General features: G+C 68.2%; 50 protein-coding genes (1 of these 50 running past the window's edge). 20 read left to right on the top strand and 30 right to left on the bottom strand.

Features of this window, described 5'->3' with window-relative positions; genetic code table 11:
* Positions 1-245: 245 nt before the first annotated feature.
* From G3N64_RS12360 to G3N64_RS12370, 3 genes are read left to right on the top strand one after another with little or no spacing between them, the layout of a single operon-like run.
* Positions 246-1,238, top strand: coding sequence for an aliphatic sulfonate ABC transporter substrate-binding protein (locus G3N64_RS12360; RefSeq protein ID WP_205784209.1), 993 nt, complete (start codon positions 246-248; stop codon positions 1,236-1,238).
* A gap of 11 nt (positions 1,239-1,249) precedes the next feature.
* Positions 1,250-2,104 (top strand): ABC transporter permease, encoded by an 855-nt coding sequence (locus G3N64_RS12365; protein ID WP_205784210.1) that lies wholly within the window; start codon positions 1,250-1,252, stop codon positions 2,102-2,104.
* Complete coding sequence (locus tag G3N64_RS12370; RefSeq protein ID WP_205784211.1) at positions 2,101-2,922, top strand: ABC transporter ATP-binding protein; 822 nt, start codon at positions 2,101-2,103, stop codon at positions 2,920-2,922. Before G3N64_RS12365 ends, G3N64_RS12370 begins: the two co-directional genes overlap by 4 nt.
* A gap of 167 nt (positions 2,923-3,089) precedes the next feature.
* On the opposite strand, the gene G3N64_RS12375 is transcribed toward G3N64_RS12370, so the two are convergent.
* The 3 genes from G3N64_RS12375 to G3N64_RS12385 form a co-directional block, all read right to left on the bottom strand.
* Complete coding sequence (locus G3N64_RS12375) at positions 3,090-3,620, bottom strand: OsmC family protein (protein ID WP_205784212.1); 531 nt, start codon at positions 3,618-3,620, stop codon at positions 3,090-3,092.
* Positions 3,621-4,100: 480 nt separating this feature from the next.
* Entirely contained in the window at positions 4,101-5,666 is a 1,566-nt protein-coding gene (locus tag G3N64_RS12380) for a methyl-accepting chemotaxis protein (RefSeq protein WP_205784213.1), read from the bottom strand.
* Between the two features lie 450 nt (positions 5,667-6,116).
* Entirely contained in the window at positions 6,117-6,800 is a 684-nt protein-coding gene (locus G3N64_RS12385) for a TetR/AcrR family transcriptional regulator (protein WP_205784214.1), read from the bottom strand.
* Positions 6,801-6,853: 53 nt separating this feature from the next.
* Here G3N64_RS12385 and shc point away from each other — a divergent pair, with 53 nt between their 5' ends.
* Together shc and G3N64_RS12395 are read left to right on the top strand one after the other, a co-directional pair.
* A complete protein-coding gene (gene shc, locus G3N64_RS12390) occupies positions 6,854-8,908 on the top strand; it encodes a squalene--hopene cyclase (RefSeq protein ID WP_205784215.1) in 2,055 nt (684 codons plus the stop codon).
* 94 nt (positions 8,909-9,002) lie between these two features.
* The gene (locus G3N64_RS12395) at positions 9,003-9,194 is read left to right on the top strand and encodes a cupin domain-containing protein (protein ID WP_241020912.1); all 192 of its coding nucleotides are present in this window, start codon (positions 9,003-9,005) and stop codon (positions 9,192-9,194) included.
* Positions 9,195-9,221: 27 nt separating this feature from the next.
* On the opposite strand, the gene ampC is transcribed toward G3N64_RS12395, so the two are convergent.
* Complete coding sequence (ampC, locus tag G3N64_RS12400; RefSeq protein WP_205784216.1) at positions 9,222-10,391, bottom strand: class C beta-lactamase; 1,170 nt, start codon at positions 10,389-10,391, stop codon at positions 9,222-9,224.
* A gap of 23 nt (positions 10,392-10,414) precedes the next feature.
* Between ampC and G3N64_RS12405 the strand changes: the two genes are divergently transcribed.
* The 4 genes from G3N64_RS12405 (at position 10,415) to G3N64_RS12420 (ending at position 15,075) form a co-directional block, all read left to right on the top strand.
* Complete coding sequence (locus G3N64_RS12405) at positions 10,415-10,675, top strand: hypothetical protein (RefSeq protein ID WP_205784217.1); 261 nt, start codon at positions 10,415-10,417, stop codon at positions 10,673-10,675.
* 328 nt (positions 10,676-11,003) lie between these two features.
* The gene (locus G3N64_RS12410) at positions 11,004-12,296 is read left to right on the top strand and encodes a hypothetical protein (protein ID WP_205784218.1); all 1,293 of its coding nucleotides are present in this window, start codon (positions 11,004-11,006) and stop codon (positions 12,294-12,296) included.
* The gene (locus G3N64_RS12415; protein WP_205784219.1) at positions 12,290-13,072 is read left to right on the top strand and encodes a DUF1266 domain-containing protein; all 783 of its coding nucleotides are present in this window, start codon (positions 12,290-12,292) and stop codon (positions 13,070-13,072) included. Before G3N64_RS12410 ends, G3N64_RS12415 begins: the two co-directional genes overlap by 7 nt.
* Before the next feature lie 14 nt (positions 13,073-13,086).
* The gene (locus G3N64_RS12420) at positions 13,087-15,075 is read left to right on the top strand and encodes a DUF4034 domain-containing protein (protein WP_241020913.1); all 1,989 of its coding nucleotides are present in this window, start codon (positions 13,087-13,089) and stop codon (positions 15,073-15,075) included.
* A gap of 45 nt (positions 15,076-15,120) precedes the next feature.
* Here the strand turns inward: G3N64_RS12420 and G3N64_RS12425 are convergent, their stop codons facing one another.
* Positions 15,121-15,933: an alpha/beta hydrolase gene (locus G3N64_RS12425; protein WP_205784221.1), complete on the bottom strand. Its 813-nt coding sequence runs from the start codon at positions 15,931-15,933 to the stop codon at positions 15,121-15,123.
* Between the two features lie 70 nt (positions 15,934-16,003).
* Positions 16,004-16,480 carry a hypothetical protein gene (locus G3N64_RS12430; protein ID WP_205784257.1) on the bottom strand — a complete coding sequence of 159 codons (477 nt, stop codon included), beginning with the start codon at positions 16,478-16,480 and terminating at the stop codon, positions 16,004-16,006.
* A gap of 401 nt (positions 16,481-16,881) precedes the next feature.
* On the opposite strand from G3N64_RS12430, the gene G3N64_RS40180 reads away from it, so the two are divergent.
* Positions 16,882-17,016, top strand: coding sequence for a hypothetical protein (locus tag G3N64_RS40180; RefSeq protein WP_006405345.1), 135 nt, complete (start codon positions 16,882-16,884; stop codon positions 17,014-17,016).
* 131 nt (positions 17,017-17,147) lie between these two features.
* On the opposite strand, the gene G3N64_RS12435 is transcribed toward G3N64_RS40180, so the two are convergent.
* From G3N64_RS12435 to G3N64_RS12480, 10 genes are all read right to left on the bottom strand, one after another.
* A complete protein-coding gene (locus tag G3N64_RS12435) occupies positions 17,148-20,009 on the bottom strand; it encodes a sugar-binding domain-containing protein (RefSeq protein ID WP_205784222.1) in 2,862 nt (953 codons plus the stop codon).
* Between the two features lie 70 nt (positions 20,010-20,079).
* Positions 20,080-22,755 carry a glycoside hydrolase domain-containing protein gene (locus G3N64_RS12440; protein WP_241020914.1) on the bottom strand — a complete coding sequence of 892 codons (2,676 nt, stop codon included), beginning with the start codon at positions 22,753-22,755 and terminating at the stop codon, positions 20,080-20,082.
* A 450-nt stretch (positions 22,756-23,205) separates the two neighbouring features.
* Entirely contained in the window at positions 23,206-24,393 is a 1,188-nt protein-coding gene (locus G3N64_RS12445) for a beta-propeller fold lactonase family protein (protein ID WP_205784223.1), read from the bottom strand.
* Between the two features lie 127 nt (positions 24,394-24,520).
* Positions 24,521-26,023, bottom strand: a complete 1,503-nt coding sequence (locus G3N64_RS12450) for a M81 family metallopeptidase (RefSeq protein WP_205784224.1) — start codon at positions 26,021-26,023, stop codon at positions 24,521-24,523.
* Complete coding sequence (locus tag G3N64_RS12455) at positions 26,020-27,309, bottom strand: Zn-dependent hydrolase (RefSeq protein ID WP_205784225.1); 1,290 nt, start codon at positions 27,307-27,309, stop codon at positions 26,020-26,022. The genes G3N64_RS12450 and G3N64_RS12455 overlap by 4 nt, the downstream gene beginning before the upstream one ends.
* A 34-nt stretch (positions 27,310-27,343) precedes the next feature.
* Complete coding sequence (locus G3N64_RS12460) at positions 27,344-28,045, bottom strand: ABC transporter ATP-binding protein (protein ID WP_205784226.1); 702 nt, start codon at positions 28,043-28,045, stop codon at positions 27,344-27,346.
* Positions 28,042-28,809: an ABC transporter ATP-binding protein gene (locus G3N64_RS12465; protein ID WP_027792116.1), complete on the bottom strand. Its 768-nt coding sequence runs from the start codon at positions 28,807-28,809 to the stop codon at positions 28,042-28,044. The genes G3N64_RS12460 and G3N64_RS12465 overlap by 4 nt, the downstream gene beginning before the upstream one ends.
* Positions 28,806-29,849 (bottom strand): branched-chain amino acid ABC transporter permease, encoded by a 1,044-nt coding sequence (locus G3N64_RS12470; protein ID WP_205784227.1) that lies wholly within the window; start codon positions 29,847-29,849, stop codon positions 28,806-28,808. Before G3N64_RS12470 ends, G3N64_RS12465 begins: the two co-directional genes overlap by 4 nt.
* Positions 29,846-30,706, bottom strand: coding sequence for a branched-chain amino acid ABC transporter permease (locus G3N64_RS12475; protein WP_039355129.1), 861 nt, complete (start codon positions 30,704-30,706; stop codon positions 29,846-29,848). Before G3N64_RS12475 ends, G3N64_RS12470 begins: the two co-directional genes overlap by 4 nt.
* Positions 30,707-30,775: 69 nt before the next feature.
* Complete coding sequence (locus G3N64_RS12480) at positions 30,776-31,984, bottom strand: ABC transporter substrate-binding protein (protein ID WP_205784228.1); 1,209 nt, start codon at positions 31,982-31,984, stop codon at positions 30,776-30,778.
* 228 nt (positions 31,985-32,212) lie between these two features.
* On the opposite strand from G3N64_RS12480, the gene G3N64_RS12485 reads away from it, so the two are divergent.
* A complete protein-coding gene (locus tag G3N64_RS12485; protein WP_205784229.1) occupies positions 32,213-33,067 on the top strand; it encodes an FCD domain-containing protein in 855 nt (284 codons plus the stop codon).
* A gap of 66 nt (positions 33,068-33,133) precedes the next feature.
* Here the strand turns inward: G3N64_RS12485 and G3N64_RS12490 are convergent, their stop codons facing one another.
* The 3 genes from G3N64_RS12490 to G3N64_RS12500 are packed head-to-tail and all read right to left on the bottom strand — an operon-like array spanning position 33,134 to position 37,438.
* Positions 33,134-34,558, bottom strand: a complete 1,425-nt coding sequence (locus G3N64_RS12490) for an aldehyde dehydrogenase family protein (protein ID WP_205784230.1) — start codon at positions 34,556-34,558, stop codon at positions 33,134-33,136.
* Between the two features lie 30 nt (positions 34,559-34,588).
* Positions 34,589-35,986, bottom strand: a complete 1,398-nt coding sequence (locus G3N64_RS12495; protein ID WP_205784231.1) for an aspartate aminotransferase family protein — start codon at positions 35,984-35,986, stop codon at positions 34,589-34,591.
* 57 nt (positions 35,987-36,043) lie between these two features.
* Positions 36,044-37,438, bottom strand: coding sequence for an APC family permease (locus G3N64_RS12500; RefSeq protein ID WP_205784232.1), 1,395 nt, complete (start codon positions 37,436-37,438; stop codon positions 36,044-36,046).
* A gap of 251 nt (positions 37,439-37,689) precedes the next feature.
* On the opposite strand from G3N64_RS12500, the gene G3N64_RS12505 reads away from it, so the two are divergent.
* Both G3N64_RS12505 and G3N64_RS12510 read left to right on the top strand, forming a co-directional pair.
* Positions 37,690-38,784 (top strand): AraC family transcriptional regulator, encoded by a 1,095-nt coding sequence (locus tag G3N64_RS12505; RefSeq protein ID WP_205784233.1) that lies wholly within the window; start codon positions 37,690-37,692, stop codon positions 38,782-38,784.
* Between the two features lie 335 nt (positions 38,785-39,119).
* Positions 39,120-41,555 (top strand): PEP-utilizing enzyme, encoded by a 2,436-nt coding sequence (locus G3N64_RS12510; protein WP_205784234.1) that lies wholly within the window; start codon positions 39,120-39,122, stop codon positions 41,553-41,555.
* Between the two features lie 34 nt (positions 41,556-41,589).
* Here G3N64_RS12510 and G3N64_RS12515 read toward each other — a convergent pair whose 3' ends face one another.
* Complete coding sequence (locus tag G3N64_RS12515; RefSeq protein WP_205784235.1) at positions 41,590-41,964, bottom strand: sugar ABC transporter ATPase; 375 nt, start codon at positions 41,962-41,964, stop codon at positions 41,590-41,592.
* Positions 41,965-42,239: 275 nt separating this feature from the next.
* Between G3N64_RS12515 and G3N64_RS12520 the strand changes: the two genes are divergently transcribed.
* Positions 42,240-43,220: a helix-turn-helix domain-containing GNAT family N-acetyltransferase gene (locus G3N64_RS12520; protein WP_205784236.1), complete on the top strand. Its 981-nt coding sequence runs from the start codon at positions 42,240-42,242 to the stop codon at positions 43,218-43,220.
* A 232-nt stretch (positions 43,221-43,452) separates the two neighbouring features.
* On the opposite strand, the gene G3N64_RS12525 is transcribed toward G3N64_RS12520, so the two are convergent.
* The 10 genes from G3N64_RS12525 to G3N64_RS12570 all read right to left on the bottom strand — a co-directional run bounded on the left by G3N64_RS12525 (position 43,453) and on the right by G3N64_RS12570 (position 51,894).
* On the bottom strand, positions 43,453-44,346 hold the full coding sequence (locus tag G3N64_RS12525) for an amidohydrolase family protein (protein WP_205784237.1): 894 nt from the start codon (positions 44,344-44,346) through the stop codon (positions 43,453-43,455).
* Positions 44,347-44,361: 15 nt separating this feature from the next.
* On the bottom strand, positions 44,362-44,676 hold the full coding sequence (gene rhaM, locus G3N64_RS12530; RefSeq protein WP_205784238.1) for an L-rhamnose mutarotase: 315 nt from the start codon (positions 44,674-44,676) through the stop codon (positions 44,362-44,364).
* Positions 44,677-44,687: 11 nt separating this feature from the next.
* On the bottom strand, positions 44,688-45,473 hold the full coding sequence (locus tag G3N64_RS12535; protein ID WP_205784239.1) for an SDR family NAD(P)-dependent oxidoreductase: 786 nt from the start codon (positions 45,471-45,473) through the stop codon (positions 44,688-44,690).
* 9 nt (positions 45,474-45,482) lie between these two features.
* Positions 45,483-46,661, bottom strand: coding sequence for an L-rhamnonate dehydratase (gene rhmD, locus G3N64_RS12540; RefSeq protein WP_205784240.1), 1,179 nt, complete (start codon positions 46,659-46,661; stop codon positions 45,483-45,485).
* Positions 46,662-46,702: 41 nt separating this feature from the next.
* A complete protein-coding gene (locus G3N64_RS12545; RefSeq protein WP_205784241.1) occupies positions 46,703-47,638 on the bottom strand; it encodes a dihydrodipicolinate synthase family protein in 936 nt (311 codons plus the stop codon).
* A 71-nt stretch (positions 47,639-47,709) separates the two neighbouring features.
* Positions 47,710-48,594 (bottom strand): glycosyltransferase family 2 protein, encoded by an 885-nt coding sequence (locus G3N64_RS12550; RefSeq protein ID WP_205784242.1) that lies wholly within the window; start codon positions 48,592-48,594, stop codon positions 47,710-47,712.
* Between the two features lie 122 nt (positions 48,595-48,716).
* Positions 48,717-49,421, bottom strand: a complete 705-nt coding sequence (locus tag G3N64_RS12555) for a GntR family transcriptional regulator (protein WP_205784243.1) — start codon at positions 49,419-49,421, stop codon at positions 48,717-48,719.
* A gap of 80 nt (positions 49,422-49,501) precedes the next feature.
* Positions 49,502-50,293, bottom strand: coding sequence for an aspartate/glutamate racemase family protein (locus tag G3N64_RS12560; RefSeq protein WP_205784244.1), 792 nt, complete (start codon positions 50,291-50,293; stop codon positions 49,502-49,504).
* Positions 50,290-51,534, bottom strand: coding sequence for a D-amino acid dehydrogenase (locus tag G3N64_RS12565; RefSeq protein WP_205784245.1), 1,245 nt, complete (start codon positions 51,532-51,534; stop codon positions 50,290-50,292). Before G3N64_RS12565 ends, G3N64_RS12560 begins: the two co-directional genes overlap by 4 nt.
* 12 nt (positions 51,535-51,546) lie before the next feature.
* Positions 51,547-51,894: a RidA family protein gene (locus tag G3N64_RS12570; RefSeq protein ID WP_205784246.1), complete on the bottom strand. Its 348-nt coding sequence runs from the start codon at positions 51,892-51,894 to the stop codon at positions 51,547-51,549.
* A 307-nt stretch (positions 51,895-52,201) separates the two neighbouring features.
* Between G3N64_RS12570 and G3N64_RS12575 the strand changes: the two genes are divergently transcribed.
* The 6 genes in view from G3N64_RS12575 to G3N64_RS12600 are tightly spaced (at most 17 nt apart) and all read left to right on the top strand, a layout consistent with a single transcriptional unit that may run on beyond the window.
* Positions 52,202-53,296 carry an ABC transporter substrate-binding protein gene (locus G3N64_RS12575; RefSeq protein ID WP_205784247.1) on the top strand — a complete coding sequence of 365 codons (1,095 nt, stop codon included), beginning with the start codon at positions 52,202-52,204 and terminating at the stop codon, positions 53,294-53,296.
* 17 nt (positions 53,297-53,313) lie between these two features.
* Entirely contained in the window at positions 53,314-54,207 is an 894-nt protein-coding gene (locus tag G3N64_RS12580) for a branched-chain amino acid ABC transporter permease (RefSeq protein ID WP_205784248.1), read from the top strand.
* On the top strand, positions 54,200-55,087 hold the full coding sequence (locus G3N64_RS12585) for a branched-chain amino acid ABC transporter permease (RefSeq protein WP_205784249.1): 888 nt from the start codon (positions 54,200-54,202) through the stop codon (positions 55,085-55,087). Before G3N64_RS12580 ends, G3N64_RS12585 begins: the two co-directional genes overlap by 8 nt.
* Entirely contained in the window at positions 55,084-55,866 is a 783-nt protein-coding gene (locus G3N64_RS12590) for an ABC transporter ATP-binding protein (RefSeq protein WP_205784250.1), read from the top strand. The genes G3N64_RS12585 and G3N64_RS12590 overlap by 4 nt, the downstream gene beginning before the upstream one ends.
* Entirely contained in the window at positions 55,863-56,582 is a 720-nt protein-coding gene (locus tag G3N64_RS12595; protein ID WP_205784251.1) for an ABC transporter ATP-binding protein, read from the top strand. The genes G3N64_RS12590 and G3N64_RS12595 overlap by 4 nt, the downstream gene beginning before the upstream one ends.
* A protein-coding gene (locus G3N64_RS12600) for an MFS transporter (RefSeq protein ID WP_241020915.1) crosses the window boundary here: on the top strand, positions 56,579-57,311 show its 5' portion. 647 nt of this gene lie beyond the right edge of the window; only the first 733 of its 1,380 coding nucleotides appear in the window; the start codon lies at positions 56,579-56,581; its stop codon lies off the right edge, out of view. Before G3N64_RS12595 ends, G3N64_RS12600 begins: the two co-directional genes overlap by 4 nt.

Below are 57,311 nucleotides of genomic sequence, written 5' to 3' on the forward strand. Positions count from 1 at the left end.
TATCCACAATTCGTCATCAACGATCGGCGCTTGCATTCCTCATGATCCCGTTGCTCAGATGCTTGAGGTTAACAGGTCGCCGGCGAAGTTAACAGCCCCTCGAGGGTCTTTTTGAACTGGCCTCTTAGCAGCAACGCACATGTTCAATCGCGGATTTCTTCGTTCGCGGATCGCCGATGCTTCGTTACATTGGCCGGTCACCCTGCCTGTTCGCGGCTCATTGCCGCCCTTCCGGAGAATCCCCGATGAAGCTGTCCTGGTCCCGCGCGTGGCAATCCGCAGCCCTCGTCGTTGCCGCGTTCGCCGGTCTCTTCCCGGTGCACGCACGCGCAGCAACGCCCGCGGAAATCCGCGTCGACTACGCGTACTACTCACCGGAGAGCCTGGTGATCCGCCACTTCGGCTGGCTCGAAGACGAATTCAAGGCCGACCGCACGTCGATTCGCTGGGTGCTGAGCCTGGGCAGCAATCGCGCACTCGAATACCTGAACAGCGGTGCGGTCGATTTCGGTTCCGCCGCGGGTCTCGCGTCGGTGCTCGCGCGCGCGAACGGCAACCCGATCCATACGGTCTACGTGTTCTCCCGCCCCGAGTGGACCGCGCTCGTGGTCCGCAAGGATTCGCCGATCCGCACGCTCGCGGACCTGAAGGGCAAGAAGATCGCCGCGACACGCGGCACCGATCCGTTCCTGTTCACGCTGCGCGCGCTGCACACGGCCGGCCTGACCCGCGACGACGTCGAGATCGTCAACCTGCAGCATCCCGACGGGCGCACCGCACTCGCGAACGGTCAAGTCGATGCGTGGGCGGGCCTCGATCCGCACATGGCTGCCGCGCAAATCGACGACGGCGCTCGCCTGCTCTACCGCAACGTTGCGTTCAACACCTATGGTTTCCTGAACGTCCGCGACGCATTTTCCAGCCAGTACCCGCAGGCGGTCACGCGCGTACTGAAGGTCTACGATCGCGCGCGCCAATGGATCATCGCGCATCCGGCCGATACGGCGCAGATCGTCGCCGACGAATCGAAGGTATCGCTGCAGGTGGCGAAACTGCAGCTTCAGCGCAACGACTTCAGCGACCCCGTTCCCGGCGAAACCCAGCGCGCGGCGCTGAAGGCGGCGGCGCCGGTGCTGACGGCCGAGCAGTTGACCAAGCCCGGCGTCGATCCCGCGAAGATCGTCGATACGCTGATCGATCCGTCGTTCGCGCGCCCGCTCGTCGCCGCTTCGCACTGAGACTGCCGCCCATGACGGACACCGCTGCCCGCGACGATGCGCTCGCGCCCCGCCGCTCCGCCTCGCCACGCGCCCGCCGGCGCGATCCCCTTCGCAAGTGGCGCATCGCGGGCCTCGCGCTGCCGTTCGCGGCGCTCGCGTTGCTGGAGCTCGTCGTGCGGCAGGGCTGGCTGCCGGATCATCTCGTGCCGGCGCCGAGCGAGATTCTCGACACGCTCGCCCGCATGGGCGTCACGCGCGTGGCCCGCCATGTCGGTGCGAGCACGCTGCGGGTCGCGGCGGGTTTTACCGCGGGCGCTGCACTTGCGCTCGTCGTCGGCGCGGCGATGGGCCTGAGCCGCCGGATCGACGCGCTGCTCGAGCCGACGTTCCAGGCGCTGCGCGCGATTCCGTCGCTCGCGTGGGTGCCGGTGCTGTTGCTGTGGCTCGGCATCGACGAAGCGCCGAAGATCACGCTGATCGCCATCGGCGCCTTCTTCCCCGTCCACCTCGCGGTGGTCGCCGGCATTCGCGACGTCGACCGCAAGCTCGTCGAGCTGGGCGCGGTGTACCGGCTCGGCCCGCTCGCGCTGTTCCGCCGCATCCTGCTGCCGGCCGCGCTGCCGCAGATCGTCACCGGCTTGCGCACCGGCCTCAGTCTCGCGTGGATGTTCATGGTCGCCGCAGAGTTGATCGCGGCCACGCGTGGGCTCGGCTTCCTGTTGAGCGACGGCCGCGAAACCGGGCGCCCCGATCTCGTGTTCGGGGCGATCCTGCTGCTGGCGCTGCTCGGCAAGCTGACCGACGGCGCGATGGCACGCATCGAGTCGCACTGGCTCGGTTGGCGCGACGCCTTCGACCATACGCCACGCAAGGTGTCGACATGAGCACGCGTCCTTTCACACATACGGCGGCGGGTACCGATACGCCGCTGCTCGACCTGCGAATCACGCGCAAGCTTTTCGGCGCTCGCACGATCCTCGCCGACGTTCCGCTGCAGGTCGCACGCGGCGAGATCGTCTGCGTGGTCGGCCCGAGCGGTTGCGGGAAGAGCACGCTGCTGCGGATCGTCGCCGGCCTCGACACGGATTTCCGCGGCAGCGTGAAGCTGGGCGGCATCGCGCTCGACGGCCCCTCCCCGCGCGTCGGCGTGATCTTTCAGGAGCCGCGGCTGCTGCCATGGCTATCGATCGCGGACAACGTCGGCTTTGCGGCCGGCCCGCGCGGCGGTCGCGAGCCGGCCGTCGCGCGGCTGCTCGACGAAGTCGGCCTGGCCGGCGTCGCCCGGCAACTGCCTGCCACGCTGTCGGGCGGCATGGCCCAGCGCGCGGCGATCGCGCGCGGGCTGTTCGGCGAGCCGGATCTGCTGCTGCTCGACGAACCGTTCAGCGCGGTCGACGCGATGACCCGGATGCGGTTGCAGACGCTGCTGCTCGATGTCGTCGACCGGCACCGGATGGCCGCGATCGTCGTCACGCACGATCTCGACGAAGCGCTGTATCTCGGCGATCGCGTGCTGATGCTCGCGCCCGACCCGGGCCGTGTCGATGACGAGATCCACGTCGAGGTCGCCCGGCCGCGCGATCGGCGCAACCCGTCGCTGGCCGTGCTGCGCGCGCGGCTGCTGGACGCATTCCAGCACCTTCAGGATCGGGCCGACGAGACGAAGCGCCGGCCGCGTGACCTTCAAATATCTGAAGCCTGACTTCGCGCCGACTGATTCAGGGCCGGGATGACACATCCGTCGTGTCGTGCCCATGCGGCAAGAATCGCCGCCGTATCGAGGCCCCCACAGGGTGCGCGGGTATCGAGTGCGCCAGCTCACGCCGCAGCGATGTGAAATGCCGCAATGTGCCGGTGCACCTGCGCACCTCAACCGTGCGTATGCCGCAACTCGCCGTCGATCGTCTGCGGCAACCTCAGCAGGTTGAAGATCGGGCACACGGCCTCGACCGCCTCATGCAGTGCACGAATCGTCTCCGGCGGTTCGGGCGACACGATATCGAGCGTGTAGCGGAGGTTGTGCGGGAACACCGGCACATGTTCGAAGCCCGGTTGCTGCGCGAGCGGATGCTGGTCGCCGGTCACCTCGACTTCGATCGAGTCGATCTTCAGGCCGCGCTCCGCGGCCTGAATCAGCGTGATGTGCGTGAGGCAACTGCCCAGCACGCCGAGCTGCAGCTCCGGCGACGCCGGCCCGAGGTTGTAGCCGGCGAAATCAGGCGGACTGTCGCTGATCACCTGGAAATCGCGAATGCGGATCTCCCGCACGCCGCTGCGGCCCAGCGCGCGCACGGTCGCTTTCAGCGGGGTCGCCTTGAAATCCGGATTGTTGCGGGCGGCATCTTTTTTCGCGAGCCAGGCGTCGCGCTTCTGTTCGAGATAGTCGTTCAGTGTCGTCATGATCGGGCCGGTACGGTCGCAATGATTGGCCTCGCACGCGGCGGCCAATCGAGAAGGGTCTTCATGCTATGCCCTTCGGTGACAGTCACGAAACGATCATTCCAGCAAAGCAATTCTCGCTGCGTGATGTCGCCTGGCGGCAGGCGTGTTCAGGAACCGTCAGCGGTCTTTCACCCCTGCACGAGTTATCCACAATTTCCGTGCATAACCCTGTGGAGAACCTCGGTGCCATCGCGCTGTCTCCCTGCCGACAAGCATCGCTGCATTACCGTGTTCGCATCGCGGGCACCACATGCCGACACCATCCCACCGGGTTCTGCGATCGTCCGAATCTCGTTCGTCACCGGGCTGGTGCACGGATCGCGCTGACATCGGCAATCAAGATGTCCGCACCAGAACTGTGCCGCCTCGACGACGGCCGCACCGCGTCGGACACAAGGTCGGCTCGACGATCCGGCACCGGTCGCCCGCATCGGTGCGTTACGCGACCGCCTCGTCGCGCAGACGGAACTGCGCAACCGCCGCACTCAGCCGCGAGCCTTGTTCGTCGAGCGACAACGCCGCGGCCGCGGCCTCCTCGACCAGCGCGGCATTGCGTTGCATCGTCTGCTCCATCTGGATGACCGCGGTGTTCACCTGCTCGATGCCCGACGATTGCTCTTCGAAGGCGATGCTCGTTTCGCTCATGATCGTGTTCACGCGCTCGACCGCGGTGACGAGCTCGGCCATCGCCGATCCGGCCAGCGCGACGAGGCCGCTGCCGTCTTCGACGCGCTGCGCGGAATGGCCGATCAGCTCGCGGATCTCCTTGGCCGCCGACGCGCAGCGCTGCGCGAGCCCGCGCACCTCGGTGGCGACGACCGCGAAGCCGCGCCCCTGCTCGCCTGCGCGCGCGGCTTCGACGGCTGCGTTCAAGGCAAGGATGTTGGTCTGGAACGCGATGCTCTCGATCACGGCGACGATGCCGGAGATCCGCGTGGAACTGTGCGAAATGGCCGACATCGTCTCGACGACGCGCTGCATCGCTTCCCCACCACGCGACGCGATGCCCGCCGCGCCCTCGACATAGGTGCGTGCGTCGCGCGCGTTGTCCGCGTTCTGGCGCACGGCCGCCGTCAGTTGCTCGACACTCGCCGCCGCCTGCTGCAGCGATACGGCCTGCTGCTCGGTGCGCGCGGACAGGTCGACGTTGCCGCTCGCGATCGTGCGGACGTCGCCGACGATCGTCTCCGTGCTCGCGCGCACCTGGTTCACGGTGGCGACGAGGCCGTCCTGCATCCGCTTCAGCGCATGCAGCAGATAGGCCATCTCGTTCTCGCCGGGCGCGACGACCGTTCCGGTCAGGTCGCCTTTCGAGATCTTTTCGAACTGGTCGACCGCGAGCTTGATCGGCTCGATGATCGCCTTTGCGAGCACGCGCTGCGCAAAGAAGCCGACGACGAGTGCGAAGACCGCAATCGCCGCCATCCCCCACACGATCTGGTGGAAATGCACCCCGGCCTCGTCGTAGCGCGCCTTTTGTCGCGCAACCTGAAACGATTCGAGCGCATCGATCGCCTCCTGGTAGGCGGCGAACAGCGCGGTCGGCGCGGTGCGTTGCGTGTCGAGGAAGCCGAACGCGTCGTCGCCGTCGAGTTGCGACAGCGCCTTCAGGAACACGCTGTCGAGCAAGGCCCGACGGCGAGTCTGCAACGTGTCGAACCGGGCCTGCTCGTCGGCGTTGCGCGTGTGCAGGCGGGTGTAGGCGTCCAGTTCGTCGTTGCTCTGCTTGAGGAGCGTGTGGAGTTTCGCGATCTCCTCCTTGGCCGACCGGCCGGCGCTGATGATCTGCGCGACGTCGCTCATGCGTTCGCGCAGGACGAGCATCCGCTCGGAGCTGGTTTTCAGGTGCAGCAGCGACGCGGTGTCGTCGCGGTACATCGCCTCGAGCGAACCGTTGCCCAGGTAGAGGGCCGCGATGCACGCGCCGACCACCAGTACGAGCAGCACGGTATAGCCGGCGATGGTCGCGACGAGACCACCACGGATAGTGAGTTTTTTTCGCATGACGTTCCCTTGCGCCGGCCGGGCGCGGCCAGCGGCGGATGTGAATTCCGGATCACGAAAGACGCGCGCCGCGTCGCAACACGCGGCGCAGGGGCTGCGAACGGGTTAACGGCGGGGGGAACGGACGGGTTTTATCTGTACGCGACGTGGATCTTGACGATTGCGACAGAGGAAGGGGAAAGATGCACTCAACTTGCGCCCCAAGCAGTGCCAACGATCGCCTGGGCGGATTTCCGGGAGTAGTGTCCTCCCGGCTCCCGAGGCCCGCAAAGAGTCGACTACGGCCGGCACGCGGGAATGCGCGCCCGCTTCAATCGACGATGAACAGCCTGGCGCCGGTCCGGGTCGACGACCGGTGCGCTTCCAGCTTGCGCTCGCGAAGCCGGCGCATGCACGACAGCGGCCTGCGTCGATTCCCGGCCGCCGCCGACATCCGCTCCGTATCGGGCGTCATCCCTGAAACACCCCCTGGCTCATCGCATCGAGTTGCCGGACGATCTCCGCGCGCAATTCGGCCGATACTTCGACGCTGTCGAGCAGCTTCGAAATCCACAGCCCGTCGGCGGCGAGCCGGCAGATCATCAGCGTCGCGGCCTGCCCGAGCGGCACCGGGTCGGGGCGCGTCCACTCCCGCATCGGCACCGACCATCGCTCGCGCGTGTCCTGGTCGGTAATCATCGACGCGACCAGCACGCGCAGCACATCGGTACTCGCGGCCGGGTGCGACTCGTCGAGCACCGCGTGCACATAGGCGCGCGCCGCCGCGCCGGCGCCATCGGCATCCGCCGCCATCCGCGCGGTCATCTGCGCAGCGAACCGCTCGGTCGCCTGCCCGAACAGCGCATCCAGCAGCCCCTGCTTGTTCGCGAAGTGATACTGCAGCGCGCCTTTCGTCACACCGGCACGCTCGGCCACCGCATCGAGCGTCAGCGCGGCCACGCCGTGACGGGTCGCGATTTCCGATGCGGCCGCCAGCAACTGCGCACGCACCTGATCCGGCGCTTTTTTTCGACGCACGCCGGCCGTGGCAATGGCCGGCGCCGATGATGCTTCAGACGCCCGCGCACCGGCCGATGCAGCCGGTTCGACGGGCGCGGACACATCGTGCGGCGCGGGTTCGAGGTGTTTTGTCATGGTGCGGATGGTAGCACCCGGGCGTCTCGATATAAACATTCCGGCCGGATGGTATGATCCGCCGCATGACTACGCCCACCCCCTCCTCCTGGTCCGCGCTCGACACCGCCATCGCCCGTGGACGCGACGCCCTCGTGCGTCTCCAGCAACCTGACGGCAGCTGGTGTTTCGAACTCGAATCCGACGCGACGATCACCGCGGAATACATCCTGACGATGCATTTCATGGACAAGATCGACGACATCCGCCAGGAGAAGATGGCGCGCTACCTGCGCGCGAACCAGCGGCTCGACACGCATGGCGGCTGGGCGCTGTACGTCGACGGCGATCCGGACGTGTCGTGCAGCGTGAAGGCGTACTTCGCGCTGAAGGCGGCCGGCGACAGCGAACACGCGCCGCACATGATCCGCGCGCGCGATGCGATCCTGAAGCTCGGCGGTGCGGCACGCTCGAACGTGTTCACGCGCATCCTGCTCGCGACGTTCGGCCAGGTGCCGTGGCGCGCGACGCCGTTCATGCCGATCGAATTCGTGCTGTTCCCGAAGTGGGTGCCGATCTCGATGTACAAGGTCGCGTACTGGGCGCGCACGACGATGGTGCCGCTGCTCGTGCTGTGCTCGCTGAAGGCGCGCGCCCGCAATCCGCACAACATCGCGATCCGCGAGCTGTTCGTCACGCCACCGGACGAGGAACGCCAGTACTTCCCGCCCGCGCGCGGCATGCGCAAGCTGTTCCTCGCACTCGACCGCACGGTGCGCCACATCGAGCCGCTGATGCCGAAGGGCCTGCGGCAGCGCGCGATCCGCCATGCCGAGGCATGGTGCGCGGAGCGCATGAACGGCGAGGACGGGCTCGGCGGGATCTTCCCGCCGATCGTGTATGCGAATCAGATGATGCAGGTGCTCGGCTACCCGGACGATCACCCGCTGCGGCGCGACTGCGACGATGCGCTGGAGAAGCTGCTGGTCACGCGGCCCGACGGCAGCATGTATTGCCAGCCGTGCCTGTCGCCGGTGTGGGACACCGCGTGGAGCACGATGGCGCTCGAGCAGGCGCGCGGCGTGGCGGTACCGGAAGACGGTGAGCCGGACGACGCGCGGCGCGCACTCGACGCACGCATCGCGCACGCGTACGACTGGCTGGCCGAACGCCAGGTGAACGACCTGCGCGGCGACTGGATCGAGAACGCGCCGGCCGACGTCCAGCCGGGCGGATGGGCGTTCCAGTACGCGAACCCGTACTACCCCGACATCGACGACACGGCGGTCGTCACCGCGATGCTCGATCGCCGCGGCCGCACGCATCGCAATGCGGACGGCACGCACCCGTATGCGCTGCGCGTCGCGCGCGCGCTCGACTGGATGCGCGGGCTGCAATCGCGCAACGGCGGCTTCGCGGCGTTCGACGCCGATTGCGACCGCATGTACCTGAACGCGATCCCGTTCGCCGATCACGGCGCGCTGCTCGATCCGCCGACCGAGGACGTGTCGGGCCGCGTGCTGCTGTGCTTCGGCGTGACCAGACGCGCGGACGAACGCGCGTCGCTCGCGCGCTGCATCGACTACGTGAAGCGCACGCAGCAGCCCGACGGCAGCTGGTGGGGCCGCTGGGGCACGAACTACATCTACGGTACGTGGAGCGTGCTGGCCGGCCTCGCGCTCGCCGGCGAGGACAAGTCGCAGCCGTATATCGCGCGCGCGATCGAATGGCTGCGCTCACGGCAGCACGCGGACGGCGGCTGGGGCGAGACGAACGACAGCTATATCGACCCGGAGCTGGCCGGCACCAATGGCGGCGAGAGCACGTCGAACTTCACCGCATGGGCGCTGCTCGCGCAGATGGCGTTCGGCGACTGCGAATCCGACTCGGTGAAACGCGGCATCGCGTATCTGCAGTCGGTCCAGCAGGAAGACGGCTTCTGGTGGCACCGCTCGCACAATGCGCCGGGCTTTCCGCGCATCTTCTACCTGAAGTATCACGGCTATACCGCGTACTTCCCGCTGTGGGCGCTCGCGCGCTATCGGCGGCTTGCAGGCGCGGCGGCAGCGCGGGCTTCGGCCGCGCGCGGTGCGCCGGCAGTCGCCGCAACGGACACCGCTGTCGCCTGAGCGATCGCGTGGCGGCGCACGGCCGTCGCACGAAACCTTCGTCGACCGGCGGCGTGCTGAACGGGGGAACGGCAAGCGCCAATACCGCCCGCGATTGTGGAACACGGAAGCCGAATACTGCGAGATCCTGGAAGGCACGTCCGTGATCGCCGATCCGGAAGGCAACACGAATACCGTGCGCACCGGCGATCGCTTCGTGATTCCGCCGGGCTTTCGCGGCACGTGGGAAGTCGTCGAACGCACGCGGAAGATCTTCGTCGCATACGACGAGCAGCCGCCGGAGTAAGCAGCACCGGCCCCGGCGGCGGAAACGTTACCGCCGGCCGTCGAGCGACCCGAGGATCCCGTACGCGACCTTCACGCGGTCCTCGATCGGGAAGCTGCGGTTCGCGAGCATCACGATCGCGATCCGCTTCGCGGGGACGAACGCGACATAGGTACTGAAGCCGTTGGTCGAGCCCGTCTTGTTGATCCACGTATCGGCGCTCGGCGCGAGCGGCGGCTTGATCGCGCTGGCCGGCGCCCCGTCGCGCAGCATCTTCGTCGCGTTGCCTTCGAGCAGCGTCGGCAGCGCAACCGGATACGGATACTGCTCCCAGATCAGGTCCTGCGTCATCGGCCCCGCGCGGAAATAACCGGTGTGCGTGCGTTCGAGTGCGCGCTGCAGCCGCGGCGCGGTTTCGATCAGCCCCATGTTCGCCTGCACGAAGCGCAGCAGATCGGCCGCCGTGGTCCGCACACCGTACGCCGGCTGCCACAGCATGCCGCCCGTCATCCGGATCGGCTTGCCGTCCTGCGTATAGCCCTGTGCGTAGTCGGCCTTGCGCGCGTCGGGCACGTTGATGTACGTGTGCGTCATCCCGAGCGCGGGAAAGAGCCGCTGCTCCATCAGCACCGAGAAGTCCTTGTGCATCGCCTTCGCGGTGAGCCACCCGAGCATCCCGATCGCGACGTTCGAATACGTGCGATACGTGCCCGGCGCATACGCGGGACGCCACGCGTCGAGATAGCGAATCAGGCCGGCGTCGTCGCGGATGCTGTCCGGCACCTGCAGCGGCATGCCGCCGGGCGTGTGCGTGCCGAGATCGAGCAGCGTCACGACGCCGAACGGCTTGCCCTGCAGCGCGGGCAGGTACTTGGCCGCCGGGTCGGCAAGCGACAGTTCGCCGCCCTCCTGCGCATCGGCCGCGAGCGTCGCGGTCAGCGTCTTGCTGACGGAGCCGATTTCGAACAGCGTGTCGCCGGTGACGGGCTTGCCGGTTTGCGTCGACATCACGCCGTAGTCGAACACGTAGGGCTTGCCGTCGGCGACGATGCCGATCGCCATGCCGGGAATCGCGTACTGCTTCATCAGCGGCGCGATGTGACGGGTCACCGTGTCGTGGAGGTCGTCCTGCGTGGCGGCGGCCGCGCGACCGGCCGTGGCGGTGGCGCACGCGGCGACGAACAGGGTCGCGGCGAAGCGTGTCGCGTTGAATCGCATGGTTGCGGATCCTTTGATTTCTAATGGTTGCGTGGACAACAGATCCGGCCACGCCGCGCGATGATCACGGCGGCCGTCCTGTCGAAGCAGGACTATCCACTGCCGACCGGCCGCCAACAATCGACGATATGTTGCGCGAGCCGAAAGAAAAACTTATGAGATACGCGAAGCCTTGCATTGCCTTGATGCCAATCCAGGCGCGCTCGCCGGTTTGCCCGCAAAACCTGTTGGTTTTAGCAGCATTCGATCCGGCGGCCGAATCGCACCGCATCGAAAATCGATGAAAAAGAGATAAGTCTTGTCAGATCCGCATACGCGGGCACACCGCGCGATTGATTCGCCCGCGCGGATCGCAGTAGACTCGCGGAAGCAAAAAATAAGCGCCATCCTGAGAGAAACCATGTATCGCCATTCGCTGATCGCCCGCTCCCGCGTCATTGGCTGCCGCCCGGTCGCGTGATTTTCACGCATCGACCGCCCCGCGGCGGGAACACGCAACGCCGCCGCGCCCCGCTCGCGCGCCCGTTCGCCGCTTCGCCCGCCAGCCGAAAGAACCGCCAGGGTCCTGCGCGCACCGCCCGCGGACGCCCTGCCTGACCGGAGAGTGACCCCGTGACCGAAACCGTGGCCGCGTCCGCCTATCGGCCGCGCGATGTCGTCAATGCGCCCGACATCAAGGCAGCCATCGCACGCCGCAGCGCCGAGCGCGGCGATCCGGCCGACATCCGCGCGTGGCTCGGCAACCATTTCTTCCGCTGGGTCGTCGGCGCGTTCGAGCAGGCGCAGCCGCTCGATTCGCTGGCCGGCTACCGCGCACTCGCCGGTACCGACCGGCCGGCGCCCGACTGGCTCGTGCGCCGGTTCCGCCCGCAACCGGTATCCGGCGCAGCAGCCGATCCGGTGCCGCTGCCGGCCGTCGAGCCGAAGCCGCTCTACTTCATCGATCCCGAGCACATGCTGCTGACCGACCGCGAGCGCATGCTGGTCGAGTTCCTGCGCTCGCGCGCCGGCACGCGGCTCGCGCAGAAGCTGCAGCGCATCACGTGCGCGATGGCGCTCGACATGTGGGAGCGCGAGCACCAGCGGATGCAGGCGCGCCGCGACAAGGGCTGGGTGCCGAGCAGCGGCCTCGCGCTGCGCGAGGTGCTGCGCACGCCGAACGGGATCGTGTTCGAATTCGCGGGCGACCACGCAGCGCTGCGCGAGGAACTGGCCTACGAGTCGTACTACATGCAGCATTGCCTCGGCCAGTTCGCCGATCGCCGCCGGCTGCGCGGCGGGTACGGCGAGCAGTATGCGCAAGCCGCGCAGGACGGACGGCTGCGCCTGTTCACGCTGCGCGGCGCGGGCAACCAGCCGCACGTGACGATCAGCCTGTCGGTGACCCGCGACGGCCTGCGCATCGACCAGATCAAGGGCAAGCAGAACCGCCATCCGGTGCGCCGCTACGCCGACGACGTCCGCCAGTTCCTGCGCGCGCTCGGGCCGCGCGGCGAACGCCATCCCGATTGCGAAGGCATGGGGCTCGTGTTCGAGCCCGAGACGGCGGGCGCGGCCGCCGGCGCATGGACGTTCGTCACCGACGTGCGCTCGCCCGACCATCTGCTGAGCGTAATGAGCGAGAACTTCCACCTGATCGAGCATTTCGCGCAGCCGCCCGCCGTGCTGCAATGGCTGCTGCTGCGCAACGCGCCGTACGCGCTCGGCCAGCTCAGGCAGATCGACCCGGCCGTCGCGGCGGCCGCGCGGCACGCGCTGCCTGCCGATGCGCTGCCCGCCTCGCGCGACCCGGACGCGCCGCCGGCCGATACGGCGGCCTTCGCGATCGAAGGCATTCCGATCGATCCCGCGCTGTGCGCGGCGCTGGTGTTTCCCGCGACGGCGGACGGGGGCCCGTCATGCTGAAACTGCTGATCGGCATGGCCGCGCTGTGGCTCGTGTGGTACGTGTGGCGGTCGGTTCGGGTCGCCGCGCGGATGGTACGGGAAGTCGACGCCGACCAGGCCGCGGGCACCGACGGCGCGGTGCCGGTCCGGCAGACCGCCGCGGTCTCGCACGCGCGTACGCGCGCCGACCAGGCGCCGCCGAACCGCCGCCGCTGGTCGCTTGCCCTCGCCGACATCCTGCTGATCCGCAACGGGCTGCGCTGCGATTGCGACGACCTCGTGTACGCGCTGCCCGACGCGCAGCGCGACAAGCTCGCCGCGCAGTTGCGGCGCGAACTCGACTTGCCGGCCGACCTGCCCGAGTGGCAGATCGTGCAGCGCGTGCCGTCGATCCTCGCGGGCTGGATACGCGGCGTCGGCCGCTCGCACGAAGGCTTCTACGAACAGCTCGCGGCTGAAGGCCGCGTGCGCGACGCACTGGCGTTCGATTGCGCGCGCACCGCGTTTCTCGTGCGCTGCATCGCGCTGCTCGGCTGGGCGTCCGAACAGCATGCGTGGGTCGTGCTGCTGCTCAATGCGCAGCGCGCGCAGGACAGCTTCGACAGCTGGGAAGACTTCGGGCTCGCGTATGCGCGGGCGCGCCAGCACTGGCTGCGCGGCAGCGGCCAGGACGGCCCCGCGTCGTCGCGCGCCACGCAGGAAGTGCGCGAGCACCTGCGCAATCCGTCCGGGAACTGGCTTTCGCTGCCGTGGAAGCGCTACCGCATCTTCGATCCCCAACCCGTTTCGTCATGACCGCCGACACCGACATGTCCTCCGTTCCCGCCGACCTGATTCCGCCCGCGAAGTCCCGCTGGTTCATCTGCGACGTCGACGCGCTGCTGCGCGCGGGCGATTTTGCCGCGCTCGACACGCAACTCGACGCCGCGCTCGCGGCCAGCTTCACCGACCGCACGGCCGAAGCGCTGTACGTCGACGCACTGCCGGCCGACGTGCAGCCGTGCATCGACGCCGGCGCCGAAGGCCTCGCGCGCTTGCGCACATGGCAGGCCGCGAACCCGCGCTCCGCCCATGCGTGGCTGTGCGAAGCGCATTACTGGCACCACTGGGCGTACGAATATCGCGGCGGCGGCTGGGCCGAGACGGTGACCGAAGCCGGCTGGATCGGCGCGCATGCATGCGCGACGCTGACGATCGTCGCCGCGCTGCGCGCACTGGTGCTCGCGCCGACGATGTGGAGCGCGCCGAAGGTAATCTTCACGAGCGTGTCGTCGTTCGGCGAGCCCGAATGGCTCACGCAGCTCGTGCGCGAGCGCCGCTGGCCCGTCACCGAGCTGCACCTGAACATCGGCGCCGAAGACGAAGCCACGCGCGCCGACCTACCGCGCATGCTCGCGCGCTCGGGATTGAATCCCGACGTGCCGGTTGCCTGCCCGGCCGAATTTCCCGACGCGCTGCCCGGCCCCGTCCAGGGCAAGAGGCTGCGCAAGGAAAAGTGGTACTGGATGGAGGCAACGCTGCACATTCACCCGCACCAGTATTTCTCGATGCGCACCTTCATCTGGTACATGCAGCCGCGCTGGGGCGGCTCGCACGACCATGTCCGTGCGTTCGTCGCGTCCGACGCGTGCGCGCACCTCGACGCGGTCGAGAAGGACCGGCTGCTGCACGAGATCTGGCGCGACGACTACGCCGGCAATACGCTGGATCCGGATGACGACGACGACGATGCACGCCGCGCGATGGCCGCGACGCTCGCACGCGCGAACGCCGCGTTGCATCCGTATCACCGCTGGGAGACGCTGCACTGGCTCGCGTACAGCCATTTCAAGCGCAACGAGTACGAACAGGCCTACGCGCGGCTTCAGGAAGCCGAACGCAACGAGCCGATCGACGACAACCGCGCAATGGCGATGGGTTTGCGGCTGATGCTCGGCCTTGATCCGCATGGCGACTGGCTGACCGGTGCGATCGAGCGAGCATCGGACGCACGCGCCTGCACGTCGGCGATGATCCTGCGCGGCTACGCACATCGCACCGGCACGTTCGGTTTCGCACAGGACGACGCGCGCGGCGATGCATGGCTGGAAGCCGCACGCCTGAACGAGCCCGGCTCGCTCGCATGGAACCAGCTCGCCACCGCGATGGAGTATGAAAACCGGCGCCCGGCCGATGCCGTCGCAATCTGCCAGCTCGGCTACGAGGCGGGCGGCGATTCATGCGATTACCTGCTCGGCTGCTTCCACAGGGAAGGCATGCATGTCGAGGCCGACCCGTACCGCGCCGCCCACTACTTCCGCGAGTCGATGGAGGCCGGCGGCAACATGGCCGCGTATCGGCTGGGATACACGTACCACCACATCGGGCAGACCAGCACGGATCGGGCCGAACGCGCGCGCATGCAGGTCGAGGCCGTCGAGGCCGCGCGCAAGGCGCACCAGATGGGGCATACGGACGGTCTCGAGTGCATGCTGATGTTCATCGGCGACATCGAAGATCATGCGTCGCGCCATCGCTATGTCGACGAACTGCGCCAACATGCCGAAGCCGGCCATCCCGCCGCGATGGCCTCGCTGTCGTTCGTCCTTGCCGACATCAACGACAAGTCGCTTTACGACTATCGCGAAAGCGTGCGCTGGATCATGGGTGCGCAGGCAATCGCGCCGGACGACAACTACGTGCGCACCATCACGCGCGTCAGCCACGAGGACGGCATGCTCGGGAAGCTGCGCTACAAGCTGCAGCGCAAGCAGATCAAGGCGCACGAGATTCCCGGCGCCGACAACGCGATGGTCTGAGCCGGGCCGGCGCACGTGCCCGCTCGCCGGCGGGCCGTGCGTGCATCACCCCGGCAGCCGGTCGAGGAACGCCAGCATCGCCGCGTTGAACCGCGCGGGCCGCTGCAGCGGCGCGAAATGGCTCACGCCGGGCAGGATCGTCAGCGTCGCATCGGGAATCGTGCGCGCCAGGTACGCCGCATGCTCGGGCCGGATGAATTCGTCGTGCTCGCCCAGCACGATCGTGACCGGCACGGCGATCGCCGCGAGGTCCTGCGCGCTGTAATCCGGTTGCGTACGCATCATTTCGCTGACGGCCGCGACGAATGCGTCGAACTGATCCGGCGTCGCCGACAGTTCTGCGTAGTCCTTGCGATGCCGTGCGAAGCAGCGATCGAGCAGCGGGCTCGGTACGATCTCCTTCGTGCCGCCCGGATCCATGTTGCACGCGAAGAAGAACACGCCGGCCGCACGTTCCGGCGCGCGATCGGCCAGCACGAGCGCGATGCACGCGCCGTCGCTCCAGCCGACGAAGCGCGCACGGTCGACGTGCAGCGCGTCGAGGACCGCGAGCACGTCCGACGCCATGCGTTCGTAGGAATAGGGTTGGCCGTCGCGCGTGCTGCGGCCGTGGCCGCGGCTGTCGATCACGATCGCGCGGTAGCCGGCCGCGAGCAGCGCCGGCACCTGGTTGCCCCAGTTGCCTCTGTGGCCGAGGCCGCCGTGCAGCAGCACGACCGGCGGGCCGTGGCCGAACGATGCGTGCCAGATGCGCGCGCCGTCGCGTTCCAGCCATCCTTGCTCGTCGGCCGACGGCAGCGGCGTGCCGCCCTGCGCGTCGAAGCGGGCGAGGTCGTCGTCGTTCAGTTCCGCATTCATCGTTCTGCCGTCCTGTCGAGGGAGACGCGCTTGCGATTGTAATGCGTGCGGCAACCTCGGCCGTCACGGGTCAGGCCTGCGTCGACACCAGTCCGCCTGCCGTCGAGCCGCCCGATTTCTCGACCGCCGCCGCGAGTTGCGAGATCGCGGTCGAAAGCGCCCCCGAGATCGCGCTGGCCTCCGCGCTCAGCGACTGCTGTTCGATCGCCGCGGCCGGGTCGTCCTTCGCGCGCTGGCCCGCGCTCGCCATCTGCTGCTCCAGTGCCGCGAGCTGCTTCTGCAGCCGCTCGATCAGCGCCTTCAACTGGCTGATCGCCGGGCTGTCCGACGACGCACCCGACGCGCCGAGTGTTTCGCCGGTGGCGCCGGTCGAATCCTTCGTGCCGGAGGTGCCGGAGGTGCCGGTCGCGTCAGTCGTGCCGGTGGTGCCGGTAGTGCTCGTGTCATTCGCGGCGTCGCCGGTGGGCGACGTCGCGGCGGGCTTGGTTGCAGTCGCGCTGCTGCCGGCCAGCGGGGATAGCGTCGTCGTGGAAAAGTCGATCTGCATGATGTCGATCCGTGTATTGGGAAGCACCGTGACGAAGTAGGAAATGCCTTCCAGATTGTTTACGGCATTCGTCACACGAAACTTGAGTATCGGGGCCGGACTGATTTGGCGGAAGATCGCTGCATTTTGGCCACGAAAGGGCCAGATTCGCGGCACTGCGGCGCTGGTAAAATTCTGGGTTTACCAGCGGGATTCACGCGCCCACGGCCTTCGGCCGCGAGCGCGCAACGCCGCCGGTCTCGACTCCCGCCCTTCCGGGCGCGGCACGCAACGCGTGCCGACGCTGCGGTCGCGGCTGCGCGAGTCGTCTTTTCCGTCCGCCTGCGCGCTCCGCTCGCCGATTCGAGCGGCAAATGCCGTGCGGCGCGTACTCACTTCATCATGCATTCGAGGAACATACGATGGCCCGCATCGGCGCCTTCTGCATCACGACGTGGCTTGCCGCCGCGATTCTCTACTTCGGCCAGCACTCCGTCGCGATGATCGCGTTGAGCGGTGTCGTCGTATTTGGCGGGTTCGATCTGCTGCGCCCGTAAGCAGGCTAGCTCGACACGTTTTTCGATCAGTCACGGCGAGCCGGCCAGCGGCACGAAACCCACGCCGTGCGGATTCACCCGGTGCGTCAGCGGCTCATTCGCGCTTGCGCGACACCACGCACACATCACCGTCAGCAGGCCCCGAACGTCGGCACCGCCGGATCGACCGCCAGCGCGCGCTCGTTGAACACGACCGGCACGCCGCCGAGCCCCAGCCGGCAGTTCGGGCGATCGAGCCGCCACCCGTCGACGCGCAGCGCGACACGCGACACCGGTGCGCCGCCCGCATGCGGCAGGTCGATCGCGATCTGCCGCTTCGCGCCCGGCACCAGGTTCAGGTAGTTGTCGCTGTAGAACGCGGGCAGCACGCGCGCGCCGGTCGACGGATCGAACACCTGCAGGTGCGTCATCAGCGCGACGGTCGAACCGATGTTGGCGACGTCGACCGTGATGCGCGTCGTCACGTCGTCGGCCTCGGCCGACGATGCGCGGATCGCGACGGCCGCGCCCGGCATCGTGTCGAGCGACGTGTACGCGGTGTCGCCCCCGTCGCGCTGCCGCCAATAGACGTTCTCGGCAAGCGTATTGCCGCCCGAATCGGTCAGCGCGAGCGCGACGATGCACACGTCGGACTGCGCGGCAGCCAGCGCCGGCGCGAGGTTCGCCACCACGCGATACGACGCCTTCGCGACGCCGCCGACATCCGCGGTGGCCCGGCTGTTCAGCGTGCCGTCGAGGTTGTACACGCGCATCTCGACGCGGCCGGTGACGGCCGCCGCCGTGTGATTCGCGATCGTCACGTCGGCCGTGCTCGCATCGAGCATCGCATTGACGCGACGGCACCCGTGCTGCACCGCGAAGAACGACGCGTGTTCCTCGAGATCGTGGCTGTACATCTGCCATACGAAGCTCGGCTGCGCCGGGTTCGTCATCCACATGATCACGCCGGTGGCCGGCGACGTGATCTTCCCGGCCACCGGGCCGATCATCACGCTCGCGTTCGCCTCGTAGATCGAGCGGATGCATTCGTAGTTCATCATCTGCGCCTTGCGCACGAAGTCCGCGAGATTGCGGATCGCGCCGTAGCGCAGCGCCGTCATCGCGATGTAGCCGGCGCCGCCCTGCTTGCCGACCGCGGGGTAGTACGCACCGTTGCCGTTCATGTCGCGATAGGCCCAGAAGTCGTCGGGGCATTCGTACGAGCCGGGCGGCAGCATCGATTCGACGAATTCGAGCGTCGGGATCGAATGCGAGCCGACTTCGTTGTGAAACGCGACCGACGTCGTACCGTAGCCACGACTGAACGCGGCCTGCGGGGATGCCCAGTTGTACGGGCCGCCGGACGAATAGCCGTTCACCGCGCCGGCGCCCGTATCGCCGGCCGAACTCGTGAGACACAGGCGTTGCGGGTCCAGCTCGGCGACGAGCGCGTCGAGCCCCTTGACGAGCGCCGGCGGCGGCGAACCTTCATTGCCGCCACACCAGAGCAGGATCGACGGACGATGACGGTGGCGCGCGATCACGTCGCGGATGTTGTCGAGATCGCGCGGCACGTTGGCCGGGCCCGACCCGTCTCCTTCCGTCGAGAAAAAGAAATCCTGCCAGACGAGGATTCCGTAGCGATCGCATGCGTCGAAGAAATCGTCGCTCGTGCTCTGCCCGTTCCAGTTGCGGATCAGGTTGAGGTTCGCATCGCGATGCAGGCGCACCTGGTTGAACAGCCGTGCGCGCGGAATGCGCTTCAGCGCTTCGTCGAGCCCCCAGTTGCCGCCCATCACGAGGATCGGCAGGCCGTTCACGGTAATCGCGAGCTGCTGGCCCATGCCGATGTCGCGCGCGTACTCGATGCGGCGCAGGCCGACGTTCAGCGTGCGCTCGTCCGAGCGCCTGCGCGCCACCTCGATACCGACCTTCACCGAGTAGAGATTCGGCTCGCCATACCCGTTCGGCCACCACAGGCGCGGCTGCCTGATCGACAGCGCCGCGATATCCGACGACGTGAGCGACACCTTCGTCGTCGTGTTCGATGCCGGAATCGTGACGTCGTGGCGGAACGGCGCACCGTTGCCGATGGTGCCGACGACGGTCGCGACGAGGTCCGCGCCGGAACCGTTGTCCAGTTCGAGATCGAGCCGCAATTCGGCGCGCGACAGGTCGGTGGACAACGTGTGCGCGACGTCGATCGCCGCGATACGCACCGCGCCGGTCGTGAACCATGTCACCGGCTGCCAGATGCCGAGCTCGCGATCGGGGATCGTCGGCAGCCAGTCCCAGCCCGCCGAGCAGAAGAACGTCGGCCCGTTCTTCAACGTGACGCCGGTCGGGCCGCCGTTGCGCCCGCCGCGCGTGACGCCGCTCTTGTAGCTCGGCACCAGCGGCCCTTCGGAGAAATCCAGCTTGACGACGCGCACCGCGAGACTGGCCGCACCACCCGCCTGCGGCACGAGCCTCGAGATGTCGAACGCGCCCTGCTTGAACGCGCCTTCCAGCCGGCCGACGAGCGCGCCGTTCAGCCAGATCTCGGCGCAGTAATTGACGCCGCCGAAGCGCAGCCACAGCCGCTGCCCCGGCCGCCGTGCCGGCGTCGCGAAGGTCGTCCGGTACCAGTAGTCGGTGTCTTTCAGCGTATCGGGAAGGGTATCCGTGACGATGCGGCCGTAGAACGGATCGGGATACTTGCCGTTGACGATCATGCTGTTCAGCACGGTGCCGGGCACCGTCGCCGGTGCCATGCCCGTCACCCCGGCCGCGCCCGACAGTTGCGCACCGCCGGCGCCCGGCAGGCTGCTCGCCGATGCGAACGTCCAGTTCGTGGCGAGTTCCTGCGCGGCCAGCAGGCTGTGCGCCGGGTCGCTCGGCACGGCGGGGGCGACCGTCGCCGGGCCATCGGCGCCCGACGCCGGATCGATATCGCCATTGCAGCCGGCGAGCCAGCCCGTGCCGACGAATGCGGCGCTGTAGGACAGGAATTTCCGGCGCGCTTTCGATTTCATCTTGTCGTTCTCCCGGATTACGTCGTTTCGACCGGCGCGCAGGGTGGCCCCTGCGCGTGCCCGCTTGCGTTCATCGCGCGCCGGCCTGGCGCACGCGCATCGCGGTGGCCGACCCGCCGGCCGTCATCTGCGTGTAGTCCGCGTTCGGCCCGGACGGCGGCGTCAGGTTGTCGGCAGCGGCCCATTGCGTCGGCGTCGCGGACAACGCGTAGCTCATCGTGCCGCCCTTGGCGATCTTGCCGAGCGGCAGCCATGACCCCGCGTAGTCCGCGCCATTGACCTTCAGCGACTGGATATACGCAAACGACGGGCGCCCCGAACTGTCCATCGCGACCTGCCTGTCGCTCTCGAGCCGCAGCGTCTTGCCGTTGCCGAACCAGACGGTGATCCCGCTGAACTGCGGCGTGGACAGCGCGAGCCCCGCTTCCGACGGAATCACCGGGAACATGCCGAGTGCCGCCCACACGTACCAGCTCGACGTCGCGCCCATGTCGTCGTTGCCCGGCAGCCCGTCGCGGGCGGTCGTGAACGACTTCGACATGATGATCGGGATAACGTACTGTGCGCCGCTCGGCTGCCCGGCCCAGTTGTACCCCCACGGCGACTGGAACGACGGTTCGTTGCCGATGTACACGTTGTTCGACGATTCCCCGCCGTTCAGGTCGGCGGAGGTCGGCACGGTCGAGAACGGCGTCGTGATCGCGAACAGGTTGTTCAGCCGCGCAACGGCCGCCTGCTTGCCGCCGATCGCGTCGATCAGCGCGCTCCAGTCCTGCGCGAAGGTCCAGAAGTAGTTCGGTTCCGTCGATTCGTGGAACGCGCCCTGCACGAGCGTGCCCAGCGTGCCGGGCGCCGAGCCGGCCGGCGGCGCGTTGCGCGCGGCGATCACCTTGTTCGTGTAGTCGAAGATGTTGCGCCACCACCCGGCGCGCGTGTAAAGCGTGCCGATGTTGTCGGTCGTCACGCCGACCGACGGCGCGTTCAGCACGCTGGCGGGCAGCGCCTGCAGGAACGCAGCCGCGGAACGGTCGCTCAGCACGCGCTCGAGGGTCGCCGACGACGAGTGACCGCCGTCGCTCTGCGACAGGTAGTGGGCCGTCAGGAAATTGGCGAGCCCCGCTGCGCTCGTGCGGTCGTTGCACGCGCTGGACGGATCGAACACGGACTGCTTCGTCAGGCGGGCGGCCGACACCAGATCGAAATCGGTCGCGCCGAACTTGTACGCGCCGGCAATCACGTTCAGCGCGTTGTCGCCCGCCATCGGCGTCGAGTCGTCGCTGCCGTCGACCCAGTGCGGGAACGCGCCGCACTGCGACGCGTCGACGACGAGCGACTGCATCATGTCGCTCGATTCTTTCGGTGCGAGCAACGCCAGCAACTGTGCCTGCGACCGGTAGGTGTCCCACAGCGAGAAGCCCGTGTAGTGGTTGCCCGCGCCGCCCTGCGATCCGTCGGCGCGACGGAATGCATAGTCGCCGACCCTGGCCGTCGCGCGCGGCGGTATGGTGCCGGTCTGGTCGACCGACTTCGGATAGCTGCCGTCCGCGTTCCTCGGCTGGCGCAGGCTGCGGAATTCGCCGTTCGTGTCGCTGTAGAGCGTCGGCGTGCCGAACACGCGATAGAGCGCGGTATAGAACTTCGTCAGATTCGCCTTCTGCGTGGCGTCCAGCAATGCGGGCGTCGCGGCCTGGTCGATCTGGATCGTGTTGAGCCGGTCGTTCCACAGGCCGGACGCGTGCTTGCGTGCGTCGTCGAACGCGAGCTTCTCACCTTCGGCTTTCAGGTTGGCCTGCGCATTCCTGACGCTGACGGACGAGATCCCGACTTTCACGGTGACGGTCCGGTCCGCGTCGGTCAGGTCGAACTGCAGCGTCGCCGCGCCGTTGCTGGCGGTATTCACCGCCGATGTGCCCGACTGCTTGCGCAGCGGCTTGTCGAAGGTCGCGTAGAAATACACGGGCGCATTCCACACCGTGCCGTACGGCGTGCAGAACGCCGGCGCGACGGCCTGCCCGCTCATCGACTTGCCGTCGCTCGCGAGCGCCAGCGCGACGTTGTTCGCGGTGACCTTCGTGCTCCCCGAATCGCTGTTGCCGTTCAGCTTCGCATCGATCGAGAAGAAGCCCTTGTCCTTGTTCGTGTACGTGAAGCGCGCGAGGCCGGCGCGCGCGGTCGCGCTCAGCTCCGTCACGATGCCGTTCGCGAGGCGCACCTTGTAGTACCCGGGTTCGGCCGTTTCATCCGCGTAGCGGTACCCGATGCCGATCGGCCGGCCGCCCGATGCCACGGCCGTCGCCGCGTCGGTCGGCAGCATCGCGACCGTGCCCTGCCCCGGGCACCCGACACCGCTCAGGTGCGTCACGCTGAAGAAGTCGATCGTGCCGCCCGCCCCGCCCGACGACAGGTAGCCGCCCGAGCCGTTGAAGTTGTAGCGCGGCGTGTTCGGCCCGACATTCACCATCCCGAACGGCACCATCGCGCCCGGGCTCACGTTGCCCGCGTAGCCGGAATCCGCGTTGACCTGTGTGCCGATCAACGGATTGACGAACTGCGTCAACGGCAGGTTGGTGCGCTTCGGCGGAGCCGGTTGATCCGGCTGGGACGGCCCCGAGGTCGGCGGCACGGTCGACGGCGTGTCGACCGTGCCATTGCTGGCGGCCCTAACACCGTTCACGTCGTCTCCGCCACACGCGGCCAGTGCCGCGCAAGTCAGTGCGGCGACGAGCAAGAGTCGTGGATGTTTCATTTTTTCGTTTAGTACCGTTAATTAAAACGATTGATCCGGCGCCGACGCTCATCCGGCACGCCGCCTCGCTTACGGCCCTGCGCAGCACAGCGATGCCGCGCGGCGCGACGTCGACTGGCCCTCCAAGCGACGTCACGCTGACTTGTCCCATGCGAACATCCTGCGACGGTCGTTGCTGCCGCAACCGTCGTCTCCACCGCCCTGCATCCGGCAATATCACCCGCTTCCCAGGGGCTTACAGTGCCGCAACGACTGTTTATTCACTACGAGAAGTTTCCCGAATTTTCAGTTTGTTTAACTAAACAATCCGGAGTTAACTGGCTTTGGGTACACATTCCCGCCCTTTGTTGCGTTGCAACGGCGGCGCACAGGAGGTGTGCTTTGACGGGCGCCCGGCGAACCCGGGCGCCGCATGAACGGGCGGAACTGAACGAACGGATGCGGTGCGCGTCAGCGCGGCAACGTCCGCAACGAAGACGGCCCGCCCGTCAGCGCGATCCGCTTGCCCGTATCGCGCAGCTTGCCGCCGTCGATCGAATAGAGCGCGAGCTGTCGTTCGACGTTGAACTGCACGATCACGTGCCGGCTGTCGGCGGTAAACACGAGGCCTTGCGCAGCTTCGCCGCCCGGCACCTCGCTCACCTTCACGGCCTGCCCGTCGCGGATCTCGAACAGCAGCACCTTGCCGATCTTGTGGCGGCCCGGATTGTCGGCCGTCAGGTTCGAGCCGTCCATCGCCTGCACGGCGATCCACTTCCCGTTCGGCGAGATCGCGACGCCTTCCGGCAGCGACGGCACGTTCAGGTACTGGACGGTGCGGAACGGCACGCGCGACACGTCGATCAGCGCGACGGTATCGGCATCGCCCGCAAGCGTGCCCGTATAGCCCGGCAGCCCCGCGAGCCCGACGTTGCTGACGACGGCCCAGCGGTTGTCGCTCGACACGTCGATCGTGTAAGGCGCGACGCCCGTGCTCAGGCGCGACCCGCTGTCGGTCACCTTGCCGTCGTCGACGTTCAGCACCGCGATACCCTGCTCGTCGCGCAGCGACACGAGCGCATGCTTGCCGTCGTGCGTGAAGCTGATCCCGGCCAGCCGCTTCTTGCCGATCTTCAGGCTGCCGTCGAGCGTCACCTGCGTGCCGTCGATACGCAGGATCGATACGCTGCCGTCGACGTTCGCGACCAGCGCGAGCTTGCCCGAGCGGTCGATCGCGATCCCTTGCGGATGCGTGCCGAGCTCGATGCGCGTGATCGACGGCGGCGCGGCGTCGAGACTCACAACCTGCAGGAACGTGTCGAACACGAGCTGCTTCGCGGCCGTGTCGTAGCGCGTCGGCGCGCCGACGAGCGCGAGCTTGGCGTCGGGCGTGATCGCGACGGCCTGCGGCGGGCCCTGGATGCCGTTCTCGACGTCGACCTGCAGCGCGACCTTCGGCGGGAACGTGCTGGCGTCGAGCAGCGTCAGCGTGTCGGCGGGCGGGGAAGCGAGATAGGTGTCGCGGCCCTCGACGCGCTGGTACTTGCCGTCGTTGCCGGACACGATCCAGTCGGCGGCGTGTGCGGCGACGGCCGTCGTGGCGAGGGTCAGCGCGGCGAGCAGGCGCGCGCTGCGCGGGCGGAAATGATTCGAATGCATGGCGGTCGGTTCTCCGGATCGGTTGCGGACGCAATGGATGGCTCGACCCTGCTGCTCGACGGGTCGATGCCATCGCATGATGCCCGAAAGCCGGCGAATCCGGTGTCTCGCGCCCGGTTCGTTTCCGTCAACCCGTCCGCCGCGCGCCAGGCGGCCACTCGCCGACCGCGTCGAGCGGATACACGGGCCGCGCAAGCCGCGCGTAGCGGAACAGCCCGTAGTCCGAACCCGTCACGCCGCGGCTGTCGCATTCGACCAGCGCGGCCGCGATCGGCACGAATACCGGCCGGCAATACATCCGCGACTTCAACAGCAGGAAGCGCGCGCGGCGCGGATCGATGCCGACGCTCTCGAACACGCCGAGATCCCACGGCTCCTGCGTGCGTTCGGTGATGACGAGCGTGGCCGCGCCGATATCGAGCACGGCCGTGCGGCCCATGTACGCGCGCTGGCCCGTGTAAGTCGGCCCCGTGATCACGTATTCGCCGTCGGTGAGCGCGCGCACGACGCCGGTCGCGCGAAACGGCTCGCGCCGCACGCCGCCGTGCGACGGCAGGCGGTTGCCGACCGGCACCGTGACGGTCGCGCCGACACCCGCGTCGATCAGCGCCGCGACGGCTTGCGGGTCGCACAACGGCCCGCTGACGATGCCGTCGAGCCCGTGCGCGAGCGCGGCCTCGAGCAGATCCATCGTGTCGCACGGGCCGCCCGACATGCAGTTGTCGCCGTGATCGAGCATCAGCACGGGGCGATCGGCGCCGCGCGCGAGCGCCGCGGCCTGCACGACCGATTCGGCGAGCGGCGCACTGCGATAGACGAACGCGTCGCGTTCGTCCCAGATCTGCCGCGCGATGCGCTCGGCCACCGCGTCGGCCGCGGCCCGGTCGCCATCGGCCACGACGACGACGCTGATGCACGGCGCGGGAATGTCCGCGAGCGAGAAGACGGGCAGCACCGATACCGCGAGCATCCCGTCGGCCTCGGCCGCGCGCGCGGCCGCCACCGCGCGTTGCATCGCGCCTTCCGCGCTCGCGCTGCGCAGCGTCGACGCCATCAGCGGCGGCTGCCGCCACGCGAGCACGCGCCGCGCGCGGCCGTGCAGCCGGTCGAGCAGCACGCGTGCCGCATGCTCGCCCGTCTCGACCATGTCGACGTGCGGATAGGTCTTGAAGCTGACGATCACGTCCGCGTGATCGACCATCTTCTGCGTGACGTTCGCATGCAGGTCGAGCGCGACCGCGATCGGCGCGCCGGGCAGCGCCGCACGCACGCGTTCGAGCAGGTCGCCCTCGCCGTCCGCGCTCTGCTCGGCGACCATCGCGCCGTGCAGGTCGAGCATCACCGCGTCGCAGCCGGGCGCTGCCGCGACGATCGCGTCGCAGATCGCCGCATACGCGTCGGCCGCGACAGGCCCGCTCGGGTTCGCGGCCGCCGATACGGGCGTCACGATCTCGGCGCCTTCACGCTCGGCCGCGTCGAGGAACGCGGCCATCGCGGTGCGCATCCCGCGATTCGCGCGATATGCGTCGTCGCCCCAGTCGGGGCCGTTGCGGCCGAACGCGGCCAGCGGCGTCGGCACCGGCGAGAACGTGTTGGTCTCGTGGTTCATCCGCGCGATCAGGATCTTCATCGTGCGCGGCCCTCCGCGATCCCGGCGGCACCCACCATCGCGTGCAGCAACACGTTGCAGCCGGCCTCCAGATGCGCGGGATCGGCCTCCTCGATCTCGTTGTGGCTGATCCCGTCCTTGCACGGCACGAAGATCATCGCGGCCGGCGCGACGCGCGCGAGATACACGGCGTCGTGGCCCGCCCCGCTGATCACGTTCATCGACGACAGCCCGAGCGCGCTCGCGCCCGCGCGAACCTGCTCGACCAGCGTCGCGTCGAACGGCTGCGGCGGGAAGTACACGACCTGCTCGACGTCGATCGGCATGCCGGCCGCTGCGCCCAGGTCGGTGCACGCCGCACGCAGTTCGGCATCCATCGCCGCCAGCGTCGCATCGTCGGCCGCGCGCAGGTCGACGGTCAGCGTCACGCGGCCCGGAATCACGTTGCGCGAATTCGGGTGCACGTCGACCCAGCCGACCGTGCCGCGCCCGTGCGGCGGGTGCGCGCACGCGATCGCGTTCACCTTGCGCACGAGATCGGACGCGACGAGCAGCGCGTCGCGCCGCAGCGCCATCGGCGTCGGGCCGGCGTGCGCCTCCATGCCGTGCACGGTCACGTCATACCAGCGCTGCCCGAGTGCACCCTCGACCACGCCGATCGTCGTGTCGTGCGCCTCCAGCACCGGGCCCTGCTCGATATGCGCTTCGAAATACGCGCCGACCGGATGCGCGCCGCGCCCGTCGTTCGCATCGCCCGCATAGCCGATCGCCACCAGCGCGTCGCGCACCGACACGCCGTCGCGGTCGCACTGCGCGAGCGCATGGTCGAGCGTGAACGCGCCCGCGAACACGCCGGAGCCCATCATCACGGGCACGAAGCGCGAGCCTTCCTCGTTGGTCCACACCGCGACCTCGAGCGGCGCCTGCGTGCGCACGCCCGCGTCGTCGAGCGTGCGCAGCACTTCGAGACCCGCGAGCACGCCGTAGTTGCCGTCGAACTTGCCGCCGGTCGGCTGCGTGTCGATATGGCTGCCCGTCGTCACGGGCGGCAGGTCGTCGCGTTCGCCCGCGCGCCGCGCGAAGATGTTGCCGATCGCGTCGACGCGCACCGTGCAGCCAATTTCCTTCGCCCATGCGGTGAACAGGTCGCGCGCCTCGCGATCGAGTTCGGTGAGCGCGAGGCGGCACACGCCCCCCTTGTCGGTCGCGCCGATCCGCGCGAGACGCATCAGGCTGTCCCACAGCCGCGCGCCGTCGACGCGCAAGCCGGACGCCGCGACGCCCGGTGTCGAATCCTGAACTTGCATCGATGGAATTCCTCGCAATGAAAGGGCGCGGCGCTTACGCGACGCCGACGCCCAGGTAACGGTCCTTCACCTCGTGGTCGGCCACGAACGCCGCGTTGCTGCCTTCGTAGACGATCACGCCCTGTTCGATCACGAAGTGGCGGTCGGCGAGCTGCGTGCACACTTCGAGGTTCTGTTCGACGAGCAGGATCGCGACGCCGGCCGCCTTGATCTGCTTCAGCTGCGCGACGATCTCCTCGACGATCACCGGCGCGAGCCCTTCGACCGGCTCGTCGAGCATCAAGAGCCGCGGGTGGTTCATCAACGCGCGGCCGATCGCGAGCATCTGCTGCTCGCCGCCCGACAGCTGCGCGCCGCCGTTGCGGCGGCGCTCCTTCAGGCGCGGGAAGATCCGGTAGATGTCGTCGAGCTGCCACGGTGAATCGCGGCGCGCGCCGAGCCGCAGGTTCTCCTCGACCGTCAGCAGGCGGAAAATCCCGCGATGCTCGGGCACGAAGCACAGGCCGCGCGCGGCGATCCGGTGCGCGGGCTGCCCGGACACCGGCCGGCCCGCGAACGTCACCGTGCCGCCGGTCGGCGCGACGACGCCCGCGATCGTCTTGAGCGTCGTCGACTTGCCCGCGCCGTTGCGGCCGAGCAGCGTCACCGTCTCGCCTTCGTTCACATTCAGCGAAACGCCCTGCAGGATGTGGCTCTTGCCGTAGCAGGCATGGACTTCCTTCACGTCGAGCATCATGCGCGGCCTCCCGTGATCATGTTGCCGAGATACGCGCTGCGCACGCGCTCGTCGCCGCGAATCGCATCCGGCTTGCCTTCGACCAGCACGCGGCCCTGCTGCATCACCGTGATCGTGTCCGAGATGTCCATCACGATGCCCATGTTGTGTTCGATCAGCACGACCGTGTAGTCGTCGCGCAGGCCGCGGATCAGCGCCTTCATGTCGTCGAGATCGTCGATCCCCATGCCCGACGTCGGCTCGTCGAGAAAGATCGCGCGCGGCCGCGCCGCCAGCGCCATCCCGACTTCGAGCCGGCGCTGCTGGCCGTGCGACAGCACGCCGGCCGCCGTATCGGCGAAGCGCTGCAGGCCGAGCCGCTCGAGCACGTCGTCGACGATGCCGTCGTGCGCAAGCGCACCGCGCGGCGGCGTCCACGGATTCAGCGCGCGCCGCGATTCGACGCCCTGCGCGGCGACGCGCAGGTTCTCGCGCACGCTCAGGTTCGGAAACAGGCTCGTCACCTGGAACGAGCGCGCGATGCCGCGCCGCACGCGCTTGTGATCGGGCTCGCGCGACACGTCGTGACCGTCGAACAGGATCGAGCCCGACGTGATCGGCAACGTGCCCGTCAGCGTATGGAACAGCGTCGTCTTGCCCGCGCCGTTCGGCCCGATCACCGAATGCACGGTGCGCGGCATGATCCGCAGATCGACACCGCCCAGCGCCGTGAACTTGCCGTAGCGCTTGACGATGCCGCGCGCTTCGAGAATCGCTTCGCTCATTGCCGCTCCCCGGTCGTCGCTTCCGTGCGTCCGCCGCGCCGCAGCGACGCCGCGACGCGTTCACCCAATCCCCACAACCCGCGCTGCATGAACAGGCTGACCGCGATCAGCACGAGGCCGAGCAGCAGCAGCCAGCGCGGCCACAGCGTCGACAGCCAGTCCGCGAACAGCACGTAGAACGCCGCGCCGAGCACCGACGCGAACAGGTTGCCCGTGCCGCCGATCACCGTCATCACGAGGATCATCTCGCTCGTGTGATAGTCGATGTTCGACAGCGGCGCGATGCCCGTCATCAACGCGTGCAGCGCACCCGCGAAACCCGTGACCGCACCCGAGATCACGAACGCCGCGAGCTTGAAGCGCTTCACGTCGTAGCCGGCCGCCGCCGCACGCGCCTCGTTGTCGCGGATCGCGAGCAGCGTACGGCCGAACACCGAGCGCGACACGCGCAACAGCAGCCAGAACACCGCGACGAACAGCACCGCGACGAAGCCGTAGTAGCGCCACGGCGAATCGAGTGAAACGAGCGGGTGCCCGAACATGGACAGCGCGGGGCGCGGGATGTCGAGCAGCCCGTTGTCGCCGCCCGTGACGTCCGGCGTCGTGTAGGCGAGAAAGTAGAACAGCTGCCCGAACGCGAGCGTCAGCATCACGAAGTAAGTGCCGCGCTGCCGGATCGAGAACCAGCCGACGAGCGCGGCCGCGACCGCACCGAGCACGGTGGCCGCGACCAGCGCGGCAGTCACCGATGCGACGCCGTGCGTCAGCACCCGCCCCGCCGCGTAGCTGCCGAGCCCGAAGAAGATGCCCTGCCCGAACGACAGCAGCCCCGTGTAGCCGAGCAGCAGGTTGCAGCCGAGCGCGGCGAGCGCGAACACCAGCACTTCGGTCGCGAGCGAGCCCGAGCTCAGCGCGACCGGCAGCACGCACACGACGGCCACCGCGAGCCACCCTTCCGGCCGCCGCAGTGCGGCGCGCCACGGCTGCGGGCGTGACGAGGCCGCCGTCCCGGGCGGCAGCGGTTTCGACGATTCGATCATGCAGCCCTCCCCAGCAACCCGTTCGGACGCAGCAGCAGCACGGCCGCCATCGCGACATAGATCATCAGCCGCGCGCCTTCCGGCCACAGCGTGCTCATCAGGCTCTGCACGATGCCGACCAGCAGCCCGCCGACCAGCGCCCCGAGAAAATTCCCCATCCCGCCGACGACGACCACGACGAACGCGACGCCGAGCGCCTCGATGCCCATGAACGGATCGACGCCGCGGATCGGCGCGGCGAGCACGCCCGCGAGCGCCGCCGTCGCCGCGCCGAGCGCGAACACGAGGCTGAACACGCGCGTCACGTTGATGCCGAGCAGCGACACCATCTCCGACGATTCGCTGCCCGCGCGCACCGTGCTGCCGAGCCGCGTGCCTTCGAGCACCCACCACAGCAGCGCGGCGAGCACGGCCGTGAACGCGATCACGAACAGCCGGTATTTCGGGTAGACGAAGCCGCCCCAGATCACGACGCCGTTCAGCGCGTCGGGCGGCGGCACGTTGTCGCCGAGCGGGCCCCAGGCGAGGATCGCGCACTCCTGCAGCACGAGCGCGAGCCCGACCGTCGCGAGGATGTGGAATTCGTGCTGCTGCGCGTACACGTGACGCAGCACGAGCTTTTCGACGCTCCACGCGAACGCGCCGACGACGAGCGGCACGACCGCGAGCGCGACCCAGAAATTCGCCGACCATTGCAGCGCCTGGTAGCAGAGATACGCGCCGAGCAGGTAGAACGCGCCGTGAGCGAAATTCACGAAGCGCAGCAGGCCGAACACGATCGACAGGCCGACGGCGAGCAGGAAATACAGCATGCCCACGCCGATGCCGTTGACGATCTGCAGCAGATAGACGTTCATGGCTTCCGTGTCAGAAAGGAAGGTAACGGACGTCCGCGGCGCACGACGGCCGCGGACGCATGCACTGCGTCACGCGAGCTTGCAGTTCGTCTTGTCGACCGGCAGGAACGACTGGCCCGAGCTGACGATGTCGGCGTAGTCGTCCGCGTTCTTCATCCGGCTCTTCGGCTTGCCCTTCAGCAGGTAGTAGTTCTTCAGCACCTGGTGGTCGCCCTTGCGGATTTCCTCCGGGCCCGTGAGGCCGTCGTACTTCATGCCCTCCATCGCCGCGACGACCTTCTTCGGATCGGCGCTGCCGGCCTTCACCATCGCGTCGACCAGGATCTTCGAGCAGATGTACGAACCCGCGAGGCTGTAGTTCGGGTTCGCCTTGAACGCGGCGTTCGCGCGCTTCACGAGGTCGCGGTTCAGCGGCGAATCGATGCCGTGCCAGTACTGCGCGCCGAAATACACGCCGTCGCAGATGTCGGGCCCGAGCGCCTCGAACTGCTCGAGGCCCGACGCCCACGCGAGCAGGATCGTGCAGTTGCGCTTCATCCCGAAGCTGACGGCCTGGCGCAGCGTGTCCGACGACTGCGAGCCGAAGTTCAGGATCAGCAGCACGTCCGGCTGCGCGGCCGCCGCGTTCGTCAGGTAGCCGCTGAACTCCTTCTCGGCAAGCGAGTGGTAGCTGTTGCCGACATGCTCGATGCCCTTCTCCTTGAAGACCGCCTTCGCGGCCGACAGCAGGCCGTCGCCGAATACGTATTGCGGCGTGATCGTGTACCAGCGCTTCGCCTTCGGCAGCATCTGGGTCAACGGGCGCACCGTCTGCTCGATCGCGCCGAAGGTCGGCACCGACCAGCGGAACGTCGCGGCATTGCAGTCCTTGCCGGTGATCTCGTCCGCGCCGGCCGTCGTGATGAACACGCCGCCCGCCTTCTGGACTTCCTTGCCCATCGCCAGCGATTCGGACGACAGGATGCCGCCCGCGAAGAAACGCACGCCCTTCTGCTGCGCGATCTCCTGCACGCGCCGCACGGCGGTCGCGGGCTTGCCCTCGGTGTCGAGCGCCGTGTAGGCGAGCGGCGCGCCGAGCACCTTGCCGTATTGCTGGACGACGAGCTGCATGCCGAGATCGGCGTACTTGCCGTTGGCGGCGAACGGCCCCGACATCGGCACCGGGCACGCCAGCTGGATGGATGAACCCTGCGCGAACGCGGCACGGGACGACATGCTGCCGAGCGCACCCGGCACGGCCGACAGCGCGGCCAGTTTCAACAGTTCTCGGCGATTCAAGTTGACGCTCCTGATAAAGGGGGACACACGCGATGCGACCGACTGCCAAACCGTGCCCACGCCCTGCAGGATGCGCGCCGCCGGTTGATCCTATTTATCATGATAAATAGAATGAACCTGATGCTAGAGTTGATCAAAATTGGTGTCAATCAGGCAAAATTCCCTACCCACGCCGGAACGGATCGTCGACGACGACGCGGCGCGCAGTCAGACAAAGGAGTCGTGAAGATGGTCATGGACCGAGCCAGGGCGGGCCTCGCGGTCGAAATCAAGCAGCCGAAGCGGGCCGATCTCGTCGCCGAGGAGATCAAGCGGCTGATCACCGAGAAGGACCTGAAGCCGGGCGACCGCCTGCCGCGCGAAGCCGAGCTGCAGCAGCTCTATGCCGTGAGCAAGAGCACGATCCGCGAGGCGCTGAAGTCGCTCGAGGTGCAGGGGCTCATCAAGGTCACGACGGGGCCGACGGGCGGCGGGATGGTCGTCGAGGTGCCGCTCGACCGCACGCTGCAGCTCCTGCAGAACTACCTGTTCTTCAAGGACGTGACGATCGACGACATCTACACCGTGCGCAAGCTGCTCGAACCCGAGCTGGCGGCCGGCGCCGTGCCGCACCTGAGCGAGCGCGACTTCGCGGCGCTGGAGGCGAACATCGCGTGCTGCGACGGCTCGTCGGGCGTACGCGATCGCGGGCACATACTGCGCCAGCGGCAGGAAGACACGACGTTCCACGACATCCTCGCGGCCGCGAACCCGAACCCGTTCCTGCGCTTCAGCTGCGAGCTGATCAACGAGATGATCCGGCAGCTGATCGAGTTCCGGAACGATACGCCGCTCGTCGAGCACAAGCGCTTCGGCGAAGCGAACGTGTCGATCCACAAGGCGATCCTGCAGGCCGCGCGCGAGCGCGACGCCGAGCGCGTCCGGGCGCTGATGGTCGAGCACATGACCGAGGCGCCCAAGCATGTGAAGCGGATGAAGGGCAAGCTGCGCGGGCGCTTGATCCTCGATTCCGAGATCCGCAGGCGGGCCGCCGCGCCCGTTGCGGGATCCGATGCAGGCGCGACGGATCCCGACGAGGACTGATTGCCGGCGAGTACGCATCCGCGTCCCGCTTTCCCCGGGCGACCGGGATCGTCATCTCCCGGACGCTCACGCGTACCCCGTCGTCCCCTTCGTCTCCAGATACTCGACGAGGCCGAACTCCGCATACTCGCGGCCGTTGCCCGAGCGCTTGTAGCCGCCGAACGGCGCGGCCGGATTCCACGGCGGGTAGTTGATGTGGACATTGCCGACCCGCAGCCGCGCCGCCACCCTGCGCGCCCGTTCGGGATCCTTCGACTGCACGTAGGCCGCGAGCCCGTAGACCGAATCGTTCGCGAGCGCGACGGCCTCGTCCTCGGTGCGGTAGGTCATGATCGCGAGCACCGGCCCGAAGATCTCCTCGCGCGCGATCGTCATGTCCGGCGTGACGTTCGAGAATACCGTCGGCCGCACGTAGAACCCGTCGCCGAGCCCGTCCGGCCGCCCCGGGCCGCCGGCAACGAGCGTCGCGCCCTCTTCGATCCCGAGCCGGATGAAGTGCTGGATGCGGTCGAACTGCGTGCGGCTGACCACCGGCCCGATGCCGGTTTCCGTCGAACGCGGATCGCCGACGATCGTGCGCTCCGCCTCCCGGCGTGCGGCCTGCTCCGCCAGCGCGAGATGGTCCGCATGCACGAGCATGCGTGTCGGCGCATTGCACGACTGGCCGCTGTTGCCGAAGCAGCTGCGCACGCCGCGCGTGACCGCATCGTCGATGTCGGCGTCGGGCAGGATCAGGTTCGGGCTCTTGCTGCCGAGTTCCTGGTGCACGCGCTTCACGGTATCGGCGGCCGCCTTCGCGACCTCGACGCCCGCGCGCGTCGATCCGGTGAACGACACCATGTCGACATCCGGATGCCGCGACAGCGCGTCGCCCACTTCATGCCCGTAGCCGTGCACGAGGTTGAACACGCCGGGCGGCACGCCGGCTTCGTGCAGGATCTCCGCGAACAGGATCGCGCTGAACGGTGCGATCTCGCTCGGCTTGAGCACCATCGTGCAGCCGGCTGCGAGCGCCGGCGCGACCTTGCACACGATCTGGTTGATCGGCCAGTTCCACGGCGTGATCAGCGCACACACGCCGATCGGCTCGTGCGACACCAGCAGCGAATCGGTCTGCGTGCTGAAGCGGAACGACTGCAGCGCGCGGATCGTCTGCTCGAGGTGCGCGGTGCCGACCGCGGCCTGCATCGCACGCGCGAATGCGATCGGTGCGCCCATCTCCTGGCTGATCGTCTGCGCGACCTCCTCGTAGCGGCGCTGGTAGATCTCGAGCACGCGCCGCATCAGTGCGGCCCGCTCGTCCACGCACCAGCGCGAATACGTGTCGAAGGCCTGCTTCGCCGCGCCGACCGCGCGGTCGACGTCGGCCGCGCCGCCGATGCTGAGCTGCGCATACGGCCGCGCCGTGCTCGGGTCGATCACGTCGATCGATTGCGCGTCGGCCGGATCGAGCCACTGGCCGTCGATATAGGACTGATGTGACGTTCGCATCGAATGCTCCTGAAATGAAGGACGCCGCGCTCAGCGCGTCGCGCGCGCATAGGTGCTGACGAGGATGTCGCGGATCTGCGCGACGAACCACACGATCTCGTCGCGCGACATCACGAGCGGCGGCGAGAACTGCACGATCGGCGTGCCTTCATGATCGACGCCCGCGCGGCACAGCAGCCCTGCGTCGAAGATCGCGGGCGCGAGCAGCGTCGACACGAACGCCTGCGCGCCGATGCCGGCCGCCCAGCGGCGCGCGGCCTTGTCGGTCACGAGTTCGAGCGAGTAGTGGTAGCCGTCGCCGCGTACGTCGCCGACGCACGGCAGTTCGAGCAGGCCGTCGAGCGTCTGGCGGAATATCGCTTCGTTGCTGCGCACGTTCTCGAGCACGCCTTCGCGCGCCATGATCGCGAGGTTCGCGAGCGCGGCCGTGCACGCGACCGGGTGGCCGCCGTACGTCGCACCGTGCAGGAACATCTGCTGCGGGCCGTCGAGCACCGTGTCGACGACCGCGTCGCTCGCGATCACGCCGCCGAGCGGCACGTAGCCCGACGCGATGCCTTTCGCGAACGTGATGATGTCCGGCTTCAGCCCGTAGCGCGCGGAGCCGAAATATTCGCCGAGCCGGCCGAACCCGCAGATCACCTCGTCCGCGACGAGCAGCACGCCGTGCCGGTCGCAGATGTCGCGCAGCCCGGCCGCGTAGCCGGCCGGCGGCGTCAGGCTGCCGCCCGCGTTCTGCAGCGGCTCGACGACGATCGCGGCGACGGTATCCGGCCCTTCCTGCACGATCAGCGATTCGATCTCGTCAAGCAGATAGCGCGTGAACTGCGCTTCCGTCTCGCCCGCCGGACGGCCGTAGCGCTTCGTGTTGCCCACGTGCCGCACGCCCGACATCAGCGGCTCGAAATGCTTGCGGAAGTTCGTCATCCCGTTCAGCGCGAGCGCGCCGAACGACGTGCCGTGATACGCGACGCGCCGCGCGATGAACTTGCGCCGCTGCGGCTCGCCGCGCGACTGGTGATACTGGCGCACCAGCTTGATCGCCGATTCGTTCGACTCCGAGCCGCTCGACGTGAAGAACACGCGGTTCAGGCCCTCGGGCGCGAGCGTCGCGAGCTGGTGCGCGAGCTTGATCGCCGGCTCGTGGCCGACACCCCAGTTGGTCGCGAACGGCAGCCGCACCATCTGCTCGCGGATCGCGTCGCCGATTTCCGCGCCGTGGCTGTAGCCGACCTGCACGCAGTACAGCCCGGCCAGCGCATCGAAGTAACGCTTGCCGTTGCGGTCGACGAGCCAGCAGCCTTCGCCGCGGTCGAACACGGTCAGCGCGTGGTCGCGATACGCATCGGCGTGCGTGAAATGCATCAGCAGGTGGCGCTTGCCGAGCGCCTGCAGGTCCGCATCGAGATTGACGTCAACAGCGTTCATGGATGATTCCTCCTTCAGGGTTTCAGCGCCGGCGGCCGGCAGTCGACCACCGGTCATTCAATTCATCGACAGCGTCGGCGCCGGGCGCGTGAAGCCGCGCGTCAGCCACACGAGCTGGCAGAGTCCGAGCACGAGCCAGCCGATGCCGACGTAGAACGTCTGGCGCGACAGCCCCGACCAGAGCCACACGTTCATCGCGAAGCCGAGCGCCGGCATCACGCCGAACGTGATCCAGCCCGCTAAACGACGATGCTCGGGGCGGCACAGATAGCTGCGCATCACGCACAAATTCACGATCGCGAACGCGACGAGCGCGCCGAAGCTGATCATCGTCGACGCGAGATCGAGCGTGATGAACAACGCGGACAGCGACACGACGCCGACCGCGAGCGTCGCGCGCACCGGCGTGCGCAGCCGCGCATGCAGGTGGCCGAAGACGCGCTCGGGCAGCACCCGGTCGCGGCCCATCGCGAACAGCACGCGCGTCACGCTCGCCTGCCCGGCCATCGCGCTCGCGAAACAGCCGGCCACGTATACCGCGACGAAGAACGCCGACAGCGTGCCGCCGCCGATGCGCCGCATCAGGTCGAGGCTGGCCGAATCGAGATCCTTGAATGCGTGCCAGTCGGGGAACACCACTTGCCCGACGTACGCGACCAGCATGAACAGCACGCCGCTCGCCAGCGTGCAGAGCAGGATCGCACGCGGCACCGTGCGCTTCGGCTCGCGCGTTTCCTCCGACAGCGTGGTGACCGCATCGAAGCCGAGGAACGACAGGCACAGGATCGCGGACCCGGCGAAGATCGCGTGCGCATCGCCCGACGACGGCAGCGCGACGGCCAACGACAGCCCTTCGCCGGCCACGACGCGCGCCGATGCGACGACGAAGATCGCGATGAACACGAGCTGGCTCGCGATCAGGATCAGGTTCACGCGATTGACGAGCCGGATGCCGACGATGTTCAGGCCGGTGATCAGTGCGATGCTGCCGACGATCCACACGCTGGCCGGTACCGCCGGAAAAATCTGCTTCATGTAGATGCCGATCGCGAGGTAGCTGATCATCGGGATGAACAGGTAGTCCATCAGCAGTGCCCAGCCGACCATGAAGCCGGCCGACGTGCCGAAGTTGCGGCTCGCGAATGTATAAGCGGACCCGGCGCTCGGCATCAGCCGCGCCATGTGGCCATAGCTGCGCGCGGTGAACAGCATCGCGACCAGCGTGACCGCATACGCGGCCGTCAGGTGCCCATTCGTCTCGCTCGTGACAAGCCCGTAGGTCGTGAACACCGTCATCGGCAGCATGTACGCGAGGCCGAAGATCACGAGCGTCGCGAGTCCGAGCAGGTGCGGCTTGCGGCGTTCGTGCGCATCGTTGCGCATCGCGTTTATCCCGTCGATGTCATGCGTCGCGACGGCCGATGCGTATCGACCAGGGCTGTCGTTGTCCATGCTGTCCTCACGTGGGTGGCGTTCACGGCTTCAACACTCGTTCGCCCGGCGCGGCCGGCGGCGCACGACTGGAAGAAAGTGTGGTGCGCCAAAAAATCGGCCACGAATGAGAAAAGCGGACGTAATCAGAGGATATTTCCGGACACGTCGCCGCGCGTCGCGCTGGCGAGTCATGCATGGTGCTGTGCCGCACTGGCGTTTTTCGGACATTCCGGCTATGTTCTACGCGACCCCGTCGCCCCGTCAGCACCATGGACAGCCGATCCCATCGAAACCAGAGCCGGGCCGAGCGCAGCCTGCGTTCGTCGCTCGGCCTCGCGCGCCCGGCCGGGCGCCAGGAGGACATCCCCGCCACCGTCCACGCGATCGCGGTCGCGCTGGACGAGTGCCGCGTGCGGCATATCGACGGTGCCGCGCTGCTCGAAGGCACGGGGCTCGGTGCGAACGAAGTCGCGTCGCCGAACCTGCACGTGAATCGCGGCCAGGAGCAGCGCTGCTTCCGCAACCTGCTGCAGCGCAGCGGCGTGCCGTCGATCGGACTGTCGATCGGTGCGCGGCTGCACGTGTCGACGCTCGGCCTCGCCGGCTACGCGATGCTGATCAGCGGCTCGGTGATGCAGGCATTCCGGTGCATGGGGCAGTTTCCGCTGTTCATGGGACTGTACTTCGACGTGCGTATCGATGCGCACGCAGGCGGCATGAGCGTGACGATCAGCCGCTACAACGGCGAGCCCGATCTCGAGGTGTTCCAGGTCGACATGTGCCTGTCGAGCCTGCGCCTGATCGTGTCCGATCTCGTCGGCAAGCCGGTCTGGCCCGCGCAGGTGCAGCTCGCGCGCCGCACGCCGCGCAATGCCGCCGACTACGCGCGCCACTTCGGCTGCAAGATCGCGTTCAATGCGGGCGACAACCGGCTCGTGTTCACGTCGGTGAACGGCACCGAGATGCCGCTGCTCGCGAACGAAGTCAGCTTCAATGCATTGCACGGCCAGTGCGAGGCGCTCGAACGGCAGTGGGCCGCGTCGGTCGGCACGCGCTTCGCCGATCGCGCGAAGGAGCTGATGGCACGCGACCTCGCGCGCTTCAAGTCGATGACGTCGCTCGCGAACGCGCTGCACCTGACGGAGCGCACGCTGCGCCGGCGGCTCGACAAGGACGGCATCACGTTCCAGTCGCTGCTCGACGATGTGCGTCGCGACGAAGCGGTGCGGCTGCTCGACGACCCCGCGCTGACGGTCGCGGCGATTGCGGAACGTCTCGGCTACAGCGAGCCGCGCAGCTTCCGTCATGCATATCGGCGCTGGACCGGGCGCACGCCGCGCGCCGGCGCGGATTCCGACGCGTAAAGCGCAATGGACGCTCGGTTGAAAGGCCGGCAGCAAACGCTTTCCCGACGAACATGGCAAGCCGGTTTCATTGCCGGCATCAGGGCTTCCCGCACCCGTCATTCATGACCGATGTCTGAATGGCGTCGCGTTCGACGGAGCGGTAATCATCCGAGTCTTCTCGCGTAGAATGCCCGCAACCATCAAGCATCCAGCCGAGCGGGGCCACGCCTCCATTCCACTCGCACCGGCGCAACGCGAACACGACAACACGAACAAGACCCGTGGCATCCGCAAACGGCGCCGCCCCGACCGGGCGCGCACCACCGCGACGATCGCCCGCCGACGACGCCTCCATGAGCAAACCGATCCTGTACCTCCTCGCCGGCAACGGCAGCGCGGCCGACTGGTGGGACGATGCACTGCCCCGCTTCCGGCATTACCGGCCCGTGCCGCTGGAACTGCCGGGCTTCGGCGACAACCCCGCGCCGCCCTGCGAAGATCTCCCCGCGTATGCGCAAGCGCTGCTGGACGCGACCGAACCGGGCCACGCGATCATGGCGGTCGGCGTGAATGCGCTGCTGGTGCTGCACGCATTGCAGCGGCGCCCCGGCCACTTCAGCCGCAACGTGCTGCTCGCGCCCGTCGGCGCATTTCTGTGGGAGCGGCGCCTGCCGAAACTGATGGCGCCGAAGCCGCTGCGCAAGACCATCCACTGGCTGCTCGCGCGCTACCCGACGCTGTTCGCCCGCAAGTTCTCGAACCTGACCTGGACGCGCGCGCAGTACCGCCGCATGGGCGCCGGCTATGCGCGCTGCCGCGCGTTCCTGCCGCACTGGGATCTCGTGCGCGCCGATACCGCGCTGCCGCTGCTCGAGTGGGTCACCGATCGCATCGAACTCGTGTGGGGCGACCAGGACAACGTGCTCGGCGTGCGCCAGGCCGCCGCGTGGTCGGCGATCCTCGCGCGTGCCCACCTCACCGTCACGCTGCAGGCCGGCTGGGGACACTACCCGTGGATCGACGCGCCGGCGGCATTCGTGCAGTGGCTCGAAGCGGGCGACGCCGGCTTCGTCGCGCACACCAAGGGCGGGCGCCTGGCGCTCGCCACGATGGCCGGCCTGCCCGTGCCGCCCGCGCTGTCGCTGACTCGCGCCGACGATCCGCGCCTGCCCGGCTTTCTCGCGAGCCAGCCCGACGCCGAGTGGGCGATCCGCTCGTCGAGCCACGGCGAAGACCAGGCCGATGCAGCCAACGCGGGCCTGCACACCACGTTCCTGCGCGTACCGGCCTCGCAGGCGGCCGCGCGCGTGACCGAGCTGCTCGACGGCGGCCTCGAGGAAACGGTCGTGCAGCGCTTCATCACGCCCCTGCTGTCGGGCATCGCGTTCGTGCGGCACCTCTCGGCCGAAGTCGAGTGGGTGGAAGGCCACCTCGAAACGCTCGCCGACGGGCAGGCCAGCCCGCCACGCGCGATCCTGTCGCGGCTCGGCGCGCCGTGGCAGCGCGGCACGTTCCCGACCGCGCACGGCCTGGACGCGACGCAGCTGTGGAGCTTCCTGCAGCGCGTGCTGCGCGCGTTCCACTACGTGCCGGGCGATGTCGAATGGGCATGGGACGGCACGCAGCTGTGGCTGCTGCAGTACCGCCCGATCAGCAGCTATGGCTGGCACCGGCACCTGACCGCCGCGAACATCGCCGAGATCCTGCCGCCGCAGCCCAGCCGGCTGGTCGAGTACGCGCAACGACGCGCAGCCGGCAGCATTCCGGCCATCATGGCGCGCTGGGATGCACGCGTCCTGCAGGATAACGAACCATTCACCGCGCGCTATGGCGGCGCGTCGTACATCAACAACGACCTGTTCCTCGCCCGCCTCGCCGACTGGGGCGTGTCGGCCGGCAACTACAGCGGCGAGATCGGCGGCGCGACACCGCCGCTGCGCTGGCGCCCGCTGCGGCTGCTGCGTTCGCTGCCGGTGTTCTGGCGCATGCTGCGCGTCGCGCGCGGGCATCTGCCGACGCTCGAGCGCGGCTTGCAGCGCTTCGACCAGGAACTCGCGACGCTCGTCGAACGACGCGCCGACGGCCAGCAACTGGCCGACTGGTTCACGCGCTTCTACGTGTTCGTCGTGCAGGGCAACCTGTGCATCGCGTCATCGCTGGCCAGCAGCGGCGGCGCACTGTGGGGCCGTCCACCCACCGCATACGGCCAGCTCGACGACAGCCCGCATCGCCTGCCGTGGGAAACCGATCCGGGCACCGCGCGGCCCGCGCCCGCCGATCTGCCGTTGCAGGCGTTTCCCGACTGGCCATTGCCGGTCCGCGTGCTCCACACGCTCGGCGCACCCGGCATGCGCGGCTGGTATCTGCAGGTGCGCGAGTGGTATCGCGACAACCTGATGCGCGTGTTCTTCCGCCTGCATCACGCGATGCCGGCCGCCGACCGCGACGCGTGGTTCGCGCCCCATCCCGAGCGCCGCGAACGCAACGGCAGCTTCTGGCAGGACGGCAGCGAAGGCACCGACGAGGCGGCCGGCTTCATGATCTATCCGGGCCACACGCAGGGCGTGCTCGGCCGCGACATCCTGCTGGAAGACACGCTCGACCCGGGCCGGCACGCGCAGTACCAGGCCGCGCGCGCCGTGATCGCACGGATGGGCGGCCGGCTGTCGCATGGCGCGACGCTGCTGCGCGAACTGCGCAAGCCGTCGGCGGTGCTGCCGCGCGTCGATGCGGCGTGGATCGGGCGCGAGGTGCGGCTCAGCGACGGCCGGCTGACGCTGGTCGAATAGGCACGGCGCGGTTGCCGCGTGCCTGGGCCGGGACTCAGCGCACCGGCGTGCGGACCTTCCCGTCGACCTTCAACGTGCGCCGGTCGTGCGCGGCTTCGTATTCGACCGTCTGCGCGGGTGTGACGGCGCCGTACGAACGGCCGTTCACATAGACGGTGCCGTCCCGCAACTCGACCCGGTCGCCGTCGACCGTCGCGGTGGCCCGTTCGCCCTGCAGCACCGCGCCCGAGCAACCGGCGGTCGAAAAGCTGCGGACCGACGTGCCCGGCATCGCGGCGAAACCGCCCTGATCCGCCGCGTGCGCCGCGCTGCAGGGCGGCGCGTCCATGCTGCCGGCAGCGTGCACCGCGCCGGTGCTGATCCCGCATCCGGCAAGCAACGCAATCGTCATCGGCTTCAGATGGTTCATGGTGAGCTCCGTTGTCCGCGGCCGCGGATCGATGACCGGCCGACGCCCGTGCTCGCATGGCAGGCCGTCCGGGTACGCCCAGTATGCGTCCGGTTCGCGGCCCTCCGCCATCCGCGCCAGTACCACTCACGGTCCGACCCTGCCTCCTCGATCCGCGCCGACGCCGGCCTCCGGACGCGCCGCCTCGGCCCCCCCGTCCGCATGAAGATTCGCCTTGATCAAGTTGCGACCCGCAACTATTATTGATTGCGATCCGCAACCTTTCCGGACCCGCCATGGACCTCATCGACGCTCCCGCCAAGCCTCGCGACGCGACCATCCTCGAGCTGCGCGACTTCTCCCGCAAACTGGTTCGCGAGCTCGGCTTCATGCGCGCGACGCTGGCCGACAGCGACTGGGCGCCTTCGGCCGTTCACGCGATCCTCGAGATCGGAATGGCGCCCGGCATCAACGCCCGCGATCTGGGCAACATCCTGCGGCTGGACAAATCGAACACGAGCCGGCAACTCGCGCGGCTCGAGGCGGCCGGTATCGTGGAACGGCGCGTGTCGAGCGACGATGCGCGCGCGACCGAGCTGTACCTGACCGCCGACGGAAAAAAGCTCCAGAAAAGAATCGACACGTTCGCGACCGATCAGGTGTCGAATGCGCTGCGTCGCATGGTGCCCGCCGACCAGCAGGCGCTGCTGCGCTCACTCGCGTTGTATGCCGATGCGCTCGCGCAGGACAACGCCGCCAAGGCGCCTGCCGCGGCACCCGATGCGCCACCGATCCTCGAAGGCTATCAACCGGGCTGCATCGGCGATATCGCGAGCCTTCACGCGCGCTTTTATTCGGAACACTGGGGCTTCGGCGCCTTTTTCGAAAAGCGCGTGGCGACCGAGCTGGCCGAGTTCGCCGGTGCGCTGCCGGCCGACGGCAAGGCGCTCTGGCTGTGCCAGGAAGACGGGCGAGCACTCGCGTCGCTCGCGATCGACGGCGACCCGGCCACCGGCGTCGCGCACCTGCGATGGTTCATCGTGAACGACGCGTTGCGCGGGTCGGGCGTCGGCCGCCGGCTCATGACGGAAGCCATGCGTTTCGTCGACGCGCAGCGGTTTCGCGAAACCTATCTGTGGACGTTCAAGGGCCTGGATTCGGCGCGCCATCTGTACGAGTCGTTCGGCTTCACGCTGACCCGCGAATCCGCGGGCTCGCAATGGGGCACCGAAGTGGTCGAGCAGCGCTTCAGCCGGCCCGGGCCATCCGGCGGCTGAAGCTCGGCGGGCCGTCTTCGCTGCGAATGCCCTTATGGCCCGAGCCGCGGGACGCACGCGTTCGCTTCGAGCGGCAGGCCGCCCGCCGCGCAACGGGTTGTCCATTCGTCTTCGCGGCCTTCAGGCTCGTCACTTCGCGCACGACCCGACGCAACGTCAGTCCGCGCTCACGCGCATTGCGCTTGATCTCGCCTGCCCCGCTGCGCAAACGTGATCCGCGTGGCGATCTGGGTCAAATTCGATAGATTCGCTCTGCATTCTTAACGAATAGTGCTTGCCTGTCCGTATCGCTCGCACCTGCAACGATAGTGGCGTAAGCCTGCCAGAGCGCCGGATAGCCGGCATGCAACCGGTCGATCGGAAAGTTCGACGCGAACATGCATCGCGCGACGCCGAACGCGTCTATTCCTTCGAGCACGTAGGGCCGGAAGCTCTCGACCGTCCACCGGTGATCGAACATGGCGAGCCCGCTCAGCTTGAGCACGACGTTCTCGCGCCGGGCGAGCCCGTGCAGCCCGGCGCGCCACGCACGATAGCCGTTCACGCTGTCGCGATCGACGAACATGCCGGCGTGATTGACGATGAAGACCGTGTCCGGATGCGCATCGACCAGCGCCAGCGCAGCCTCGACCTGGGACGGATAGATTTGCAGGTCGAACGACAACCCGAGCCGCGCGAGCCACCCGAAATGATCGCGCCAGCCCGGATCGTCGAGATAGTCGCGATCGACGTAGTTGTACCAGGGGTTCGCGTGACGGTTCAGGACCTGGCGAATGCCGCGCACGTTCGCACACGCGGCGGCCGCTTCGAGCCTCGCTGGCGCGTCGGCGCGCGACAGGTCGACGCCCGCGACGATGCCCTCGGGCATGCCGCCGCTCGCCGGCGCATCGGCGAGCGCCTGCAGCCATTCGACCTCGCTCGGCGTCGTCCACGCGTCATGGATCGCCTCGACGTGTACGACTTTGAGGATCTCGATCTCGCCTGCGTCCGCGCGCAGGTCGGCCGGGCCGTACGCGCGCGGCAACGCCGCCACCGGCCCGGAGAAGGCCGGTTGCGCCCGGTCGAGCCAACCGTAGCTCAACGCCTCGGCATCCCAGAAATGCACATGTGGATCGACGACCTGCATGGCGCCTCCTTGTCATCACGCCAGATGGAACATCGGTTCCAGATGTTTTTCGAGCGGCCGGCCGTCTCCGTCCGTCGCCATCAGGTCGGCCATATACGCCCACCACCGGCGCATCACGTCAGCCTGCGCGAGTTCGGCCATCCGGTGCCCGGCCGGGCGTTTCAAGACAGCGAACAGGCAATCGGTTTCGTCGTCGAGGAAGATCCAGTAATCTGCGATGCCGGCCGCGCGCAGCGCGTCGGCCAGTTCCGGCCAGATCGTATCGTGACGCCGCCGATACGCGTCCTTCTGCCCCGGATGCAGCCGCATCCGGAAAGCGATCGTTTCCATGTCGGCCCTCGTCATTGCAGGTTCACGTACAGGCCGCCGTCGACAAGAAGCGCGGCGCCATTGACGTAGCGCGCCAGGTCCGACGCGAGGAACACCACGCAGTCCGCGACGTCGTCGGGCTCGCCGAGGCGGCCGAGCGGAATTCGCCGCTCGAAGTACTCGGCCTTGCCGGGCGCCGCAAGATCCGCTTCGTTGATCTCGGTGCGAATCGTGCCCGGCAGCACGGAATTGCAACGAATGCGGTGCGGACCGAGCGCGACCGCGCACGACTGCATCAGCGCGTGCACGCCGGCCTTCGTCGGCGTGTAGTGCGTTTGCATGGCGCCGCCGACGAGCGCACTGATCGAACTCGTGGCGACGATCGCGCCACCGTCGCCCTGCTCGACCATGCGGCGCGCGACCGCCTGGGTCATGTAGAACGCACCGTGCAGGTTGACTTCCATCGTGCGCCGCAGCAGGTCGGCGGGCAGATCGAGGAACGCGTGGAACGGACAGATCCCCGCATTGCTCGCCAGCACGTCGATCCGGCCGAACGCATCGACGGCCCGCGCGACCAGGTGATCCGCGGTGTCCGGCCGCGCGATGTCGCCCGGCACCGCGAGCGCGCGCCGGCCGGTGGCGCCGATCTCGTCGATCAGCGCGTCGAGTGCGTGATCCGACTGCGCCGGCAACAACGGATCGGTCCAGTAATTGACGACGACGTCGGCGCCATGCCGTGCGCACGCGAGCGCGATCGCCCGGCCGATGCCCCGCGAGCCGCCGGTGACGACGACGACCTTGTTCTCGAGCAGTTTCATCGCGGCGGCTCAGTGCGTGTACGGCCGCTCGGTGCGCACGGCCGGATTGAGCCGCACGCCGAAGCCGGGCGTATCCGGCACTTTCATCCGTCCGCCCGTCGGCACCGGTTCATCGAGCAACAGCGGATCGAACATCGGCACGACGCGATCCGCCTGTGGCGCCATCATCAGGAATTCCGCGAACGGACTGTTGTGCCGCGTCGTCACGAAGTGATAGCTGTAGACCGACGAGCCGTGCGGCACCACGAGCACGCCGTGCGCATCGGCGAGCGCCGAAATGCGGATGAGTTCGGTCAGGCCGCCGCACCAGCCGACGTCCGGCTGGATGATGTCGCAACAGCCCATCTCGAGCAGCATCCGGAAGCCCCAGCGGGTCGCCTCGTGCTCGCCCGTCGTCACGAGCAGATCGGGCGGCGCCGCGCGGCGCAACTGCGCGTAGCCCCAGTAGTCGTCGGGCGGCAGGCACTCCTCGATCCATTTGAGCCCGTATGCGCGCGCGTCGTGCGCGAGCCGGGTCGCATAGCGCACGTCGAGGCTCATCCAGCAGTCGAGCATCAACCAGAAATCCGCGCCGACGCGGTCGCGCATCGTCGCCAGTTCGTCGAGGTTGCGGCGCAAGCCGTCGTCACCTTCGGCCGGACCGTGATGCAACGGCAGCTTGCCGCCGATGAACCCCATCTCCTTCGCGAGATCCGGCCGCGCCCCGGTCGCATAGAACTGCAGTTCCTCGCGCACCTTGCCGCCGAGCAACTGGTGCACCGGCTCGCCGCGCACCTTGCCGAGCAGGTCCCACAACGCGAGGTCGACACCGGAGATCGCGTTCAGCACCACGCCCTTGCGTCCGTAATAGAGCGTTGCGTAGAACATCTGATCCCACATCTTCTCGATGTCGGTCACGCGCTGCCCCTCGATGAAGCGGGCCAGATGGCGCTCGACGATGAACGCGCCGATCTCGCCCCCCGTCGTCACCGCGAAGCCGACCGTGCCGTCGCTGGCCTCGATCTCGATCACGAGTGTCCCGAGCACGTTGATGCCGAACGACTGCCGGCTCTGCCGGTATTCGGGGTAACGCGCCATCGGGGTCGCGATGTGATCGTCGATCCAGTGGTCCGCGCCCTGGTCGTGGTAGTCGGCGCCGCCGCCGCGCACGGTCAGCGCACGGATGTGTCGTATCGTGGGCATGCTCATCAGGACGTTCCTCGGTGGGAAAGAATCAAAATACGGGCGTGTCAGCGCGCCCAGCGCAGCACGAGCGCGTCGAGCCGTCGCGCGATCTCGACGAGACCCGCGCGCGTTTCCGGGTGCAGCGGCATCAGCGGGCGCCGTGGCGCGTCCGACGCGATCACGCCCCCCTCCTTCATCAGCGCCTTGCAGGCGAGCAGCCCGGCCTGCCGGTTTTCATAGTTGATGAGCGGCAGCCACTTCTCGTAGCCCGCCACCGCCTCGTCGCGCCGGCCTGCGCGATAGGCAGCCAGTATCGGCTGCAGCCCGTCCGGATAGCCGCCGCCCAGGATGCTGCCGGTCGCGCCCGCGTCGAGATCGGCGAGCAGCGTGATTGCCTCCTCGCCGTCCCACGGCCCCTCGATCGCATCGCCACCGAGCGCGATCAGCTCGCGCAGCTTCGCCGCCGACTGCGGCACCTCGATCTTGAAATAGCGCAGGTTCGGAATCGTGCGCGCGAGCCGTGCGAGGAACGATGCCGGCACCTGCGTGCCGCTCATCGGCGCATCCTGGTACATGATCGGGATGTCGATCGCATCGGCGACCTCCGAGAAGAACGCGCCGATCGCCGCCTCGCCACAGCGAATCGTCGCACCGTGATACGGCGGCATGATCATCACCATCGCCGCACCGGCCGCCTGTGCGGCCCGGCTGCGTGCCGCGCAGATCACCGGATTGAAATGGGTCGTCGTCACGATCACGGGCACCCGGCCCGCGACGTGCTCGAGGATCATTCCGGTGAGCCGCTCGCGCTCGTCGTCGGACAGCGCGAACTGCTCCGAGTAGTTCGCGAGGATGCACAGTCCGTCGGCGCCTGCGTCGATGATGAAATCGACGCAACGCAGCTGCCCTTCCAGGTCCAGTTCGCCCGATTCGGTAAAGATGGTCGGCGCGACGGAAAATGCGCCCGTGTAGCGGCGCGTTGCCTGTGTGTCATGAATCATCCTATCTTCCTCTTTTAATTTAGGAATACATAAATGACTGAATGCGTTCGAGAAACGTCGTCGCGAATCGGTCAGACCCGGCCGTACCGGCCGCGCAGTCCGTCCGTCACGCCGCACAGAATCGCGTGCAGCTTGGTCCGCTTGTCGCGCGCGTGCAGCAGGACGAACGCGACGTGTTTCAGCGTGATCAGGTTGATCAGCAGCATTGCCGGATAGCGGCGCCAGTAGTCGCGTGCAACCAGGATGCAGTTGCGGGCCGCGTAGTAATGGCGCAGCGCGCTCTGATCGAAAATCTCGACGCGCGGCCAGTGCTGCCGGCCGGCCGGACTGCCCAGTTCGTGCGGCAGCGACACGTCGGCGTTCACGCACACCGGCACACCGTTGGCCTGCGCGCGCATGCAGTACTCGGCGTCGACATGGTCGATGAAGAAATCCTCGCGGAACCGGCCAAGCGCGCGATACGCGTCGAGCGAGATCGCGGTGCCCGACGAGATGATCACCGAGCACGCCAGCAAGCCGCGCGCGCCGTCACGGATCGGCGTGATCCGCGCCGACCATCGGCGCACGGTGAAAAGCGGCAGGTTACGCTGGAAGTTGCGATTGAAGATGCGTGGCCCGACCAGGAAGCGCGTATCGCCGACGCCTGCGCATCCGTCGAGCATCCGATCGAAATAATCGGCGGGCACGGTCGAATCCTGATCGAAGATGAAGAACACGTCGCAGCCGCGGCCGATCAGGAATTCCACGCCGGCGTTGAATGCGCCGGCGATCCCGCCGCGGTTGTGGTTCGCGACCACGTCGACGCCGTGCGCGGCGAGCCGCGCGTGCAGATCGCGATCGACTGCCGGAGAATTGTCGACTGCGACGACGGCCGGACTGTGCGCGGGCAGGCCCAGCAGATGATCGATCTGCGCCGCAGACGGCTTGTAAAGCGTGACCAGCGTGCCATGTTTCATGACGGCACCTCGTAACGAAAGCGTGGCGATGCGCCGCACCGGCTGGCAGGCGGCCCGTCCTCCTTTGCCTTGCGTCTCGTCGGCAGGGTCTCGCCGGGCGCGCGTGCCCCGGGGACCGCCGGTTATTTCGCGTACAGCTTGACGACGCTCGCTTCCACCACGCGCGTGATTTCCTCCATCCGCCAGCGGATGTGCGTGTCGGTCAACGCAACGCATCGTTCGATGTCCCGCGCGGCGAGCGCGTCGAGAATCTCCAGATGTTCGGTGAAGGCCTCGTCGCGCCGTTGATCGACGTCGACCCATCGCACGTAGTGGATCCGCGCGTTGATTCCTTGCAGCACGCGTCCGATCTCCGCATTGCCCGACAGGGCGGCAAGCTCCAGGTGAAACAGTTCGTCCTTCAGAACGAGCTCCGACGACGGCATCCGCGATGCGCTCTTCATCACCTGCCGCCAGAAACGGCGCAGCGTCTTGATGTCGTTGTCGGACGCCCGCTCGCATGCGAGCATCACCGCAGTCGACTCGATCGAACGTCGCAGCTCAAAGAGATCGAACACGTCTTTCCCTTCCAGTTCACGGATGAAGAATCCGCGGTTCGGCACGAACACCAGCAGATTCTCGGCGACGAGACGGTTCAGCGCCTCACGGATCGGCGTGCGGCTGACGTCGAACCGCTCCGCCAGTTCCAGCTCGTTGACCCGCTCGCCCGGCCGGATCTTGTACGACACGGCCATCTGCTTCAACTGCTCGTAAATCTCGTTGACCGTGAGGCCCGCGCGCTTGGGCGCCAGCGTCTCGCGGCCGCCGAGCACGGAATTCCCTGCCATCTCATCTCCTCCGTTGATCCGTCAGCGACCGCCATTATCTGCCATCGGTCGGCATGCGGACGCTTTTCGTTCGGCTGGCGTCACCGCATCAGCAGGCGTCCGAAGCCCGGCACCGGATCGTCGACGCCGGCGAGCCGCAGCGCATGCCACGCGAGCGCGTGATTGCTCGACAGGACGGGCTTGCCCGCGCGCGCCTCGATCTCCGCGAGCGCGTCGACGAGCCGGAGGCTCGTGCACGACACGAATACCGCGTCCACCGCCGGATCGGCGGCCAGCGCGAGCACCGCGCGCTCGATCGACTCGCGGTCGATCCGCGCCACCTCGTTGTCGTCGCGATGCTCGAACGAGCCCGCCCGCACGACGTCGACGCCGCGTGCGCGCAGGTAGGCCGCCATCGCTTCGTTGATCGAGCGCTCGTACGGCGTGAGGAGCGCGACGCCGCGCGCACCCAGCGCGTCCAGCGCGACCCGTGCCGCAGTGATCGGCGTCGTGCACGCCACGCCCGGCCGCGCTTCGCGGATCCGCTCGAACACGCGCTCCTCGCCGAGCACCGTCGACGCGGACGTGCAGCCGAACGCGACCACGTCGAGGCGCTCGCCCGGACGGATCAACTCGACGGCCGCGGCGATCCCGCCGTCCATCCGCGCGAGCGTCTCCGCGGTGATATCGGCGGAGTTCGCGATCCGGCTCTCGTAGAACGCGACGCCGTCGAGCGCGAGGAGGCGCCGCCATTCGTATTCGATCGTATGGTCGGTCGCGAGCACGACGAGCCCGATCGCCGCGCGACGCGCGATTCCCGCGTCGAGCGAGAAGCCGAAGCGCGCGTACAGGCCGGCGTCATGCGGCACCGGGGTCGAAAGAAGTTCGCTCATTGCAGTGTCATCCCGGTAATGTCGATGTCGGGCTGCCGGCCGTGGATCAGGTCGGCGACGATCTTCGCCGTACCGCACGACATCGTCCAGCCCATGTGGCCGTGCCCGGTGTTGAGAAAGAGATTGCGATGGCGGGTCGCGCCGATGATCGGCGTGCCTTCGGGCGTCATCGGCCGCAACCCGGCCCAGTACGACGGCCGGGTGTAGTCGGCGCCGTTCGGAAACAGCGCCTTCGCGGTGGCCAGCATGTGCGCGAAGTCCGCGGGCGTGTAGGTCGTGTCGTATCCGCTGAATTCGGCGGTGGCGGTCAGGCGCAGCCGGTCGCCGAACCGCGCCCACGCGACGAGCTGGCTTTCCTCGACACCGCCGAGCGTCGGCGGCTCGTGGCGCGCGTCGATCGGCAGCGTGACCGAATAGCCCTTCACCGGATAAATCGGCAACCGGTAGCCGAGCCGGCGCGCGACGAACGGCGAGTACGAGCCGAGCGCGAGCACGTAGCGGTCGCCGCTCACGCGGCCCTGCGACGTCTGCACGTAGTCCACCGCGTCCGCGTTCGCGCGCACGCCGTCGATCGTCGCGCCGAAGCGGAACTCGACGCCGAGCGCGCGGCAGCGCTCGGCGAGCGCGCGGGTGAACAGATGCGCATCGCCGCTCTCGTCGGACGGACAGTAGATCGCGCCGGCGATGGCGCCCGCCGCGCCGGCGAGCGCAGGCTCGCGCTCGATCACCGCCCGCGCGTCGAGCGTCTCGAGCGGCAGGCCGTTGTCGGACAGGATCCGCATGTTCGCGACGCCTCGCTCGAACGACGCGGAATCCCGGTACAGGTACAGCAGGCCGCTGCTGATCCGGTCGTATGCGAGCCCCTCGTCGCGGGTCGCCGACTGGAGCTGCTGCTGCGCATAACGGCACAGCCGCACCTTGATCGACGTGTTCCGGCGCGAGCGCTCCGCCGTGCAGTTCTGCAGGAACAGGCGGCACCAGGCCCACATCCGCCAGTCCGGCGACCACTTGAGGCGCAGCGCCTCCCCGTCCGAAAACAGCGACTTGAGCAGAATCTTCGGCGCCCGCGGTGACGCCCACGTGTAGGAATGCCCCGGCGCGATCAGTCCCGCGTTCGCGAAGCTCGTCTCGAGCGCGACGCCGTCGCGCCGGTCGACCACCACGACCTCGTCACCCGCCTTCGCGAGAAAGTACGCGGTCGTCACGCCGACGATGCCGCCCCCGAGCACGACCGTCCTCATCGTTCGCCTCCGCTAGAACGCGGCGATCGCCGCAATTTCAACCGTGTACTCGGGAAACGCGAGCGGCGACTCCACGCACGCGCGCGCCGGCGCGTCGCCCTTCGGCACCCATGCGTCCCAGACCCGGTTCATCTCGGCAAAGCTCCGGTGATCGGCAAGCCAGATGCTCGCGGACACGATCCGCCGCTTGTCGAGCCCTGCGCCGTCGAGCAGCCGGTCGATCTTGTCGAGGATCTGGCGGGTCTGGCCGGCGACGTCGAGCGTGGTGTCGTCGGCAACCTGTCCGGCAATGAACGCGAGCCCGCCCGCCATCACGAGCTGACTCATCCGCTCCCCTGCGCCATAGCGCTTGATCTCCATCGCACCGCCTCCGTTTCCCGTGTCGAGTTGCCTGAATTCTAATCATGCAAATTCATCACTGTATACACTTTTTTCAAAAAGATTCGACACTGCGCCATGCTGGCGCATATGCCCGAAGCCGGTGTTTACGGTCGCCGATTTTGTGCATTTAATGCGCTAAATATAGGCATATTCCTGTCGAATAGGATGCCGGTTACGAACCTGGCCTCATCACTCAAAAAAGTATTTGCCAATGTTTTTTGTTCTGTGATTCTGTCGACACTTTTGTATTTCACGATCCATTCAACGCGCAGTCAGGAGAACAAAAATGAAACTGGGTTGCTGGTGTCTTGGGGTCTGCGTCGCGCTCGGCGCGTGGGCGACCCTTCCCGCGCGCGCCGACGTCAGCGTCGGCGCCGTGCTGCCCCTGACAGGCGCAAGCGCGTCGATCGGCGAGGACCAGCGGCGCGGGATCGAGCTCGCGGTGGCGAAAATCAACGCACAGGGCGGCGTACTCGGACAGAAGCTGCAGGTGAGGATCGAGGATTCCGGCGGCACGGCAAACACGGCGCTCGACGCCGCGCGCAAGCTGGCGACCGTCGAGCGCGTGCCGCTCGTGCTCGGCGAATTTTCGTCGTCGGTGACGATTCCGGTCGGGCAATTCCTCGTGCGCCAGGGCGACGTGCACATCAACATCGGTTCGTCGAGCCAGCAGGTCCGCAAGATCGGCACGGGCTCGTTCAGCACGATCGGGCTCGACGACCAGTCCGCGCGCTTCGCCGCGCAGGACGTGTACGACCGCAAGCTGCGGCGCGTCGCGCTGATCGCACCGAACAACGGCTACGGCCAGGGCATCGCGACCGAGTTCACGAAGCGTTTCGAGGCGCTCGGCGGCACGGTCGTGTCGACGGTGCTCTACACCGAGGGACAGTCGACCTACCGGCGCGAGCTGGAGCAGGCGTCGCGTGCGCAGCCCGACGGCTACGTGTACAGCGCGTACGGGCAGGAAGCCGCGACGCTGAACCGGCAGGCGTTCGACATGCGCCTCAACCAGCGCCCGTGGTACGGCATCTACCTGACGATGTGCACGAGCGACACGCCCGCCCAGATCGCGCAGGGGCAGATCGGCCTGGAGGTCGCGGCGCTCGGCGGGAGCGCCGCCGCGTACGCGGCCGCCTATCGTGCCGCGTACCACGAGGCGCCGCGCTCGGCGTTCGGCAGCTATGCGTACGACGCGACGATGCTGTCCGCCGCCGCGATCAACCGCGCGCACTCGGCCGATCCCGCGAAAGTGCGCGCGGAGCTTGCGGCCAGCCAGCCGTACAACGGCGTAACGGGCACGATCGCCTTCGACGCCGACGGCCAACGGACGGCGCAGCCGTACGAGAAGGTCGTGTACCGGCAATCCGTCGTCGCCCAGTAGCCACCGGGAGCCTCGCGATGCTGCAATTCCTGATCGATGTCCTGATGCGCACGTCCGACCTGCTGCTGGTGTCCGTCGGCCTGTCGACGCTGTATTCGCTGATCCGCTTCCCGAACATCGCACACGTCCAGTACGCGATGGTCGGCGCGTTCGCGACCCTCGGGCTCGAGCGCATCGGCATGCCGTTCGCGCTCGCCACCGCCGTGTCGTGCGTGCTGATCGGCCTTGCCGCGACCCTCCTGAACCTGTTCGTGTTCACGCGGCTGCTGCGTTCGGGCAGCGCGGTCGCGATGATCGGTTCGCTCGCCGTCTCGCTGCTCGCCGTCGCGCTGATGCTCGGCACCGCCGGCTCGCGGCCGCTGCAGTACGCGCAGGCGATGCGCCCGCCGCTGGTGCTCGGCGGCGTCGCGATGTCGTCCGCGCAGGTGGGGTCGATCGCGTGCGGCGGCGTCGCGCTTGCCGTGTTCGCGCTGCTGCTGTATCGCACCGGCCTCGGCCGCGCGATGCGCGCGCTCGCATCGAATCGCGCGCTCGCACTTGCGACGGGCATCGATGCGCAGCGCGTGACCAACGTGATCACGTTTGCCAGCGGCGTGCTCGCGGCGCTCGGCGGCACGATGCTCGGTGCGACCGAGAGCGTGCACGTCAACCTCGGCTACGGGCTGCTGATTCCGGTGTTTTCCGCCGCGATTCTCGGTGGCCTCGGCAATCCGCTCGGCGCGGCGGCCGGCGCATTCCTGATCGCGCTCGCCGAGACGACCGCGCTCGACGTCGACTTCGGCGGGCTGGTGGGCCGGCCGCTCGCGTTCTTTCCGGTCGAATATGTCGGCGCGGTGTCGTTCGCGATCCTGCTCGTCGTGCTCGTGTTCCGGCCGTACGGCATCTTCGACGGGGAGGTGCGTCGTGTCTAGCTTCATCGTCCATCTGCTGACCGTCGCGTGCCTGTACGCGACGATGGCGCTCGGCCTGAACCTGCAGGCCGGCTACGCGGGGCTCGTCAATTTCGGCTTCGTCGCGTTCGCGGGACTCGGCGCCTACGCCGCCGGCATCGCGTCGCAACTCGGCTGGCCGCTGCCGGCCGCCCTTGCGCTCGCGGCAGGCGCGGCGAGCGTGCTGGCCGTCGCGATCGCGCGGCTCGGCCGCCACCTGTCGGCCGACTACTGGGGCATCGCGACGCTCGCGATCGCCGAGATCCTGCGCACGTTCGCGCTGAACGAAGGCTGGCTGACGGGCGGTGCGCAGGGCATCGGCGGCATCGCGCCGCTCTTTTCCGGGCTGCACGCGCCATGGGCCGATCTCGCGTTCCTCGCCATCGCGGCCGGCGGCCTGGCCATCGCCTACGCCGCGTGCCGGCTGCTGACCACCGGCCGTTTCGGCCGCGCGCTGAAGGTGATGCGCGAGGAACCCGCGCTCGCCGTCTGCTTCGGCTACGACCCGGTCGCGCTGAAGACCTGGGCGAGCGTCGCAGGCGCGCTGCCCGCGGCGTTCGCGGGCGCCCTGCTCACCTGGTACATCAGCTATGTCGGCCCGGACACGATGGTGGCATCCGAAACGTTCGCGTTGTGGACCATCGTCATGGTCGGCGGACTCGGCAGCCACGCCGGCGTGCTGGCCGGCGCACTCATCGTGCAGGCGGTCTACGCGTTCGCGCCGTTTCTGAAGGACTGGCTCGGCGTCGGCAGCGACCTCGCGGGCGCGGTGCGCCTCGGCCTCGTCGGCCTGATGCTCCTTGCGTGCGTGCTGTGGCGCCCGCGCGGCCTCGTGCCGGAACGGCTGGAGGTGCAGCCATGAGCGCCTTGCTCGACCTCGAGGGCGTCACGATCCGCTATGGCGACAACACGGTGCTGTCCGGTCTCACGCTGTCCGTCGGCGACGGCGAGATCGTCGGACTGCTCGGTCCGAACGGCTCGGGCAAGAGCACGGCGCTCAACGCGATCACGGGCTTCGCACCCGTCGCGGCCGGTGCGATCCGCTTCGCCGGGCGCCGCATCGACACGCTTGCGCCGCACCGGATCGCGCGGCTCGGCATCCGCCGTACGTTCCAGTTGCCGTCGATGCCCGCGCGCATGTCGGTGCTGGAACTGGCGATGGCCGCGTCGTCGGCCCGTCACGGCCCCGTCGCGGCGTTGCTGCGCAGTCGCGCGACACGCACGCTGGAGGCCGAGACACGCGCACGGGCCACCGCGCTGCTCGACGAGCTGAAGCTTGCGCACGTCGCGCAACTCGGCGCCGCGGCGATCTCGGGCGGCCAGAAGAAACTGCTCGGCATCGCGTGCGCGATGATGACCGAGCCGAAACTGCTGCTGCTCGACGAACCGACCGCCGGCGTTCATCCCAACCTGCGCGGCGAACTGGCCGCCGAACTGCGTCGGATCCGCGAACAGGGCGTCACGCTCGTCGTGATCGAGCACGACATGCATTTCATCCGCGAGCTGTGCGACCGCTGCATCGTGCTCGATCGCGGCGCCGCGATCGCCGACTGCCGTCCCGCCGAACTCGAAAGCAACCACCGCGTACTCGATGCCTACCTGGGCCGGGGTCGTGCGCGCCGTCTGATGGGGGCCTCATGATCGACGTTCGCGAGCTGGTCGCCGGCTATACGCCCGACATCGACATCCTGCACGGCGTCTCGCTCTCCGTCGGGCCGGTCGACATCGTCACGATCCTCGGCCCGAACGGATGCGGAAAGTCGACGCTCCTCAAGGCCATCGCCGGCTTCGTGCTGCCGCGTGCCGGCACGGTCACGATGCACGGCCGCGACATCGCGCGCGTCCCCGTGCACCGCAAGGTCCGCGAACACGACATCGGCTTCGTTCCGCAGACCGACAACGTGTTCGGTGCACTGACGGTTCGCGAGAACCTGATGCTTGGCGGCCATGCGATGTCCGCGTTCCCTCGCGAAACGCGGATCGACGAGCTGTGCGAGCAATACCCCGTGCTGCGGCGCCGCTACCGGTCGCCCGCGGGCGCGCTGTCCGGCGGCGAGCGGCAAATCGTGTCGCTTGCGCGCGCACTGATGCCGCGCCCCGTGTTGCTGTTGCTCGACGAGCCGTCGGCCGGCCTGTCGCCGAAAATGGTCGACGAGGTGTTCGACGCGATCGTGCGGATGCGCGACACCGAGCACATCGCGGTGCTGATGGTCGAACAGAACGCGATCGAGGCGTTGCGCATCGCCGATCGCGGCGTGGTGCTGACGATGGGCCGCGTCGCGCTGACCGGCACGTCGGCCGAGCTGCTCGACAGCGACGAGATGCGGCGTCTCTATCTCGGCGGGCGCGCGGCATGAGCACGAACGCTGCCCCCGCGGCCGGCACGACGGGCACGCCCGCGGCGCCGCCAGCGCTCGTGATGGTCGCGCTTGCCTGCGGTTTCGTGATGGCGATGCTCGACGTGACCATCGTGAACGTTGCGCTGAAGGCGATGCAGGCGAGTCTCGACATGTCGCTGACCGCGCTCGTCTGGGTCGTCGACGCCTATACGCTCAGCTTCGCCGCGCTGTTGCTGTTCGGCGGCGCGCTCGCAAACCGGTACGGCCCGCGCGCGATCTATGTCGCCGGGCTCGCGCTGTTCGTCGCCGCGTCGGTATTGTGCGCGGCGGCGCAAACGAGCGGCGCGCTCGTCGCCGCGCGACTGCTGCAGGGCGTGGGCGCCGCGCTCTTCATGCCGAGCTCGCTCAGCCTGCTCACGCTGGCGTTTCCGGCGGGGCCGCTGCGCACGCGGATGATCGGCATCTGGGGCTCGCTGGTCTCGGCGGCGATGGCGATCGGACCGTGCGTCGGCGGCGTGCTCGTCGACGCGATCGGCTGGCGCGGAATCTTCTGGGTCAACCTGCCGGTCGGTCTCGCCGGACTGTGGCTCACGCGCCGCCATATCGGGCAGTCGCCGCGCCATCCCGGCCCGTTGAACACGTTCGGCCATCTGCTCGGCGTGCTAGCGCTCGGGGCGCTCAGCTATACGCTGATCGAGGGGCCGGGCGCCGGCTGGCGCTCGCCCGCCATCGTCGCCGGCGCATGCA

The organism is Burkholderia sp. Ac-20344 (assembly GCF_017104975.1).
Taxonomy (GTDB): Bacteria; Pseudomonadota; Gammaproteobacteria; order Burkholderiales; family Burkholderiaceae; genus Burkholderia.

Bases quoted from the DNA above. Each gene is read 5' to 3' on its own strand.
- G3N64_RS12370 (WP_205784211.1), top strand. From the start codon at position 2,101: ATGAGCACGCGTCCTTTCACACATACGGCGGCGGGTACCGATACGCCG.
- G3N64_RS12450 (WP_205784224.1), bottom strand. From the start codon at position 26,023: ATGAAGATCCTGATCGCGCGGATGAACCACGAGACCAACACGTTCTCG.
- G3N64_RS12495 (WP_205784231.1), bottom strand. From the start codon at position 35,986: ATGAACGCTGTTGACGTCAATCTCGATGCGGACCTGCAGGCGCTCGGC.
- G3N64_RS12420 (WP_241020913.1), top strand. From the start codon at position 13,087: ATGTCCTCCGTTCCCGCCGACCTGATTCCGCCCGCGAAGTCCCGCTGG.
- G3N64_RS12365 (WP_205784210.1), top strand. From the start codon at position 1,250: ATGACGGACACCGCTGCCCGCGACGATGCGCTCGCGCCCCGCCGCTCC.
- G3N64_RS12470 (WP_205784227.1), bottom strand. From the start codon at position 29,849: ATGATCGAATCGTCGAAACCGCTGCCGCCCGGGACGGCGGCCTCGTCA.
- G3N64_RS12465 (WP_027792116.1), bottom strand. From the start codon at position 28,809: ATGAGCGAAGCGATTCTCGAAGCGCGCGGCATCGTCAAGCGCTACGGC.
- G3N64_RS12565 (WP_205784245.1), bottom strand. From the start codon at position 51,534: ATGAGGACGGTCGTGCTCGGGGGCGGCATCGTCGGCGTGACGACCGCG.
- G3N64_RS12435 (WP_205784222.1), bottom strand. From the start codon at position 20,009: ATGAAATCGAAAGCGCGCCGGAAATTCCTGTCCTACAGCGCCGCATTC.
- G3N64_RS12490 (WP_205784230.1), bottom strand. From the start codon at position 34,558: ATGCGAACGTCACATCAGTCCTATATCGACGGCCAGTGGCTCGATCCG.
- G3N64_RS12555 (WP_205784243.1), bottom strand. From the start codon at position 49,421: ATGGCAGGGAATTCCGTGCTCGGCGGCCGCGAGACGCTGGCGCCCAAG.
- G3N64_RS12425 (WP_205784221.1), bottom strand. From the start codon at position 15,933: ATGAATGCGGAACTGAACGACGACGACCTCGCCCGCTTCGACGCGCAG.
- G3N64_RS12575 (WP_205784247.1), top strand. From the start codon at position 52,202: ATGAAACTGGGTTGCTGGTGTCTTGGGGTCTGCGTCGCGCTCGGCGCG.
- G3N64_RS12580 (WP_205784248.1), top strand. From the start codon at position 53,314: ATGCTGCAATTCCTGATCGATGTCCTGATGCGCACGTCCGACCTGCTG.
- G3N64_RS12375 (WP_205784212.1), bottom strand. From the start codon at position 3,620: ATGACGACACTGAACGACTATCTCGAACAGAAGCGCGACGCCTGGCTC.
- G3N64_RS12590 (WP_205784250.1), top strand. From the start codon at position 55,084: ATGAGCGCCTTGCTCGACCTCGAGGGCGTCACGATCCGCTATGGCGAC.
- G3N64_RS12505 (WP_205784233.1), top strand. From the start codon at position 37,690: ATGGACAGCCGATCCCATCGAAACCAGAGCCGGGCCGAGCGCAGCCTG.
- G3N64_RS12475 (WP_039355129.1), bottom strand. From the start codon at position 30,706: ATGAACGTCTATCTGCTGCAGATCGTCAACGGCATCGGCGTGGGCATG.
- G3N64_RS12455 (WP_205784225.1), bottom strand. From the start codon at position 27,309: ATGCAAGTTCAGGATTCGACACCGGGCGTCGCGGCGTCCGGCTTGCGC.
- G3N64_RS12595 (WP_205784251.1), top strand. From the start codon at position 55,863: ATGATCGACGTTCGCGAGCTGGTCGCCGGCTATACGCCCGACATCGAC.
- ampC (WP_205784216.1), bottom strand. From the start codon at position 10,391: ATGCGATTCAACGCGACACGCTTCGCCGCGACCCTGTTCGTCGCCGCG.
- G3N64_RS12460 (WP_205784226.1), bottom strand. From the start codon at position 28,045: ATGATGCTCGACGTGAAGGAAGTCCATGCCTGCTACGGCAAGAGCCAC.
- rhaM (WP_205784238.1), bottom strand. From the start codon at position 44,676: ATGGAAACGATCGCTTTCCGGATGCGGCTGCATCCGGGGCAGAAGGAC.
- rhmD (WP_205784240.1), bottom strand. From the start codon at position 46,661: ATGAGCATGCCCACGATACGACACATCCGTGCGCTGACCGTGCGCGGC.
- G3N64_RS12525 (WP_205784237.1), bottom strand. From the start codon at position 44,346: ATGCAGGTCGTCGATCCACATGTGCATTTCTGGGATGCCGAGGCGTTG.
- shc (WP_205784215.1), top strand. From the start codon at position 6,854: ATGATCCGCCGCATGACTACGCCCACCCCCTCCTCCTGGTCCGCGCTC.
- G3N64_RS12570 (WP_205784246.1), bottom strand. From the start codon at position 51,894: ATGGAGATCAAGCGCTATGGCGCAGGGGAGCGGATGAGTCAGCTCGTG.
- G3N64_RS12415 (WP_205784219.1), top strand. From the start codon at position 12,290: ATGCTGAAACTGCTGATCGGCATGGCCGCGCTGTGGCTCGTGTGGTAC.
- G3N64_RS40180 (WP_006405345.1), top strand. From the start codon at position 16,882: ATGGCCCGCATCGGCGCCTTCTGCATCACGACGTGGCTTGCCGCCGCG.
- G3N64_RS12380 (WP_205784213.1), bottom strand. From the start codon at position 5,666: ATGCGAAAAAAACTCACTATCCGTGGTGGTCTCGTCGCGACCATCGCC.
- G3N64_RS12545 (WP_205784241.1), bottom strand. From the start codon at position 47,638: ATGATTCATGACACACAGGCAACGCGCCGCTACACGGGCGCATTTTCC.
- G3N64_RS12520 (WP_205784236.1), top strand. From the start codon at position 42,240: ATGGACCTCATCGACGCTCCCGCCAAGCCTCGCGACGCGACCATCCTC.
- G3N64_RS12510 (WP_205784234.1), top strand. From the start codon at position 39,120: ATGAGCAAACCGATCCTGTACCTCCTCGCCGGCAACGGCAGCGCGGCC.
- G3N64_RS12485 (WP_205784229.1), top strand. From the start codon at position 32,213: ATGGTCATGGACCGAGCCAGGGCGGGCCTCGCGGTCGAAATCAAGCAG.
- G3N64_RS12440 (WP_241020914.1), bottom strand. From the start codon at position 22,755: ATGAAACATCCACGACTCTTGCTCGTCGCCGCACTGACTTGCGCGGCA.
- G3N64_RS12360 (WP_205784209.1), top strand. From the start codon at position 246: ATGAAGCTGTCCTGGTCCCGCGCGTGGCAATCCGCAGCCCTCGTCGTT.
- G3N64_RS12550 (WP_205784242.1), bottom strand. From the start codon at position 48,594: ATGAAACATGGCACGCTGGTCACGCTTTACAAGCCGTCTGCGGCGCAG.
- G3N64_RS12405 (WP_205784217.1), top strand. From the start codon at position 10,415: ATGGTTGCGTGGACAACAGATCCGGCCACGCCGCGCGATGATCACGGC.
- G3N64_RS12535 (WP_205784239.1), bottom strand. From the start codon at position 45,473: ATGAAACTGCTCGAGAACAAGGTCGTCGTCGTCACCGGCGGCTCGCGG.
- G3N64_RS12385 (WP_205784214.1), bottom strand. From the start codon at position 6,800: ATGACAAAACACCTCGAACCCGCGCCGCACGATGTGTCCGCGCCCGTC.
- G3N64_RS12430 (WP_205784257.1), bottom strand. From the start codon at position 16,480: ATGCAGATCGACTTTTCCACGACGACGCTATCCCCGCTGGCCGGCAGC.
- G3N64_RS12560 (WP_205784244.1), bottom strand. From the start codon at position 50,293: ATGAGCGAACTTCTTTCGACCCCGGTGCCGCATGACGCCGGCCTGTAC.
- G3N64_RS12500 (WP_205784232.1), bottom strand. From the start codon at position 37,438: ATGGACAACGACAGCCCTGGTCGATACGCATCGGCCGTCGCGACGCAT.
- G3N64_RS12445 (WP_205784223.1), bottom strand. From the start codon at position 24,393: ATGCATTCGAATCATTTCCGCCCGCGCAGCGCGCGCCTGCTCGCCGCG.
- G3N64_RS12515 (WP_205784235.1), bottom strand. From the start codon at position 41,964: ATGAACCATCTGAAGCCGATGACGATTGCGTTGCTTGCCGGATGCGGG.